Genomic DNA, 56,560 nt, shown 5'->3' with positions numbered 1-56,560 from the left:
TCCCTCGCGACCCATCAGACCCCCAGATCCTGCACTCAACGGTGCAGAAGTACACGCTAGAGTGCAGCAGGTGTCAACCGTCGAGGATCCGCGCATCACCCGCTCGCGCGCGCTCATCCTGACCGCGGCACACGGCCACTTCGTCGAACACGGGTACGTCGGCGCCAACGTGGACGTGATCGCCGCCGAGGCGGGGGTGTCCAAACGGACCGTCTACAACATCTACGCCTCGAAGGAGGCCCTGTTCCGCGCCGTGGTCGACCAGGCGATCGCGATCGCGGAGCGCTTCTCCGCGCAGCTCGCAGCGGACGTCGCGACCGACGACCTCGAAGGGATCGCGGAACGGCTGGTCGCGTCGGTGCTCAGCGAGCGGGTGATCCCGCTGCGCCGCCTGCTGATCGGTGAGAGCCGCCGGTTCCCCGAGCTCGCCCGCGAGTACTACGACCGCGCGCCCGGTCTGGTGCTCCGCACCCTCGCCGAGCACCTCCCCACCCATCCCGGCCTGCGCATCGACGATCCGGTGGCCGCCGCCGAGCACTTCGCCTTCCTCGTCCTGGGCCCACCACTGGACCGGGCCCTGTTCGACGACGAGGCCCCCACCCTGCGCACGCAGGCGGCCGTCGCCGCCTTCCGCCGCGCCTACACCCGCTGACCGACCGTCCGACTCGCGTGTCCGGACGAGGGACTCGCGGGATCAGGTCAGGAGGGGCAGGCTCATGACCCGGCGCCGCACCACGGCACCGAACCTCGCGTCCAGGCGCAGCCAGCTGCCGGTCGCCGAGACCCGGACCACGCCCGCGCCGTCCGCGCCGGTGTCGGCGCCGCCGAGGAATCCCATGCCCGACAGGGCGAACAGGGCGCGCATGGGGACCGTGACCGTGCCGGGGATGTTCCCGGACACCTTGAGCACGGTCTGGTCCAGCAGGGAGGCGGGCGGGCCGAGCGGGCCGCCGTGTTCGCGGGCGAGGGTCAGCCCGCGGTCGGTCAGGGCCTCGAGCTCACCGGCGGGCACGTCCTCGATGCGCACCCAGCCGTCGTCCGGCGGGAGCTCGCCGAGCCACGGGGCGCCGCCCGCGCCGAGGTCGACCTCCGCGGAGCGTTCGATCTCCAGCGCCGTGAGCAGCGCCGATCCGAGAACGGTGAGCTCGGCGGCGTCCAGCACCGCGTCGACCGACCGGGTGGCCAGGGTCTCGAACGGGGTCTCCGCCCAGGCCGTGACGCGGCCGCGGGCCGCCCGCAGCCGGACGGCCGCCGTGGCGTCCAGCCGCACCAGCCGCGCGGTGAACGCGCCGAGGTCCGCCCGGGCGGACGGGTCGGCGAACCGGAGCGTCACGACACCCGCTCCGCTCCGACGGCGGGCTCCGCGGCCCAGCGCAGCAGGTACTCCCGTTCGGCGGCGGAGACCCGCCGGGGTCGCCCGGCCGCCAGGTCGTAGAGCGCCATGCGGGTCTCGGCCGTGATCGCCACGGGGTCGTCCGCGTCCGGCCCCTCGTGCAGCACGTAGTCGATCGTGAAGGAGGCCGCCCGCACGTCCCGCACGGTCATGGCGACCCGCAGCGTGCCCGCCCGGTAGGGGATCTGCCGCCGGTACTCCACCGCGAGCCCCGCCACCAGCAGTCCCTCGGCGAAGCTCGACAGGCCGGACCCGGTGAACATCAGGTCGATGCGCGCCTCCTCCAGGAGCGTGACCGCGCGCGCGTGGTTCACGTGCCGGTAGGAGTCCTGGTCGGTCCACCGCAGCGGGACCTGCGCGACGAAGCAAGGCACGCCGCACAGCCTGTCAGACCACCGCGGCCAGCGCGGCGGCCACCTCCGCCGGGTAGGACAGCGCGTTGAGGTGACCGCCCGGGACCTCGACGACGCCGAGGCCGAGCCGCTCCCGCGCGACCCGCTTCTGCAGGGCGAGCGGGAACAGCCGGTCGTCCGTCGCGGCGACGACCGTGGTGGGCACGTCCGGCCAGGCGCGCAGCGGGTACGGCGCGGCGAAGGACCGGTCGGACTGCGGCCGTCCGCCCGCGAGCAGGTCGGCGCGCAGGAAGTCCGGGATGTCGTGCAGGAAGTCCCGCTCCATGTCGAAGCCCTCGTAGCCGGCCTCGCGCCGGGCCTGCTCCTGCCCGACCGCCTCCCACCACCGTCCAGCGGTCTCCCCGGGCGCGGGGATCATCGGGTTGAGCAGCACGAGGTGCCGCACGGGGATCTCCGCGGCGATCAGGGCGCCGGTGAAGGCCCCCATGGACTGCGCGACGACGACCGGAGACGGCCTGTCCCCCAACGCCTTCAGCGACAGGGCCACGTAGTCCGGCCAGTCGAGGGACTCGTCGTCCGCCGGCAGGTCCACCGCGACCGGATCGTGCCCCCGCGCGCGCAGCTCGGGCTCGACGCGGTGGAAGAACCAGGGTTCGCCGCCGGCACCGGGGATCAGCAGGAAGGTCGCCATGTCCTCACCGACTCCCCGGAGCCGGGAAACTCATCGCGCGAGGCTGCGCAGCTGCCGCGACACCACCGACAGCGTCGCCAGGTCGAGCTCCGGGGCGGAGGCGATCTCCTGCAGCGCGGTCCGGGCCCGCAGCAGCCGCGACGCGTTCGCCTTCTCCCACTGCGCGATCGTCTCGGCCACCGGGGTCCCCGGGTCCGCGACGCGCAGCGCGTCCAGGGTGATCGCGCGCAGCGAGCCGTAGAGGTCGTCCCGCAGCGCCAGCCGGGCGAGCTGGTGCCAGCGGTCCCCGCGGGGCAGCGCGTTGACCGAGTTCTGCGCGATGTCCACGCCCAGGTGGTCGCTGAGCGCGAAGTACACCCGCGCGACCTCCTCCGGCGGGCGGGGCTCGCCGTCCCGTTCGGAGAGCTCGACGAGGTCGACGACGTCGAGCAGCGCATAGGCCGGGATCTGCGTGGCCGCGCGCACGGCCAGCCACTCCGGCACGCCCTCGGCGACGAGGCGGGCGGCGTGCGCCCGCACCGCCTCGGCCTCGCGGCCGGCCAGCAGCTCGGTGAGCCGGTCCCGCAGCTCCCGCACCTGCGCCCCGAACCGGGCGGTCTCCGCCCCGACGGCCAGCGGCTGGGGCCGGTTGCCCAGGAACCACCGCGACGCCCGGTCCAGCAGCCGCCGCGACTCCAGGATCATCCGGTCGGACACCGCCACCTCGACCGGCGCCTCCCGCATCTCCCGCCAGCGGCCCGGCAGCCCGTACACGTCCGTCACGACGGCGTAGGCGCGCACCGCGTCGGCGGGCCCGGCCGCCGTCTCCTCGGCCAGCCGGAACGCGTAGGTGATCCCGGCGCCGTCGACCATCTCGTTGACGAGCATCGTCGCGAGGATCTCCCGGCGCAGCGGGTGCTCGCGGACCTCGGCCGGGAAGCGCTGCCGCAGCGGGTGCGGGAAGTACTCCGGCAGGCGCGCCGCGAACGCGGCGACGTCCGGCAGGTCGGTGTCCAGCAGCCGGTGGGTGAGGTCGAGCTTGACGTGCGCGATCAGCGTCGACAGCTCCGGCCCGGTCAGCCCCTGCCCGGCCTCCTCGAGCGCGGCGAACCCGGCCGCGGTGGGCAGCACCTCGAGCGCGCGGTCCAGCCCGGTGCGCTCCTCCAGGTCGGCGACCAGCCGCGCGTGCACGTTGGCCATCTCCGGGGCGTGGCTGCGGGCCACCCCGAGCACGGAGTTCTGGTCGACGTTGTCCGCCAGCACGAGGTCCGCGACCTCGTCGGTCATCTCGGCCAGCAGCGCGTTGCGGGCCGCGGGCTCCAGCGCGCCCGCCGCGACCGTGCGGTCCAGCAGGATCTTGATGTTGACCTCGTGGTCGGAGCAGTCCACGCCCGCGGAGTTGTCGATGGCGTCGGTGTTGACGCGCCCCCCGGAGCGGGCGAACTCGATCCGCCCCTTCTGCGTCAGGCCCAGGTTGCCGCCCTCGCCGACGACCCGGACCCGCAGCTCCCGCCCGTCGACGCGGATGGCGTCGTTGGCCTTGTCGCCCGCGTCCGCATGGGTCTCGGTGGAGGCCTTGACGTAGGTCCCGATGCCGCCGTTCCACAGCAGGTCGGCGGGGGCGAGCAGGATCGCGTGGATCAGCTCGGGCGGGCTCAGCGCCGTGACGTGGTCGGGGATCCCGAGCGCCGCCCGCATCTCCGGGCCCACGGGCACCGACTTCGCCGTCCGCGGCCACACCCCGCCGCCGGGCGAGATCAGCGCCCGGGAGTAGTCGTCCCAGGACGAGCGCGGCAACGCGAACATCCGCGCCCGCTCCGCGAAGCCGACCGCCGCGTCCGGTGTCGGGTCCACGAACACGTGGCGGTGGTCGAACGCCGCGACGAGGCGGATGTGCTCCGAGAGCAGCATCCCGTTGCCGAAGACGTCCCCGGACATGTCCCCGACCCCGACCACGGTGAAGTCCCGGGTCTGGGTGTCCACCCCGAGCTCGAGGAAGTGCCGCTTCACCGACTCCCACGCGCCGCGGGCGGTGATGCCCATGGCCTTGTGGTCGTAGCCGACCGACCCGCCGGAGGCGAACGCGTCCCCCAGCCAGAACCCGTAGGAGGCGGCGACGTCGTTCGCGACGTCGGAGAACCGGGCCGTGCCCTTGTCGGCGGCGACGACCAGGTACGAGTCGTCCCCGTCGTGGCGCACGACGTTCTCCGGCGGCACGGTGCGGCCGTCCACCAGGTTGTCGGTGACGTCCAGCAGCCCGGAGACGAACGTCCGGTAGCAGGCCTCGACCTCGGCCGGGTCCGGCGCGGGCGTCCGCACCACGAACCCGCCCTTCGCGCCGACGGGCACGATCACCGCGTTCTTCACCGCCTGCGCCTTGACCAGGCCCAGGATCTCGGTGCGGAAGTCCTGCGGGCGGTCCGACCAGCGCAGCCCGCCGCGGGCGACCGGCCCGAAGCGCAGGTGCACGCCCTCGACCCGCGGCGAGTACACGAAGATCTCGAACCGCGGCCGCGGCGCGGGCATGTCCGGCACCGCGGTCGGGTCGATCTTCAGCGACAGGAAGGGACGGTCGCGGAACCAGTTGGTGCGCAGCGTCGCGATGATCATGGCGAGGTAGCCGCGCAGGATGCGGTCGGCGTCGAGCCCGGTGACCTCGTCGATCAGGGCCGTGACCTCGGCCAACGCCTCGTCGGTGTCCTTCGCCCGCTCTGCGGCCGCGGGGTCGAAGCGGGCGCGGAACAGCCGCACCAGCCCGCGGGCGACGGCGGGCTGGCTGCACAGCGTCTCCGCCATGTAGTTCACCCCGAACGTGCTGCCGACCTGCCGGGCGTAGCGCGCGTACGCCCGCAGGACGGCCGCCTCCCGCCAGTGCAGCCCGGCCCGCAGGACGAGCGCGGAGAAGCGGTCCGCCTCCGCCTCACCGGACCAGGTGGCCCGGAACGCCGCGCAGAAGGCGAGCTCCAGCTGCGACTCGTCCGCGTACCCGGAGTCGCCCACGATCCGCAGGCCGAAGTCGTAGAGCCAACAGCGGCGCCCGTCGGGCCGGGTGAACTCCGACGGGTGCTCGTCGACGACCTCGACGCCGAGGTGCTGCAGGATCGGCAGGACCCGGGTCAGGGTGACCGGCTCGTCGAGGTAGAGGGTGAGCCTGCGCTCGTCGCCCGCGGGGTAGAGCCGCACGTCGAAGCCGTGCTCGGGCAGGGCGAGGATCCGCCGCAGGTCCTCGACGGCACGGTCCGGGGACACCCCCGCCTTGTAGGAGTCCGGGATGCCCGCGAGCAGGCCCGGGACCGTGGTCGCCTTCGGGCCCAGGCGCGCGACGAGCCGGTCGTCCCAGGTCCGCGCGGCCTCGGTCAGCGCGTCGGTCAGCTCCTCGGGATCGGGCCGGGCCGGCTCGGCGTCCGTGTGCACCGTGAAGTGCACCAACGCGTACGTGGCCTCCGTGACGCGCGCGGTGTAGTCCACGACCGACCCGTGCAGCTGCTCGCGCAGCACCGCGGCCATGGCCAGCCTGCTCGTGGTGGTGTAGCGGTCCCGGGGCAGGTAGACCAGGCAGGACACGAACCGCTGGTGCGGGTCGAAGCGCAGGAACGGCCGCACCGCGCGGCGCCCGGACAGGCCGAGCACGCCGACGGCGATGTCGTGCAGGTACTCCTCGCTCGCGCTGAACAGCTCCTCGCGCGGCAGCCCGGAGAGGATCTCCAGCATCTGCTGGCCGGAGAAGGACTCCACGGGGAACCCGGCGCGCTGGATCGCCCCCAGCACCCGCCCGGCGACGACCGGGATGTCCAGCACGCTCTCGTACAGCGCGGGGACGGTGAGCATGCCGAGGAAGCGGTGCTCGCCGGTCGGGGTGCCGTCCGGGGCGAAGGTCCGCAGGCCCACGACGTAGGGGTGCACCGCCCGCAGCACCCGGCTGCGCATGCCCGCCCGGGTGAGGATCAGCTGCTCCGAGCCGCCGTCCGGGGCGAACACGCCCGAGCCCAGCGCGTCGCCGCGCAGCACCCCGAGGCCGGACGCGGGCTCGGCGGTCAACACGCCACCCGCGGCCGTGTAGTGCCGGTAGCCCAGGAACGTGTAGTGGTCGTCTGCCAGCCAGCGCAGGAAGTCCGCGACCTCCCCCGGCGGGAGCTCGTCCGCCAGCGACAGGGCCCGCCGCTCCATCCGGTCGCCGTCCTCGACGACCTCCCGCACGTCGTGCAGCGTCTCCCGCAGCGTGTGCGCCAGGCCCTCTGGATCGGTGATCCCGTCCAGCTCGAGCCGGATCCACGACTCGGCCAGCGCCCCGGGCGGCGGCTGCGCGGGATCGGCCTCGGGGAGCACCTCGAGCAGGTCCCCCACCGCGTCCCGCCGCACGACGACGATGGGGTGCAGCAGCCGCACCACCGTGCCACCCGCCCGGTCGACCGCGGCGAGCATGGACCCGACGAGGAAGGGCATGTCGTCGGTGACCAGCTCGGCCACCCGGCCCTCGACCCGCACGAGCGGCTCCCCGGCCATCCGGCGGGCGGCCAGGGCGCGGTGGGCGCGGGCGACCTCCCGCAGCGGCACCCCCTCGGCCGTCCCGCCGTCGGCGGGCGTGTGCCGGGCGTAGACCTCGGTCAACGCGTCGAGTTCGGGATCGGGATCGGCCTGCTCGCTCATCCTGGGGCCACTTTCGTACTGCGCACGGGGGTGACGGACGGTGCGCAGGCCACCCTATCGAGCCCGGCCGCGGCCCCGGGCGGGCGCACCGCGTGCCCGGTCACGCGGCGCGCCCACCTCCGGGTCAGGCCTTGCGCTGCATGCTCTCCCGCGCGGGGTTGCCCTGCTCGGCGGCCTTCGGGTCGGTCTCCGAGGCCTTGGCCCGGACCCCGGCCTCGATCTTGTCCCCGATGCTCTTGTCGATGTTCTTCCAGTACTCGAAGGCCCGCTCGAGGATCGGCTCGGAGACCCCGTTGAGCAGGTGCCCGACGACGTTGTCCACCAGGCGTTCGCGGGCCGCGTCGTCCAGGACCTCCCGGACGAGGGTGCCCGCCTGGCCCCAGTCGTCGTCCTCGGCGTGGTCGACGTAGGCGCTGCGCATGATCGCGCCGTCCGCCTGCCAGGTCGGGACGTGCTGGGACGTGTCCGCGGCCGGGCCGCCGTAGGAGTTGGGCGCGTACACCGGGTCGGAGACCTTCTGCACCCGCATCGCCCCGTCCTTGGAGTAGGAGTGCACGGGACAGACGGGCGCGTTGACCGGGATCTGCTGGTAGTTGCCGCCGAGCCGGTAGCGGTGGGCGTCGGCGTAGGAGAACAGCCGCGCCAGCAGCATCCGGTCCGGCGACGGGCCGATGCCCGGCACGAAGTTGTTCGGCTGGAAGGCGAGCTGCTCGATCTCGGTGTGGTTGTCGGTGGGGTTGCGGTCGAGCGTCATCCGCCCGACCTCCTGCAGCGGGTAGTCGCCGTGCGGCCACACCTTCGTCAGGTCGAAGGGGTTGAACCGGTAGTCCTCGGCGTCCGCATACGGCATGACCTGCACGTACAGCGTCCAGGACGGGTACTCGCCGTCCCGGATGTGCTCGAAGAGGTCGCGGGTGTGGTAGTCCGTGTCCGCCGCGGCCATCTGGTCGGCCTCGTGCTGGGTGAAGAACTCCATGCCCTGGTCGGTCTTGAAGTGGTACTTGACCCAGAACTCCTCACCCTGGGCGTTGATCCACATGTAGGTGTGGCTGGTGTAGCCGTTCATGTGGCGCCAGGTGCGCGGGATCCCGCGGTCGCCCATCAGCCAGGTGACCTGGTGCGCGGACTCCGGCGAGAGCGTCCAGAAGTCCCACTGCATGTCGTGGTCGCGCAGGTTGTTGTCGGCGCGGCGCTTCTGCGAGCGGATGAAGTGCTGGAACTTCATCGGGTCCTTGACGAAGAACACCGGGGTGTTGTTGCCGACCATGTCGTAGTTGCCCTGGTCGGTGTAGAACTTCACCGCGAAGCCGCGGGGGTCGCGCCAGGTGTCGGGGCTGCCCCGCTCCCCCGCCACGGTGGAGAACCGGACCGCCAGGTCGGTGGTCGCGCCGGGCTGGAACAGCGAGGCCTTGGTGTAGGCGCTCACGTCCCCGGTCACGGTGAAGGACCCGAAGGCGCCGCTGCCCTTGGCGTGCGGCTGCCGCTCCGGGATGCGCTCCCGGTTGAACTGCGCCATCTGCTCGATGAGGTAGCTGTCCTGCAGCAGGATCGGACCGCCCGGTCCGACGGTGAGCGAGTGCTCGTCGCTCTCGACCGGGGCGCCGGAGTCGGTGGTGGTGAAGTGACGGGTCATGACGAGGGCGTACCCAGCCCGCACGCGTCGACACACTCGACGGTTGGGTTACTCGTGTCTCGGGTACCTCCGGTCAAGCATCGACCGAAGTGGAGCCACAAATGATCATCCTCGGACTCGTCCTGCTACTCATCGGGTTCCTCACCGGCTTGTCCCTGCTCTACTACCTGGGCGGGATCCTGCTGGTCGTCGGCATCGTCTTCCTGGTGCTGGGCAGCACCGGCCGGGCGGTGGGAGGCCGAAAAGTCTGGTTCTGACCCCGGTCCGCCACGAGGGCACCTCCGCACCGCGGGGGTGCCCTCGGCGCGTTCGCAGGGCCTCGGTCGGGAGACACGGCCTAGGGTCACGGTCCGACGACCGAGGGGGGAACCGTGAGCCTGCCCGTCCTGGACCTGTCGCGGCTCGACGCGGGCCCCGCGGAGGCCGCCGCCTTCCGCGCCGACCTGCTCGCCGCCACCCACGAGACCGGGTTCCTGTACCTCGTCGGCCACGGCATTCCGGACGACGTCGTGGCCGCGGCCTTCGCCGAGGCCGAGCGGTTCTTCGCCCTCCCGCTGGAGGACAAGCAGAGCGTCGAGATGCTGCGCAGCCCCCAGTTCCGCGGCTACACCCGGACCGGGGGCGAGCTCACCCGCGGCCGGGTGGACTGGCGCGAGCAGATCGACCTCGGGGCCGAGCGTGAGCCCGTCGCGGGCGGCCCGCCCTATCTGCGCCTGGAGGGCCCCAACCTCTGGCCCGCCGCCCTGCCCGGCCTGCGCCGGGTCTTCACCGACTGGGAGCGGCGGTGCACCGCCGTGGCCGAGCGGTTGATGCGGGCCTGGGCGATCGCCCTGGGTGGGCCTGCCGACCTGTTCGACGCCGCGTTCGGCGACCGGCCGTCCACCCTGATCAAGCTCGTGCGCTACCCGGGCCGGGCGGAGCGCGGCCAGGGCGTGGGCGCCCACTCCGACCCCGGGGTGCTCACCCTGCTCATGATCGAGCCGGGCAGGGGCGGCCTCCAGGTGGACACCCCCGCGGGCTGGGTGGACGCCCCCGCCCTCCCCGGCGCGTTCGTGGTGAACATCGGCGAGCTGCTGGAGTTCGCCACCGACGGCTACCTCAAGGCGACGGTGCACCGCGTGGTCTCCCCGCCCGAGGGCGAGACGCGGCTGTCGATCCCGTTCTTCTTCAACCCCGCGCTGGACTCGACGATCCCCCACGTCACCCTGCCGCCCGCGCTCGCCGCGCACGCCCCGGGCGTCACCCGGGACCCGGACAACCCCATCTCGGGCACCTTCGGCGAGAACATGCTCAAGGCCCGGCTGCGCGCCCACCCGGACGTCGCCGCCGCCCACCACCCCGACCTCTAGGCATCGTCCGCACCGGGTCGCCGCCGGGCATGCATGCCGAGCTGCGCGTCGTCGGCGACGGACCCGCCGCCGCCTACCGCGACCATCGGGGCGGTGGTTCCGTCCTGCTCGTCTCGAACGACGACGTGCCGCCCCACCTGCGCCCACCTACCCTGAGCGCGGCGCCACTCCCCTGACGCGTGCGGATCAGCGTTCCCGCAGGGTCTCCCGGGGCAGCTCGCCGAAGCGCTCCTTGTACTGCTGCGCGAAGCGGCTCTGGTGGAAGAAGCCCCACCGCAGCGCGACGTCGGTGACCCGGGTCGAGGCCGCGTCGCACCGCAGCAGCTCGGCGCGGACGTGGTCGAGCCGGATCCGCCGCAGGTGCCCCATCGGCGACTCGGACAGCTCCTGCTGGAAGGTGGCGTGCAGGGTCCGGACGCTCATGCAGCCCACCCGCGCCAGCTCCTGCGGCGTGATCGGCTCGTCCGCGTGCTGCTCCATGTAGTCCAGCACCGGCCCGAGCCGACCGCGGCGCACCGGGTCCGCGGGCGCGGTCAGCTCGTCGAGGTACTGGTGGTTGCCGACGTGCAGCAGCTGCGTCATCACGAACGCCTCGAGCTGCTCGCGGGCGATCGGCATCTCCGCGAGCCCGCCGGGGCGGTCCAGCTCGCGGACGAAGAACTCGACCGAGGACAGCAGGGTCCGCCCGGCCGCCGTGGTGAGGTCGATGCCGAAGTCGAAGTCCACGACGTCGTGCACCGGCCGGTTGAGCTGCTCGCTCAGGTGGGTCTCCAGGGTCAGTCGCGGGATCTTGAGGATCAGCTGCTCGGCGTCCGGCGACCAGCGGACGGTGTTGCGCTGGTCCGGACGGAGCACGATCCCACTGGCCCGCGCGCGGGTGGTGCGGCGCTCGCCGTCCGTGCGGTCGGCGGCCGTGCTCCCCCGGACGGTGAGGTTGACGTGGTAGTTGTCCTCGGTCGGGGGCATGACGAGGGTCGCCGCGGACTGGTAGGTCAGGTAGCCGAGGGTGAACATGCGGTCGCTGGTCGCGTTGAGCGTCATCGCGAGGCGGTCCTGCGGCGCGGTCAGCTCGTGGTCGAGGTACACGCGGGTGACCGCATCCCGCGCCTCCTCCAGGCTGCGTGTGTCGAGCACGGGGTAGCGGGAGAGGGGCTCCACGTCGACACCTCCTCGTGTCTCCGCCCTGCACACTAAAGCGGGGCACGCCGGGTGGGGAAGCGATCGTGCACTCAGCGGATCAGCGGCTGCCGTGCGCGGATAGCGAGGGCACACTCGGAGCCCCTAGCGTCCGGTGCCACACCCACGACAGGAGAGGTCGATGACGACTCCTCTGGAAGAACTCAAGCTGTTCATCGGCGGGAAGTCCGTGGACGCCCGCTCCGGACGCACCTTCGAGTCGCAGAACCCCTACACCGGCAGGCCCTGGGCGCGGCTGGCCGACGGTGGGCCCGAGGACGTCGACGAGGCCGTCGCGTCGGCCCGCGCCGCCTTCGAGGGCGAGTGGGGCTCGATGACCGGCTTCGCGCGCGCCGCGATCATGCGGCGGTGCGGGGACGCGATCGCCGCGAACGCCGAGCGACTGGCCCGCCTGGAGGTCAACGACTCCGGCAAGCTGCTGCGGGAGATGTTGGGCCAGCTCAACGCCCTGCCGCAGTGGTACTACTACTTCTCCGGACTGGCCGACAAGGTCGAGGGCCGCACCGTCCCGCCGGTGAACCCGAACTACTTCGGCTACACCACCCGTGAGCCGGTCGGCGTGGTCGGGGCGATCACGCCCTGGAACTCGCCGCTGCTGCTGCTGACGTTCAAGTTGGCGCCCGCGTTGGCGGCGGGCTGCACGATGGTGGTCAAGCCGAGCGAGCACGCGCCCGCCTCGACCGTGGCCTTCGCCGAGGTCCTGCACGAGGCCGGGCTGCCCGCGGGTGTGCTGAACGTCGTGACCGGCTGGGACCGCTCGACCGGTGAGGCGCTGTCCGGCCACCCGGGCGTCGACAAGGTCGCGTTCACCGGCTCGTCGGCCACCGGCGCGAAGGTCGCGCAGGCGGCGGTCGCGAACTACAACCGGGTCACCCTCGAGCTGGGCGGGAAGTCCCCGCAGATCGTGTTCCCGGACGCCGACCTCGACGCCGCCGCGAACGGCCTGGTCGCGGGCGTGTTCGCCGCCACCGGCCAGACGTGCATGGCGGGCTCGCGGCTGATCGTGCACGCCGACGTCCACGACGCCCTGATCGAGAAGGTCGTCGCGCGGGCGAACTCCATCGTGCTCGGCGACCCCACCGAGGCGGACACCGAGATGGGTCCGGTGGCGAACCGGCCGCAGTACGAGAAGGTGCTGGGCTACCTGCAGGGCGCGGCCGCGGAGGGCGCGACGTTCGCCTGCGGCGGCGAACCCGACGCCGAGCGCGGCGGACTGTTCGTCAAGCCCACCGTCGTCACGAACGTGACCCCGGAGAACACGATCGTCCGGGAGGAGGTGTTCGGCCCGGTCCTGGCCGCCTACACCTTCACCGAGGAGGACGAGGCCCTCAAGCTGGCCAACGACACCCCCTACGGCCTGGCCGGGGCGGTGTGGACCAAGGACGTGCACCGCGCCCACCGGGTGGCGAACAAGCTGCGCGCGGGCACGATCTGGATCAACGCCTACCGCGTGATCGCCCCCAACATGCCCTTCGGCGGCTTCGGCGCCAGCGGCATCGGCCGCGAGAACGGCGTCGACGCGGTCAACGAGTACACCGAGAACAAGTCCGTCTTCGTGGAGCTGACCGGCGGCACCCGAGACCCCTTCCAGCTCGGCTAGCCCCACCCCCCTGCCCGGCGAACGGCGCGCTCGCTCACACCTGGTGAGCGAACGCGCCGCTCGCTCCCCTGCCCTGCCCCGCCCTGCCCTGGAGGACCCATGACCGTCACGGCCAACGAGCGCCTCGGCCTCGCCCCCACCGACCCCCGCCCGGCGAGCGAGACCCGGCCCGCCGCGGACCGCACCACCACCAACCCGCTGTTCGGCGACCAGAAGATGAAGCTGGGCCTGTTCGGCACCAACACCAGCTACGGGCTGATCATGAGCCACGCGCCGTCGGGTTTCGAGATCACCTGGGAGCACACCAAGGAGATCGCCCAGCGCGCCGACCGCCTCGGGTTCGACGTCCTGGTCCCCGTCGCCCGCTGGAAGGGCTTCGGCGGCTCCACGAACTTCAACGGCAACTGCTTCGAGACCTACACCTGGGCCGCCGGGGTCGCCGAGGCGACCGAGCGGATCGCGGTCGCCGCGACCAGCCACCTCCCGACCATGCACCCGATCGTCGCCGCGAAGCAGGCGACCACGGTCGACCGCATCTCCGGCGGCCGGTTCGCGCTCAACATGGTGATGGGCTGGGTGCCGCCGGAGATGGAGATGTTCGGCTCCGAGCAGCGCGAACACGACGAGCGCTACGCCTACGGCCAGGAGTGGCTGGACTTCGTGAACCGGCTCTGGACCGAGGAGGGCACCTTCGCGATCCACTCGACGTACTTCGACGCCGAGCTGCTCGAGGCCTACCCCAAGCCCCACCAGGGCCCCCGCCCCGCGTTGATCAACGCGGGCAACTCGCCGTCGGGCATCGAGTTCTCCGCGCGCAACGTCGACTTCAACTTCGCCTCGCTGGACACCCTCGACAACATCAAGGCCTACACCACGGCGTTGAAGGAGAAGGCGCGCACCGAGTACCAGCGCACGATCCACGCGATGACCTACGGCCTGGTCGTCTGCCGGGACACCGAGGCCGAGGCGAAGCGGGCCTTCCAGCAGGTCGTCGACGAGGGCGACTGGGGCGCCGCGGGCAACGTCATCAAGATCGCCGGATCCGGTGCGAGCCAGTCCTTCGACCACGCGGTCAAGGCGATGCAGGAACGCTTCATCGCGGGCTGGGGCGGCTACCCGATCGTCGGCACCCCCGAGCAGGTCACCGAGGAGCTGGGCAGGCTGAACGAGGCCGGCATGGAGGGCATGATCTTCGGGCTCATCGACTACAACGAGGAGCTCAAGTACTTCGGCGAGAAGGTCATGCCGCTGCTGAAGGAGGCCGGACTGCGGCACTAGTGCCCCGGACCGCGCCCCGCCGATCACTGAGCCTACCCTTACCGGGTGAAAACGGACGACGGTCTGCGCAGGCGGGTGCTGCGCCGCCAGCGCAGACGGGTGCTCGGGGCGTCGCTGCTGCTGATGGGGCACCAGACGTGCGAGGCGCTGGTCCCGCTCGCGATCGGGTTCTCGGTGGACCGCGCCGTGGCCACCGGCGACGTGCGGATGCTCGTGCTCTGCCTGGCGGGGTTCGTCCTGCTGTTCGGGGTGCTGAATACCTGCTACCGCTGGTTCGCCCGGCTGGGGCAGGGCGCGGTCATCGACGAGGGCCACCTGCTGCGCACGGAGCTCGCGGGCAGGCTGCTGCGCCCGGGGGCCACCACCGCGCGGCGGCACGGCGAGCTGTTGACCATCGCGTCGTCGGACGCCGACCAGACGGCGCGGTCGGTCATCTGGGTGTCGGGGCTGTGCGGCTCGGCGGCCGCGCTGCTGGTCAGCTCGGCGATCCTGATCGGGATCGACCCGCTGCTGGGGCTGGGCCTGATCGTGACGGCCGTGGTCGTCACGCTGGGGCTGAACGCCCTGTCCCCGCTGCTCTCCCGACGGGTGGCGGGCCAGCAGGAGTCCCTCGCCGAGGCGTCCGCGCTGGCCACCGACCTGGTGACCGGCCTGCGCGTGCTGCACGGGCTCGGCGCCCAGCGCACCGCGACCGCGCGCTACCGCGAGGTCAGCAGGCGGGCCGAGAGCGCGGGCGTCCGCACGGGCACCGCCAAGTCGCTGCAGCTCGGCGCCACCGTCCTCGCCGCCACCCTGGTGCTCGCGGTGTCGGTCGCGTCCGCGGGCCTGCTCGCCGTCGACGGAACGATCACCATCGGCGCCTTCGTCTCCGCGGTCGGCGCGGCGCAGTTCATCGCCGAGCCGCTGACCGCGGCGGGCTTCTACCTGCAGATCGGTGCGGCCGCCAAGGCGAGCGCCGCGCGCGTCGGCGGGGTGCTGGACGAGGCGCCGGTCGCCGAGCCGGTCGAGCCGGTGCGGCTGGACCTGCCCGCCGGGCGGCTGACCGGGGTCGTGGCCGAGCCCGAGGTCGCCGACCGTCTCACCGCCGCGCTGCGCGAGCGCAGCGTGACCTTCGACGGCGCCGCCCCGGAGGCCGTGCACGTCGAGCCCCACCACGCCCACCTGTTCGCCGGGACCGTCGCGGAGAACATGGCGCTCAGCGGGGTGCCCGGTGACCTGCGGCCCGCCATCGTCGCGGCAGGCGCCGCGGACTTCGTCGACGCCCAGCCCGCGGGCCTCGACGAGCCGGTCCGGGACCGCGGCCTGAGCCTGTCCGGCGGCCAGCGCCAGCGGCTCGCGCTGGCCCGCGCGCTGCACGCCGATCCCCCCGTGCTCGTCCTGCGCGACCCGACGACGGCGATCGACTCGGTCACCGAGGAGGCCGTCGCGCAGGGCCTGCGGACGCTGCGCCGGGACCGGACGACCGTCGTGATCACCGACAGCCCCGTGCTCCTCGCCCACGCCGACCACGTCGTGCACCTCGCCGCCGAGGGCGTCCTCGCCGAGGGCACGCACCACGACCTGCTCGCCCACGAGGGCTACCGGAAGAAGGTCCTGGGATGAGCACGCGCCTCCCCCTCGCCACCGCGGGGCAGGTCCGCCGCGCGATCGGCGGGTACCTGCGGAGCCGGCGGGCGCTCGCCGTCTCGACGGTCCTGTTGGCCGCGCTCGCCTCGCTGTCCGGCCTGGTCGCGCCCTGGGCGATCGGCCTGATCGTCGACGCCGTGCTGCGCGGCACCACGACCGCCGAGATCGTCGAGCTGGTGGTGCTGGTGGCGGGCGCCGGCGTGCTGAGCGCCGTGCTGACCGCGATCAGCGCCGCCCTCGTCGCCCGGATCGGTCAGCGGGTCCTCGCCCGGATGCGCGAGGACACCGTCGGCACCGCGCTGCGGCTGCCCGCGAACGAGCTGGAGGAGTCCGGCCGCGGCGACCTGCTCAGCCGCGTGGGAGACGACGTCGCGGTCATCAGCGAGGTGATCACCGCCCTGCTGGCGCCGTGGGTCGGGGCCGCACTGACGGTCGGGCTGACGATGGTCGGTCTGTTCGCCCTCGACCCGTGGCTCGCCGTGGCGGGCCTGACCGCCATCCCGGTCTACGGCTTCGCGATCCGCTGGTACCTGCCCCGGGCGGCCAAGCGCTACGCCGCCGAGCGGGCCGCGTTCGGCGACCGCGCCGAGGCGCTGGTGTCCAGCCTGGAGGGCCTGCCGACGGTGCACGCCTACGGCGCCGAGGACCAGCACGTCGCGCGCATCACCGAGTCGTCGGAGCAGGCGCGGGCGATCTCGAAGTCGGTGTTGTGGTTCGCCACGGCGTGGGGCAAGTGGATGAACATCGCCGAGCTCGTGGGGCTCACGGCGATCATCGGCGTCGGCTTCGCGCTCGTCTCCACCGAGGCCGCCACGGTCGGCGCGGTCACCGCCGCCGCGCTGTACTTCCACCGGCTGTTCAACCCGCTCGGCCTGATCATCATGAGCTTCGACGAGATCCAGTCGGCCTTCGCCAGCCTGCAGCGGATCGTCGGGGTGATCGTGACCGAGGTGCCCGCCGTCGACCCCGCGCCGCGGCCGAACGGCTCCGTGACGGCCTCGGGGATCACCCATCGCTACGGCGCGGACCCCGTGGTGCGGGACGTGTCCGTGGCGCTCGCGCCCGGCGAGACCGTCGCGCTGGTCGGGGCGAGCGGGGCGGGCAAGTCCACGCTCGCGGTGATCCTCGCGGGGCTCACCGACCCCTCCGCGGGGACGGTGCACGTCGGCGGCGAGCCGGTGTCGCGGTTCCGGGCCGACGGGTCGGTCGTGCTCGTGTCCCAGGAGGCCCACGTCTTCGCGGGCCCGCTGGCCGAGGACCTGCGGCTGGCGCGGGCGGACGCCACGGACGCCGAGATCGAGAAGGCTCTCGCGACGGTCGGCGCGGACTGGGTCTCCGCGCTGCCGTCCGGGCTGCGGACGGTGGTCGGCGAGCTGGGGCACGCGCTCTCGGCCGAGCAGGCCGCCCAGGTCGCGCTCGCCCGCGCCCTGCTCGCCGACCCCGTGGTGCTGCTGCTGGACGAGGCCACCGCCGAGGCGGGCTCGCGGGACGCGTCGCGGTTGGAGGACGGCGCCGCCGCCGTGCTCGCGGGGCGCACCGGCCTGGTGGTGGCGCACCGGCTGCGGCAGGCGTCGACCGCCGACCGGATCCTCGTGATGGACGCCGGGGAGATCGTGGAGTCCGGGACGCACGCGGAGCTGCTCGCCGCGGACGGGCACTACGCCCGGCTGTGGCGCGCCTGGCGCGGGGAGTGATCACCGCGACTGGAGCAGAATCCGCGCTGAGCGCGGGTCGCGCTCCAGTCGCGGTGATCACCGGTGCGCCCGACGCTCACACTCACGCGAGCGGGAGCGGGATGGTCGCGGTGGGTGCGTGTGCCCGGGTGGTCGCCTGCTCCTCGAACTCCACCACGGCGTCCAGGTCCTGGCCCATCGCGATGTTCGTGACCCGCTCCAAGACCACCTCGACGACCACCGGGACCCGGTGCAGCGCCACCAACTCCTTCGCGCGGGCGAACGCGCCGGGGAGGTCGGCGGGGTCCGTCACGCGGATCGCCTTGCAGCCCAGGCCCTCGGCGACCTTGACGTGGTCCACGCCGTACTTGTCCAGCTCCGGCGAGTTGATGTTGTCGAACCCGAGCTGCACGCAGTAGTCCATGTCGAACCCGCGCTGCGCCTGCCGGATCAGCCCCAGGTAGGAGTTGTTCACGACGACGTGGATGTAGGGCAGCGTGAACTGGGCCCCGACCGCCAGCTCCTCGATCATGAACTGGAAGTCGTAGTCCCCGGACAGCGCGACCACCCCGGCCTCGGGATCGGCGACCCGGACCCCCAGCGCGGCCGGGACGGTCCAGCCCAGCGGCCCCGCCTGCCCGCAGTTGATCCAGTGCCGCGGCCGCTGGACGTGCAGGAACTGGGCCCCGGCGATCTGGCTGAGCCCGATCGTGCTGACGTAGCGGGTGTCGGGGCCGAACGCCTTGTTCATCTCCTCGTACACCCGGTGCGGCTTGATCGGGACGTCGTCGAAGTGGGTCCGCCGCTGCAGCGTCCCCTTGCGCTCGACGCACTCCCGGACCCAGGCGCTGCGGTCCGGCAGGGTGCGCTCGCGCGCGGCCTCGACCGCGGTCCGCAGGAACGCGCCCGCGTCGGAGGTGATCCCGTAGTCCGGCGCGAACACCCGCCCGATCTGGGTCGGCTCGATGTCGACGTGGACGAACCGCCGCCCGCGCCGGTAGACCTCCAGCCCGCCCGTGTGCCGGTTCGCCCACCGGTTCCCGATGCCGAGCACCAGGTCGGACGCCAGCAGGGTCGCGTTGCCGTACCGGTGCGAGGTCTGGATGCCGGCCAGACCCGCCATCAGCGGATGGTCGTCCGGGATCGCGCCCCAGCCCATCAGCGTCGGGATGACCGGGAGGTCCAGCAGCTCCGCCAGCTCGACGAGCTCGGCGCACGCGTCGGCATTGACGATCCCGCCGCCCGCCACGATGACCGGGCGCTCGGCGTCGGCGAGCAGGTCGAGAACCCGCTCGACCTGCGCGCGGGTGGCGGCGGGGCGGTGCACCGGGAGCGGCGCGTACGTCTCGGGATCGAACGCGATCTCGCCCTGCTGGACGTCGATCGGCAGGTCCAGCAGCACCGGCCCCGGGCGCCCGGAGCGCATGAGGTGGAAGGCCTGCGCGACCGCGCCGGGGACCTGGGCCGGCTCGCGGACGGTCAGCGCCAGCTTGGTGACGGGTGCGGCGATCGCCGCGATGTCGACCGCCTGGAAGTCCTCCTTGTGCAGCCGCGCGACCGGCGCCTGCCCGGTGATCGCGAGGATCGGGATGGAGTCGGCCATCGCGGAGTAGAGCCCGGTGATCATGTCCGTGCCCGCGGGTCCGGACGTCCCCACGCACACGCCGATGTTGCCCGCCTTCGCGCGCGTGTAGCCCTCGGCCATGTGCGAGGCGCCCTCGACGTGTCGGGCCAGGACGTGGGTGAGCGTGCCGTCGCGGCGGACGGCGTCGTAGAACGGGTTGATCGCGGCGCCCGGCAGCCCGAACAGGTGCGAGACACCCTCGGCCCTGAGGATCGCGACGGCGGCGTCGACGGCGCGCATGCGGGTCATCGTGCCCGTCCGGAGAGTGCCTCGACCTGCGTCAGCAGGGCGCTGTGGTCGAGCGAGCCGTGGCCTTGCGCGCGCAGCGCGCCCACCAGCTGGGCCACGTGCGCACCCAGCGGGATGGCGACGCCCGCCTCCCGCGCCGCCGCCGTCACGATGCCCAGGTCCTTGTGGTGCAGGTCGATCCGGAAGCCGGGTGCGAAGGTGCGGGCGCGCATCGTGGCGCCCTTGCGCGCGAGGACCGTGCTGCCGGCCAGGCCGCCGCCGAGGACCTCCAGCGCGGACTCGGTGTCGACGCCGTAGGCCTCGAGGAACACCAGCGCCTCGGCGACCAGCTGGATGTTCCCCGCGACGATCAGCTGGTTGGCGGCCTTGACGGTCTGGCCCGCCCCCGACGGTCCGACGTGGACGACGGTCCGGCCCACGGTCTCCAGGAGGGGTCGGGCGGCCGCGACGTCGTCGTCCGCGCCGCCGACCATGATCGACAGCGTGGCCTCGACGGCGGCGGGCTCACCGCCGCTGACCGGCGCGTCGACCGGGCGGATGCCGCGCTCGCGCTCGGCCTCGGCGATCCGGCGCGCGACGTCCGGCCGGATCGTCGAGCAGTCGATGTGCAGGGTGCCGGGCTTGGCGTGGGCGAGGATGCCGTCCTCGGAGAACACGAGCGCCTCGACGTCGGGGCTGTCGGGGACCATGGTGATCACGACGTCCGCCTCCCGGACGGCGTCCGCGGTGTCGGCGGCGGCGCGCCCGCCCCGCTCGACGAGCACGTCGACGGCCAGCCGGGAGAGGTTGTGGCCCACGACGTCGTGGCCCGCGTCGACGAGGTGGCCCGCCATCGGGCCGCCCATGATGCCGAGGCCGATGAATGCGATCGTGCTCATGCGATGACCTTTCGGGTGGGGACGTACTCCAGCGCGGTGCGGCCGGTGTAGCCGGCGGCCTGCAGCGCGGCGAGGACGTGGGGGAAGTCGATGTCGCCGGTGCCGGGTTCGTGCCGTCCCGGCGCGTCGGCGAGCTGGACGTGGGCGATGCGGTCCGCGTGGGCGGCGATCGCGGCGTCGAGGTCCTCGCCGTTGACGGCGAGGTGGTAGACGTCGAACAGCAGGCCGGTGTTCGACGCGCCGACCCGGTCCAGCACCGCGACCGCGTCGGCGCACGTGCGGATCGGGTAGCGGTCGGCGCCGCTCAGGGGCTCCAGCACCACCGCCGCGCCGATGCGCTCGGCCTCCTTCGCCGCGTGGGCGAGGTTCTCCAGCGCGAGGTCGTCCTGGCCGCTCGCGCCGTCGACGCGGTTGCCGTACAGGGCGTTGAAGATCGAGATGCCGAGCCGTTCGCCGAGCCCGACCGCCACCGCGACCGAGGCCCGGAACTCCGACTCCCGCCCCGGCCAGGACACCAGCCCGCGGTCACCCGCGGGCATGTCCCCCGCGGCGAAGTTGAGCCCCACCAGGTCCACCCCGGCATCCTCGACGGCGCGGGCGAAGCGGTCCACCTCGGCGTCCGACGGCGCGGCCGAGGAGAAGGGCCACCAGAACTCGACGGCGGCGAACCCGGCGGCCGCGGCGGCCGCGGGCCGCTCCAGCACAGGAACATCGGCCAACACGAGCGAACAGTTGAGCGCGTGCACGGTCTCTCCCAAGATCAGGGCATTACGGAGCCACAACTGTCGTTCTCGACCCGCGAAACGACAGCTGTGGCTCCATGATGCGGACGGGGTCAGCGGGCCGAGAGCCAGCGGGTTTCGAGCGTTCGATAGCCACCAGCGGTGGGGGTGCCCCACAGGCGTACTCGGGACAGGCCGCCGTCGGGGTGGATGTCCAGGCGGACGGCGGTGACGGGGGTCGGGTCGTCCAGCACGACGCGGTGGACGGTGTTCGGGCCGAGCTCGGACTCCATCAGGGTGCGACCGCCGCTGCGGAGCACCGCCCGCGCCGGCGCGTTGTGCAGGAAGTACCTCGTGTCCAGCTCGACGACGGCGAGGGACGACTCGACCGCCAGGCCGATCTCGACCCAGTCGTTCCCGGTGTCGCGGCGGCGGGCGGTCTCCCACCCCTCCCCCATCGACCGGGCGGGACCGGGGAGCAGCAGGTTGTGGGGCTCGCTGTAGAACCGGTTCGACACGTCCCGGATGTGCCCGCCGTTCTCGACGGCGGCGAGGTCGACGGTGCCCAGCGCCGCCACCAGGGCCGGGTCGGGCAGCGCCTCGCCGAACACCCGCAGGCGGGCGACACCGCCGTCCGGGACGATGCGCAGCCGGACCTCGTCGACGCGGCGGTCGCAGCGGACGTCGAACGCGTTCTCGCTGTCCCCCTTGAGGTCCGAGAGCGCGACCAGCTCGAACCAGTCCCCGTCCGCGCGGCCGTCGACCGCGGCCCGCGGCGGGTAGTTGCCGGTGAACCAGGTCGTGTCGACCACGATCCGCCGGACGATGCCGGGCGCGCCGAGCCGGACCACGGCCTCGTCCTCGCCGGGGGTGCGCCTGCGGCGGGTCTCCCAGCCGTCGTAGACCTTGCCGCGGTGGCCGAAGGTCGTCGGGTCGAAGACCGGCGGACCGGGGACGATCAGGTTCTCCTTGGCGGCGAACGACTCGTCGCTCGCCCGGACCACGGAACCGCCGACGGTGCGCAGCGCGAGATCGGGGTACATCAGCGCTCACCTCTCTCGATCAGTCGACCACGGGGGTCGGGACCCACCCGCTCGCCGCGCAGCCAGGTGCCGCGGACCACGCCGTGCAGCGTGCGACCGGCGTAGGGGGTGGTGGGGTGGCGGTGGGCGAGCGCACCCACCGTGAAGGTCTCGTCCGGCGCGACGATCGCGAGGTCCGCGTGCGCGCCGGGGGCGATGCGGCCCTTGTGTCGCAGCCCGACCAGGTCCGCGGGGGCCGTCGCCATCCGGTCGACGACGGCGGCGAGCGACCAGCCCCGCCGCCGGGCCTCGGTCCACACGACCGCGAGCCCGATCTGCAGCGACGCGATGCCGCCCCACGCCGACCCGAAGTCCCCGGTGCCCTTGAGCTCCGGTGTCGCGGGCGAGTGGTCGCTGACGACCATGTCGATCACGCCGTCCGCGAGGCCCTGCCAGAGCAGGTCGCGGTTGGCCTCCTCGCGCACGGGCGGGCAGCACTTGAAGCGGGTGTCGCCGTCCGGGATCTCCTCGGCCGCGAGGGCGAGGTAGTGCGGGCACGTCTCGACCGTGACCCGCACGCCCTCGGCGCGGGCCCGGGCCAGCAGCGGCAGCGCCGCGGCGGACGACAGGTGCACGACGTGCACGCGCCCGCCCGTCTCGCGCGCGGCGTCGAGCAGCCGGGCGATGGCCGAGTCCTCGGCCGCGGCGGGCCGGGACGCGAGGAAGTCGCCGTAGCGCGGGCCTCGGGTGGATCCGATGAGGGCGGCGTCCTCCGCGTGCGCCAGCAGCACCGCGTCCCCCAGCACCCGCAGCGCGGTGCGCGGGTCGGGCAGCGGCGGGAACTCCGGCACGCCGCTGTCCAGCAGGAAGCACTTGGCGCCGAACGCGCCCGCGGCGACCAGCTCCGGCAGCGCGTACTCGTTGCCGGGCACCGCCCCGCCCCAGAACCCGACGTCCACGGCGCACTGCCCGTCCGCGGCCTTGCGTTTGATGGCGAGGGACTCGGCGTCCAGCGTCGGCGGGAGCGAGTTCAGGGGCATGTCGACGATCGTCGTGACCCCGCCCGCGGCGGCGGCCCGGGTGGCGGAGGCGAAGCCCTCCCACTCGGTGCGGCCGGGCTCGTTGACGTGCACGTGGGTGTCGACCAGGCCGGGGATCAGCACCTCGTCCGCCGCAGGCCGGACCTCGACGGCGTCGAGCGGGGCGTCGATCGGCAGCACGGCGGCGATCCGCTCTCCGTCGACCAGGACGGCGGCGGGCCGCTCCCCACCGTCGACGATCGCACGGCCGCGGAAGACCGTCCTCACGAGCGGTACTCCCGCCAGTCGGCGATGTCCGAGATGTCCGTGCGCGAAGCGGTGTGCCCGGGGCGCAGGATCATCGCGAGCGAGCCGGACCCGTCGGCCAGCTCGATGACGCCGAGCTCGAGCCCGTCGGGCTCGCCGGGCAGGAGGACCTCCCGGAGCTGGGCGTAGGACAGCTCGTAGAGCTCACCCGCGACGGCGGCGGTCCCGCCGTCCTCGAGGGCCGGGTAGCGGCCCTCGACCGCGTGGAAGCGGTACCGGGGCGCGGTGGTGGTGCGGGCCACCAGCGGGGCGTCGCCCACGAGGTGGTGGTCGGGCCCGCCGGACATGGCGGTGCCGTTCAGGAACATCCGAGGCATTGCGGCACCTCCGGTGCTCGTGAGTGGTCAGTGGTGCCCTGGCACCACTTACCACTCACGGACGATGTGCTCGGGGCGGACGGGGACACGGCGCAGCGGCTTGCCGGTGGCGGCCCGGATGGCGGCGGCCACCGCCGGGCCCGACGAGATCGTCGGCGGCTCGCCGACGCCGCGGACCCCGTAGGGGGCGTGCGGATCGGCGTACTCCAGGACCTTCACCTGCATCGGCGGCATGTCCAGGATGGTGGGGATGAGGTAGTCGGTGAACGACGGGTTCTTCACGATCCCGTCCTGCACGACGATCTCCTCCATCAGCGCCAGGCCCATGCCCTGCGCGCTGCCGCCCTGGATCTGCCCGACGACGGCGTCCGGGTTCAGCGCCCGGCCCACGTCCTGCGCGGTGTCCAGCGCCACGACCTTGACCAGCCCCAGCTCGACGTCCACGTCCACCACCGCGCGGTGCGCGGAGAAGGCGTACTGCACGTGCGCGTTCCCCTGCCCCGTCTCCGGGTCGATCGGGTACGTGGGGCGGTGGCGCCACTCGACCGTCTCCTCGACGGGGTCGGTGAGGACCTCCGCCAGGGAGGCGACGACCTCCCCGCCCGCCGCGACGATCTTCTCCCCGTCCAGCCGGAGCTCCGCGCGCCCCAGCGCCTCCGACGCCCGACGCAGGACCGACGCCCGCACCGCCTCGCACGCCGCCTTCACGGCGCCGCCGGTGACGTAGGTCTGGCGGGAGGCGGACGTCGAGCCGCCGGAGCCGACGGTGGTGTCCTTCGGGTGCACCACGACCTGCTCCACACCCAGCTCGGTGCGGCAGATCTGCTGCTCGATGGTGATCAGCCCCTGGCCGACCTCCGCGGCCGCCGTGTGGACCGTCGCCACCGGCTCGCCGCCGACGACCTCCAGCCGCACGCGGGCGGTGGAGTAGTCGTCGAACCCCTCGGAGAACCCGACGTTCTTGTAGGTCACCGCGTACCCGATCCCGCGCCGCACACCCTCGCCGTGCGTGGTGTTCGACGCCCCGCCGGGGAGCTCGCGGATGTCCCGCTCGCCTGCGGGGTCCGCGGGCAGGGGCAGGTCGCGCACCGTGCGGATCAGCTCCGCCACGGGCGCCGCGGAGTCGACGACCTGGCCGGTGATGGTGAGGTCGCCCTCCACCATGCCGTTGAGCGCCCGGATCTCGACGCGGTCCATGCCGATCCGGTCGGCCAGCTCGTCCATCAGCGCCTCGTGCGCGAAGGCGGCCTGCACGCAGCCGAACCCGCGCATCGCTCCGCAGGTGGGGTTGTTCGTGTAGACCCCGCGGGCGTCCACGTGGACGTTCGGGATCCGGTACGGGCCCAGCCCGAGCGTGCCGCCGTTCCCGACGACGGCGGGCGTGGACGAGGCGTAGGCGCCGCCGTCGAACAGGATGTCCGCCTTGGCGTAGACCAGCTCGCCGGTCTCGCGGGCGCCGAACTCGTAGCGCAGCCACGCGGGGTGGCGGTGCACGTGCCCGAAGAACGACTCGTCCCGGGCGTAGCTCATCTTCACCGGCTTGCCGGTGTGCAGCGCGAGCAGGCAGGCGTGGACGTGCATCGACAGGTCCTCGCGGCCCCCGAACGCGCCCCCGACGCCGGCGAGGGTCAGCCGCACCTGCTCGGGCGGCAGCCCCAGCACCCGGCAGACCTGGCCCTGGTCGACGTGCAGCCACTGGGTGGCGACGTAGAGGTCGACACCGCCCTCGCCGTCCGGCACCGCCAGCCCGGACTCGGGCCCGAGGAAGGCCTGGTCCTGCATGCCGACCTCGAAGTCGAGGGAGACGACGACCGGCGCGGTCGGCGACGGGTCGCCGCGGCGGATCCTCAGGTCCCGCACCAGGTTGTCGTGGTCCGCGTGCACCCAGGGGGTGTCCGGGTCCAGCGCCGTGCGGGGGTCGGTGACCGCGGGCAGCACCTCGTAGTCCACGACGATCCGGGCCGCCGCGCGGCGGGCCGTCTCGGGATGGTCCGCCGCGACCAGCGCGACGGGTTCGCCCTGGTAGCGGACCACGCCGTCCGCCAGGGCCGGGGTGTCGAGGTGCTCCAGGCCCACGGCGTTCTCCCCCGGCACGTCCTTCGCCGTGAGGATCGCCGAGACACCCGGGACGCGCAGCGCGTCGGTGAGGTCGATCGCGCGGATCCGTGCGCTGGGGTGCGGGCTGCGCAGCGTGACACCCCAGACCATGTCGTCGTGCCAGAGGTCGGACGAGTACGCGAACTCGCCGGTGACCTTGAGGGTGCCGTCGGGGCGCGGCGGGGAGTCCCCCAGCCTGCCTGCCATGCGCGTTTCGGTCGAGGTCATGAGGCTTTCTCCAACAACGTGCGGTGGACGCGGACGCACTCCTGTGCCACGGCGTCGGTGTCCACGGTGGTGACCCGGTCGTGCTCGACGACGGGTCGGCCGTTCACGAGCAGCAGCTCCAGCGGCGGCGGGGAGCCGAGCACCAGGGCGGCCACGGGATCGGCGACGTCCGCGTGGCCCAGTCCGTCGAGCGCCCAGAGGGCCAGGTCGGCGAGCTTGCCCACCTCGATCGAGCCGATCTCCTGCTCGCGCCCGAGCACCCGGGCGCCGCCCATGGTGGCCAGCTCCAGGGCGTCCCGGACGGTCAGCGCGGTGGGGCCGCCGACGGCGCGGGCGAACAGCACCGCGTGCCGGACCTCCTCCAGGAGCGAGCCCGCCTCGTTGCTGGCCGCGCCGTCGACGCCGAGGCCGACGCGGGCGCCCGCGTCCCGCAGGTCGCGGGTGCGGGCGATCCCGGCCCCGAGCCGGGCGTTGGACGAGGGGCAGTGCGCCACCCCGGTCCGGGTGGCGCCGATCCGCTTCACCGCGGCGTCGTCGAAGTGGATGCCGTGGGCGAACCAGACGTCCGCGCCGGTCCAGCCCAGCGACTCGACGTACTCCAGCGGCGAGGAGCCGAAGCGCTCCCGGCAGAACTCGTCCTCGTCCGTGGTCTCGGCGAGGTGGGTGTGCAGCCGCACGCCGCGCCGCCGCGCCAGCTGCGCGGACTCGCGCATGAGCTCCCCGGTCACCGAGAACGGCGAGCAGGGGGCCAGCGCGACCTGGAGCATCGAGCCGGGCGACGGGTCGTGCCAGCGGTCGATCGCCGCCTCGGAGGCGGCCATGATCGCGTCCCGGTCCTCGACGACGTGGTCCGGCGGCAGGCCGCCGTCCTTCTGTCCCAGGTCCATCGAGCCGCGGCAGGGGTGGAACCGCAGGCCCACGTCGGCCGCCGCCCGGATCTCCGCGGCGAACACGTCCCCGCCCTCCCGGGGGAAGACGTAGTGGTGGTCGCTGCTGGTGGTGCAGCCGGTGAGCGCGAGCTGGGCCAGCGCGCCGGTCGCCCCGGTGTGGACGGCGTGCTCGTCGATGCCGGCCCAGACCGGGTAGAGCGTGGTCAGCCACTCGAACAGCGTGTGGTCGGCGGCGAGGCCGCGGGTGACCCACTGGTAGAGGTGGTTGTGGGTGTTGACGAACCCGGGGGTGAGCAGGCCGCCGCGCGCGTCGACGACCCGGTGGCCCTCGCGGCTCGGCGCCGGGCCCGCGCCCACCGCGGTGATCCGGTCGTCCTCGACGACGACGTGGCCGCCGGCGATCTCCGCGCCGGTCACGGTCACGACGTGGGCGTTCTCGATGATCATCGGTTCGCCGCCGCGGTCCGCACGGCGTCCAGGATCTTCTCGTAGCCCGTGCAGCGGCACAGGTTGCCCGCCAGGGCCTCCCGGATCTCCGGGTCGGACGGCGCCGGGTTGTGGTCCAGCAGGTCCTTCGTGGACATCAGGAAGCCGGGGGTGCAGAAGCCGCACTGCACCGCGCCCTTCTCCACGAAGGCCTGCTGCACCGGGTCCAGCTCGTCTCCCGCCAGACCCTCCACCGTGGTCACCTCGCGACCCTGCGCCTGGCCCGCGGCCACGAGGCACGCGCAGACGGGCGCCCCGTCGAGGTAGACGGTGCAGGAGCCGCACTCGCCCTGCTCACAGGCGTTCTTGGAGCCGGGCAGGCCCAGCCGCTCGCGCAGGGCGTAGAGCAGGCTCTCCCCCTCCCACACGTCGTCCGCCTCGCGGGCGACGCCGTTGACGGTCAGCTCGATCCTCATGCGGCGCTCCGGTTCTCGTCGCGGTAGGCGTCCCAGGCCCAGGTCGCGGTGCGACGGGCCATCACGGACAGGGCGTGGCTGCGGTAGGCGGCGGAGCCGCGGACGTCGTCGATCGGGGCGGCGGCGTCCCGGACCCGGCGGCCGAACTCCGTGGCCAGGGTCGCGGGCAGGGCGCCGCGGGAGCCCCACAGCCCCGCGGCCTCCAGCTCCCCGGCGAGGAACGCGGCGGCCTCGGGGGCGGGGCGCGGGGTGGGCGCGGCCGACCCGATGCCGGTCCCGACGGTGCGGGTGTCCGGGTGCAGCGCGAACCCGAAGGCGGACACCGCGATCACCATGGCGTTGCGGGTGCCGATCTTGGAGAACTGCTGCGGGCCCGACGGCGGGGTGACCAGCACGGCGGAGATGAGCTCGTCCGGCTCCAGCACCGAGCGCTTGACGCCGGTGAAGAACTCCGCCACCGGCACCTCGCGGGTGCCGCGCACCGAGCCGATCTCCACGGACGCGAACGCCGCGAGCAGCGCGGGGTGCGAGTCCCCCGCGGGCGAGGCCGCGCCGAGGTTCCCGCCGACCGTGCCGCGGTTGCGGATCTGCGGCGACCCGACCGTGCGGGCGGCCATCGCCAGGCCGGGCAGCAGGTGCCCCAGCTCGGAGATCACCCGGACGTACGGGACGCCCGCGCCCAGCCGCACCCGGCCGTCGTCGAGCGCCCAGTCGGCCAGCTCGGGGACCCGGTTGAGGTCGAGCAGGGCGGGCGGGCGTCGGTGGTCGAAGTTCAGCTCCACCATGACGTCCGTGCCGCCCGCGATCGCGACCGCGTCGGGATGCGCGGCCTTGCACTCGAGAGCCTCCGCCCAGGAGGTCGGCGCCAGGAAGTCCATGGCGAGAAGTACACCGTCGCTTCGTCACGATCAGGAGTCCCCGGTGCGACGAAGCCATGGCGGTCCCGCACGCCCGAGTTGTACGTTCCTCCAATGCTGCTGCGGGACCTGGTCGGGCGCGCCGACCTCCGGCTCCGGCTGCTCCACGGCGACGAGGCGGCCCTCGACCGCCCGGTGCGCTGGGTCTACACGACCGACCTACCCGATCCCGGGCGCTACCTGACCGGCGGCGAGCTGGTGATCAGCGGGCTGGTGTGGCGCCGGGGCACCGACGACGCCGAACGGTTCGTCAGCGCGCTCGCCAAGGCCCCGGTGGCGGCGCTGGCCGCGGGCGCCGCCGTCTTCCACGGCACCCCGGCGGACGTGGTCGAGGCCTGCGTCCGACACGGCGTCCCGCTGCTGGAGGTCCCCGAGGAGGTCTCCTTCGCGGCGGTGACCGAGTACGTCGTCGGCTCGGTGACCGCGGCGCGCGGCGACCGCCTCGCCGAGACCCTCGGCAGACAGCGCAGGCTGCTCGCGGCGGCCGCGAGCGGCGCCGGGCTGGACGAGCTGACCGCGCGGGTGGGGGCGGAGCTCGGCCGGACCTGCCGGGTGCTGTCGGCGACCGGGCGCGCGCTGGCGGGCCCGCCCCTGCCCGAGGACGAGCTGGCCGCCGCCGTCCGCACCTTCCTGACCGCCGAACGCCTGCCCGCCGAGGACCCGCAGCGATCCGTCTTCCCCGTCGGCCCGTCCTCCGAGCTGCGGGCGACCTCCTGGTTCGTCGTGGTCGACGGCGGCCCGGACCGCGAGCACACCGAGGCCGTCGGCGAGCTGGTCGCGGTGGCGGCGCTGGACCGGGCGCGGCGCGGCGAGGGCCTGCGGGTGGGCCGCGACATCGCCGACGACGCGATCGCCCTGGTCGCCGAGGGCGCCGACACGCGCCCGGAGCTGCCGGTGCGGCTGCGGCAGGCGGGGCTGGACCCGGCGGTGGAGCACGCGGTCGTCGTCGCCGCGTTCGAGGGGGCCGGGCGGGCGGAGACGGCGCGGTCGGTGCTGGTCGACGCCGCGGCGCACCTCGGACCACCGGTCGTCGGCACCCACGAGGGGCTCGCGGTCGCGTTCGTCCCGGGCGACCCGGCGGTCCTCGACACCGCGCTGCGCAGGCTCGCCCCCGGGTTCACCGCGGAACGGTTGACCGTCGGGATCAGCAGGCCCGCGGCGGTCGCCGCGCTGACCGGGGCGTTGCAGGAGGCCCGGCACGCCCGGTCGCTGGCCCAGCAGCGGCCCGGGGCGCTGCAGGTGGTGCGGGCCACCGAGGTGACCTCGCACGTCGCCCTGCTCGCCGCCGTGCCGGACGAGGTGCGCCGCAGCTTCGCGGGCCGGGTGCTCGCCCCGGTCCTGGCCTACGACGCCCGCAACGACGCGGGCCTCCTCGAGACGCTCGAGGCCTTCCTCGACTGCAACGGCAGCTGGAGCCGGGCCGCCGAACGCCTCCACCTGCACGTCAACACCGTGCGCTACCGCATCGGCCGGGTCGAGGAACTGACCGCCCGCGACCTGGGCGACTTCCGAGACCGCGTCGACGTCTTCCTCGCCCTGCGCTCCCGCTGACCCGGGGTCAGGCGCGGGCGTTCAGGCGCGCGGCCTGGCGGATCAGGTGGGTGCGTTCCGCCTCCGTCGGGGCGCGGTGTGCGGCGTCGGCGTACAGCCGGGCGGCGAGCGCGCGGTCACCGGCGCGCTCGTGCAGGTAGGCCGCCGCGGCGGTGTGGCGGGGCAGGTCCGGGTCGAGCTCCGCCAGCGCCGCCAGCCCCGCCGGGGCCCCGTCCGCCTCCCCCACCGCGACGGCGCGGTTGAGCCGGACGACGGGGCTGTCGGTGAGCCGGACGAGCTCGTCGTACCACTCCACGATCTGCACCCAGTCGGTCTCCGCGGCGGTCTGCGCGTCCGCGTGCAGGGCGGCGATCGCCGCCTGCGCCTGGAACTCCCCCAACCGGTCGCGGGCGAGCGCGGCCTGCAGGATCCCGACGCCCTCGGTGATCGCCATCGTGTCCCAGCGCCCCCGGTCCTGCTCGGCGAGCGGGACCAGGCTGCCGTCCGGCGCGGTGCGGGAGGGCCGCCGGGCGTGGTGCAGCAGCATCAGCGCCAGCAGGCCCGCGACCTCCGGGTGGTCGATGCCCGCCGCGAGCCCGCGGGTCAGCCGGATCGCCTCCGCGGCCAGGTCGACGTCTCCGGAGTAGCCCTCGTTGAACACCAGATAGAGCGTGCGCAGCACCGTCCCGACGTCTCCGTTGCGGTCGAACCGCACGCCGGACACCGTCTTCTTGGCCCGGCTGATCCGCTGCGCCATGGTCGCCTCGGGGACGAGGTAGGCTTGCGCGATCTGCCTCGTGGTCAGCCCGCCGACGGCCCGCAGGGTCAGCGCCACCGCCGACGCGGGCGTGAGCGACGGGTGGGCACAGCGGAAGTAGAGCTGCAGGGTGTCGTCCACCCCGGACACCGGGCCCGGCTCCGGCTCGGCGTCCACCCGGTCCTCCCGGCGGCGGCGGGCCGCCTCCGACCGGCTCGCGTCGAGGAACTTGCGCCAGGCCACCGTCACCAGCCAGGCCTTGAGGTCCGCGGGGTGCTCGGCCGCGCGGACCGCCTCGACGAGCGCCTCCTGCACGGCGTCCTCGGCCGCCGCGAAGTCGGCTCCGCGGCGGACGAGGACACCGAGGACCCCCGGCACGAGCTCCCGGAGGCGGTCCTCCATCAGTGGCAGTCCAGGTCGGACGACGGCGCGCTCAGGAAGGGCCGGACCTCGAGCCACTCGTGGATCGGCTTCCCGTCCTTGCCGGGCGCCGCGGACAGCTCCCCCGCCAGCGCGTAGGCGCGCTCCGCGCTGTCCACGTCGATGATCATCCAGCCCGCGATCAGGTCCTTGGTCTCGGCGAACGGGCCGTCGGTGACCGGCGGGCGGCCCTCGCCGTCGTACCGGACCCAGCGGCCCTCCGGGGCCAGCGCCTGCCCGTCGACGAACTCCCCGGACTCCTCCAGCGTGGCCGCGAAGTCCCGCATGTACTGGACGTGGGCCGAGATCTCCTCGGGGGTCCACTGGTCCATCGGGACGTCGTTGGCCGGAGCAGGCGCGCCGCGGTAGTGCTTGAGCAGCAGGTACTTCGCCATGGGAGGTCTCCTTCGTCGTCGCGGCCCATTCTGGCCGCGTTCGACCCTGGGACGGAGCCGCCCCCGGCTTCTCGACATCCCTCCCGAACTAGCTCCTGCCGACGGTCGCCCGGATCAGCCCGTAGGGCCGGTCCGCGGCGTGGAAGACCTCGTTCGGGTTCTCCAGGCCGAAGGGCGACAGGTCGACGACGAAGTGGTGCTTGTTCGGCGCCGACAGCGCGATCTCGGTGATCTCCGGGTGCGCCTCCAGGACGGCCCGGCCCATCTCCCACAGGGTCTGCTGCAGCGCGAGGGAGTGCACGGACGCGAAGCGCTCCACCAGGATCGCCCGCACGTCGGTCCAGGTCTTGTTCCAGTCGACGTCCGTGCCGGCGTAGGTCCAGGTGCCGACCAGGGACGTCGACATGATCCGGTCGTGGGTCTCCTGCAGGGTCGTGTACTCGTCGCGCAGGAACCCGGCGAACTCGGAGCCGGTGGACTTGAGCAGCACGAGGTCCTTGAGCCCGGAGGTCACCTTCTCGACCTCGCCCACCTCCACGACGGTCGTCCGGACCTCGGACTGCTTCCGCACCCAGGAGTGGTCGTTCACCCGCTCCCACGAGTACTCCTCCACCTCGACGCGGGCGCCGTCGACGGGCTCGACGTCCGCCACGAAGTGCCGCGCCAGGGTCAGCGCGTAGTCCTCGATCTCCCGCAGCCCGTGCTTCTTGGCGTAGGCGTACACGGTGTTCTTCTGGGTGTCGGTCGGCAGGACGCGGGACTGGTCCCCGGCGAGGTGGGCCGCGGTGAAGTCCCCGCGCAGCGCGGTCGAGACGGTCACGTCCCGGATCTCGTGGCGGGCGGTGTCGCGGTGGATGCGCACCACCCGGTTCTCGGCCTTGCCGTAGTCGTTGGCGCCCAGCGTGATCGTCATCTGTCAGCTCCCGCGGTAGGTGGAGTAGGCGAAGGGGGACAGCAGCAGCGGCACGTGGTGGTGGCGTGCCGGGTCGGTCACCGTGAACGCCACGGTGACCTCGGGGTAGAACTCCGACCACGCCGCCGTGGCGAAGGTCAGGGTGTGGACGCCCGCCCCGGGCTCGACGAGCCGGCCCCGGCCGTCGGCGTCGGTGACGATCCGGTCGCGCTCGCGCCCGCCGGTCCGCAGCACGACGACCATGCCCGCGGCCGGGGTGCCGGAGGTCGCGTCGAGCACGTGGGTCGACAGCGTCATCGCAGCACCCGGTCCAGGCGCAGCCGGTTGATCGCGGCCAGCTCGCCGAGCGCGACGGCCCGCTCGGTGTCCGCCGGGTTGGCGAGCCGGGCCCGCAGCGTGACCAGCAGGTCCTCGGCGCTGCGTCCCTCTGCGCAGACCAGGTAGACCCGGCCGAACCGCTCCTCGTAGGCCCGGTTGCCCTCGGCGAGCGCGGTCAGCGTCTCCGGGGGCGCGGACGCCACGCCCGCCTGCTCGTGGGCGGCCTGTCCCCGCGCGGTCGGGTCCCCGATGCGCGGATGTGCGGCCAGCGCGGCGTCGAGATCGGTGGGATCCAGCGCGGCCGATGCGGCCGCCTGCAGCGCCTCCACCGTCCCGTACGGCCTGCCCGCCACCACCTCCCGCGCCCAGCGGGGAGCCGCGCAGACCCGCAGGAGCAGGGCCTGCGCCTCGTCGTCGGGCAGGGTGTCGAAGGCGGTCATCGGGCGCTGGTCCCGAACGACGCGGCCCGCGCGGCCGCGATGGGGTTGGCCTCCGCCACGAGGGTCTCGAACCGCCGGTTGGCGACCTTCGCGATCTCGATCAGCGCGGCCGCGTGCTCCTGCGCGGGCGAGTTGCCCAGCCGCCGCAGACCCTCGGCGAGGATCGCCGCGCGGTCGGGGTGCTCGCGCACGCACACGATGAGCGGGATGCCGAACCGCTCCCGGTAGGCGGCGGCCAGGGACGCGAACTCGTCGCGGTCGGCGTCGGCCAGCCGGGTCAGGCCCGCACACTCCTGGTCGGCGAGCGAGTCGTCGTCGAGCAGGTCCCCGCCGAGGTCCGGGTAGGCCGCCATGAGCGCCTCCTGCTCCTCCCGCGGCGCGGAGAACAACGCCTCCTGGAACGCGGTCCGCAGGGCGCCGGTGTCTGCGAAGGGCTTGCGGTCGTACGCCCGCCCGACCACGTCCGTCGGGCCCTGGAAGAGCCTGCCGAAGGCGGCGACGAACTCGTCCCGGCCCATCCGGTTGATCGCGTTCAGCCGCAGCGTCGGCTCACCGGGGGCGCCCGCGATGGCGGGCCCGCGGCCGACGTGGTGGAACACGACGTTGAGCAGGATCGCCGTGATGCTGCCGAGCGTGATGCCCGAGCCGAAGATGATCTGCGCCCAGCCGGGCAGGGCCTTGGCCACGTCGGGCTGGGCGGTGACGAACATCGCGAGCCCCAGCGAGGTCCCGACGATCACGACGTTGCGGTGGTCGTGGAAGTCCACCCGGGAGAGCGTCTGCACGCCGACGACCGCGACGGTGGCGAACATCGCCAGCGCGGCGCCGCCGAGCACCGGGTGCGGGATGCTCGCCACCACCGCGCCCGCCTTGGGGATCAACCCGATGACGATCATGAACACGCCCGCCGCGGCCACGACGTAGCGGCTCTTCACCCGGGTCAGCCGCACGAGCCCGACGTTCTCGGCGAAGCAGGTGTAGGGGAACGAGTTGAGGACGCCGCCGATCGTCGTGGCGAGCCCGTCCGCGCGCAGCGCCCGGGCGACGTCCTCCTTGCCGACCCGCTTGTCCACGATCTCGCCGGTCGCGAACACGTCCCCGGTGGTCTCGACGGCGGTGATCAGCATGACCACGATCATCGAGACGATGGCGGCGCCCGCGAACCGCGGCCAGCCGAAGTAGAACGGGGTCGTCACGCCGAACCAGGACGAGTCCCCCACCGAGGAGAAGGAGACGTCGCCCAGCAGCCAGGCCACGGCCGTGCCCAGCACCAGGCCGATCAGCACGGCGACGGTGGCGGCGAACCCGCGGAACACCCGCTGGATCACCACGATGACGGCGAGCGTGCCCAGGGCGTAGGCCAGGTACCGGCCGTGGGTGGGGTCGGGGTTCGAGCCGCCGCCGACGGCGTCGAGCGCGGCGACCGGCAGCAGCGCGAGGCCGATGATCGTGATCACCGTGCCGGTGACGACCGGAGGGAAGAAGCGGATCAGCTTCGAGAACCACGGGGCGATGAGGAAGGTGAACAGGCCGGCGACGATCACCGAGCCGTAGATCACCAGCAGGCCGTCGGTCCCGCCGCCCGCGGCCAGCGCGATCGCGATCATGGGGCTGACGGCGGTGAACGTGACGCCCTGGAGCAGCGGCAGCCGCACCCCCACCTTCCAGAACCCCACGGACTGGATGATCGAGGCGATGCCGCAGGTGAAGAGGTCCGCGTTGATCAGGTGGATGAGCTCGCGCTCGGACAGCCCGATCGCCCCGGCGAGCAGGATCGGCACGATCACCGCGCCCGCGTAGAAGGCGAGCACGTGTTGCACGCCGTAGATCGCGAGCTTCCCCACCGGGAGGACCTCGTCCACCGGGTGCGGGCGGCGGGCGGGGGTCGAGCGTTTCCGGGTCGGACGGTCGGGGACGCGCACGGATCACCTCGTCGTGTTCGGCGGTGCTGGTCGGGCGTGAGCCGCCTCATACGGTGGCCCCGGCGCCGGGGAGGCGGGCAGGGGCGGACCGCACGAACGACGGCCGCACAGCCCCCGCGTCTTCGTGCGATCGCACAAGCCTGCCCGAAGGACTAGTCCGGACGGGCGGGCGGGCCCCGACTCGTGAGAGGGTCCGTCGGGTGTACCCCGAGCGTCCGGTGATCGCCTCGTCGTGGCGGCGCACCGAGCGGTACGGCCTCTCCCCGTCCAGCCGCGTCGACCCCGAGGACGTCGAGCCGGTCGACGCCGCGAGCAGGCTCCGCCGGGCCGCCGACCCCGTCCTCTCCCACCTGGCGGCGAGCCTGGACGGCGCCCCGTACACGGTGATCCTCGCCGACCACGACGCGCGGCTCGTCGACCTGCGGTTCGGCCTGCCCTCGGCGCGGGACGAGATCGAGGGGCTCGGGGTGGTGATCGGGAGCCAGTTCCTCGAGTCCTCCACCGGCACGAACTCGATCGCGACGGTGTTCGAGACCCGCACCGGGGTGGCGGTGCACGGCGAGGAGCACTACCTGGAGGCCTTCCGCGGCCTCGCCTGCTACGGCCTGCCGATCCTCGACCCGTCGACCCGGCGCGCCGCGGGCGTCCTCGACATCACCTGTCCCCAGGACCACGCGAGCTCGCTGCTGCGGCCGTTCCTGCTGCGCGGTGTGCGGGAGATCGAGGCGCGGCTGCTCGGGGACGTCCGGCAGGCCCGCCGCGGTCTGCTCGAGGCGTTCGACCTCGCCTCCACCCGCCCGGACGCCGCGGTGATCGCGCTGGGGGTCGACGTCGTGCTCACCAACGACGCGGCCGCCGAGCTCCTCCAGCCCGCCGACCACGCCGCGCTCCGGACCCTCGCCGACGAGATCCAGCGGGCGCGCGGGCGCGACTGGCGCTGCACGTTCACGCTGACGTCCGGCCGGGAGGTGGACCTGGAGGCGACCGTCGTCGACGGGGGGACGCTCGTCCGGGCCGAGCTCGCCCACCGGCGCGCCCCGGTGCCCCGACAGGTCCGCAGCGCCACCCAGTGGGAGGCCTGGCCGCACGCCGAGCTGGCCCGCTACCGCGTCGACGGCACGTCGGTGCTCGTCCGCGGCGAGTCGGGCACGGGCAGGCGGACCGTCGCCCGCGAGCTCGCCGGAGCCGCCTCCACCGAGCTCGACGGCACCACCGCGACGGTCGCGGACGTCGACGCCGTCCCCCCGGACGTGGCCACGATCGTGGTCACGGACGTCGAGCTGCTCGCGCCCGCCGCCGCCGTCGCCCTGGAACGGCTCGCCCGCGGTCACCGGCTCGTGCTCACCGCGGCCACCGGCACCCTCGATCCCCGCACGACCGCGCTGACCGCCCGCTGCCCCGTGCACCTGGAGCTGCCGACGTTGCGTTCGCGGCGGGACCGGATACCGGCGCTCGCCGCGGCCATGCTGGCCGAGGCGGGCCCCGACCTGCGGTTCACCCCCGGCGCGCTGGCCGTCCTCGCCGCGCAGGACTGGCCGGGGAACCTCGGCGAGCTGGCCGCCGTCGTCGCCCACGTGGCGCGGCGGCGGCAGGCGGGCGACATCACCGACGCGGACCTCCCCCGCGGCCACCGGGAGCCCCGGGCGCCCGTCGGCGGTGCGCTGCGCCAGGCCGAGCGCGACGCGGTGGTCGACGCCCTGCGGACCTGCTGCGGCAACAAGGTGCAGGCCGCCGACATGCTCGGGATCAGCCGGAACACGCTCTACCGCTACATCCGCCAGTACCGGATCGGGGTGTCCCACAACGGCACAGTTGAGGTCGCCGGTCCGCGGCCAGGCTGAGGGTCCGCCACTGTCGAGGAGGACATGTGAAGACCAAGGCCGCCGTCGTGTACGAGACCGGCAAGCCGATCGAGATCGAGGAGCTGGACCTGGACGGCCCCCGCGAGGGCGAGGTCCTGATCCGCTACACCTACGCGGGCCTGTGCCACTCCGACGTCCACATCTCCCACGGCGACCTCGAGGCACGCCTGCCGATGGTCCTCGGGCACGAGGGCGCGGGGATCATCGAAGAGGTCGGGCCCGGTGTCACCCGGGTCAAGGCCGGCGACCACGTCGTCTGCTCGTTCATCCCCAACTGCGGGGTCTGTCGCTGGTGTGCCACCGGCCAGCAGGCCATCTGCGACATGGGCGCCACCATCCTCGAGGGCTACCTGCCCGGCGAGCGGTTCCCGTTCACCGGCCCGCAGGGCAACTACGGCGCCATGTGCATGCTGGGCACCTTCTCCCAGTACGCCACCATCCACCAGAACTCGGTGGTCAAGGTGGACGACGACCTGCCCCTGGACAAGGCCGTGCTCGTCGGCTGCGGCGTGCCCACCGGCTGGGGCTCGGCGGTCAACGCCGCCGACGTGCGGCCCGGTGAGACCGTGATCGTCTCCGGCGTCGGCGGCATCGGCATCAACGCCGTACAGGGCGCCCGCTACGCCGGCGCCAAGAACCTCATCGCCGTCGACCCGCTGCAGAACAAGCGGGAGAAGGCCATGGAGCTCGGCGCCACCCACGCCGTCGGCTCCATCGAGGAGGCCGCCGACCTCGCCCGGTCGATGACCAACGGCAACGGCGCCGACAAGGCCGTCGTGACCGCGGGCATCGTCACCGAGGAGATCGTCACCGGCGCGTTCGACGCGATCGGCAAGGGCGGCACCGTGGTGCTGACCGGGCTGAACAAGCTCTCGACGCAGAACGTCAACCTGCCCGGCTCGATCATGACCCTGTTCAAGAAGACGGTGAAGGGCTCGCTGTTCGGCGACTGCAACCCCACCACCGACATCCCGAAGATCCTGGGGCTGTACCAGTCCGGCGACCTCAAGCTCGACGAGCTGATCACCAAGACCTACTCCCTGGAGCAGGTCAACGAGGGCTACGACGACCTGCTCAACGGCAAGAACGTCCGCGGCGTGCTCATCCACGAGCACTGATCCGACCCACTCCGCCTGCTGCCGTCCCCCCGCGGCCACGCAGCGTCCCCGGCCATCGGGCCGCGGCCGCGGCTCGGCCCGGGGGGCCGGTCGGTCACCGCCCCAGCTTCTCGTACAAGGTCACGACGGCGGCGCCGCCGAGACCGATGTTGTGCTGCAGGGCGACCGTCGCGCCGTCGACCTGGCGGGGCCCGGCCTCGCCGCGCAGCTGCCAGGTCAGCTCCGCGCACTGGGCGAGCCCGGTGGCGCCCAACGGGTGGCCCTTCGACAGCAGCCCGCCCGAGGGGTTCGTGACGACGCGGCCGCCGTAGGTGTTGTCGCCCTCGAGCACGAACTTCTCGGCGGTGCCCTCCGGGGTCAGCCCGAGCGCCTCGTAGGACAGCAGCTCGTTCGTGGTGAAGCAGTCGTGCAGCTCCACGACCCGCACGTCCTCCGGGCCCACGCCCGAGGCCTCGTAGACCTGCCGGGCCGCGGCCCTCGCCATGTCGTAGCCGACCAGCCGGATCGGGTCCCCCGCGAAGCTCGACGCCGTGTCCGTCGTCATGGCCTGGGCGGCGACGGCCACGTCGGTGCGCAGCCCGTGGCGGCGCGCGAACTCCTCGCCGACCACCACCGCGGCGGCGGCCCCGCAGGTCGGCGGGCAGCACTGCAACCGCGTCAGCGGCCCGTGGATCCGCGGCGAGGCCAGCACCTCCTCCACCGTGACCTGGTCGGTGAACACGGCGTGGGGATTGTGCGCGGCGTGCCTGCGCGCCTTGACCGCGATGTGGGCGAACACCGCCGGGTCCGCGTCGTGGCGCTCGCACCAGGCCGCGCCCGCGGCGCCGAAGTACCGCGGCGCCATCGGCGCGGTGTCGTCCTTCGGCAGCACCTCGTCGAACCGGTCGAACGCGCTCGGTCGGTCCTCCCACTGCGCCTTCAGCGCGCCGCGCTGCATCTGCTCGAACCCGAAGGCGAGCACGCAGTCCGCCGCGCCCGACGCCACGGCCTGCCGGGCCAGGAACAGCGCCGACGAGCCGGTCGAGCAGTTGTTGTTGACGTTGACGACCGGGATGCCGGTCATGCCGACCCGGTACAGCGCGTTCTGGCCGCTCGTGGAGTCGCCGTAGACGTAGCCCGCGTAGGCCTGCTGAACCTGCGCCAGCTCGATCCCCGCGTCGTCGAGCGCGGCCCGCACGGCCCCTTCGGCCAGCACGTCGTAGGTCGCGCTGCGGCTCGGGGTGGCGAACGGGACCATGCCCACCCCCGCCACCAGCACACGTCCGGTCACGAGACCTCCTCCTTCGCCACGGCCTCCCGCAGCAGGTGCTTCTGGATCTTCCCGCTGGGGTTGCGCGGGATGGGTCCGATGTGGAGCCGGTGGGGCAGCTTGTAGCCCGCGATCCGCTCGCCCGCCCAGGCGCGCAACGACTCCAGCGTGGGCTCGGCGCCCTCCCGCGGTACGACCACCGCGAGGATGCTCTCCCCGTAGTCCGGGTGCGGCACCCCGACCACCGCCACGTCCGCCACGTCCGGGTGGCCCGCGAGCGCGCCCTCGACCTCCACGCTGTAGACGTTCCGGGCGCCGGTGATGATCAGGTCCTTGAGCCGGTCGACCAGCGTGATGTAGCCGTCCGCGTCGAGCCGGCCGAGGTCGCCGGTGTGCAGCCAGCCGTCCCGGACCGTCTCGGCGGTCGCCTCGGGGCGGTTCCAGTAGCCCTTCATGATCGTCTCGCCGCGGAGCACCAGCTCGCCGACCTCGCCGGGTGCCACGTCCGCACCCTCGGCCGTGACCACCCGCGCCTCGGTGTTGGGCAGGGCGTACCGGCCGCTGGCATCGGGGCGGGCCCGCACGTCCTCCGGACCGGCGTAGATGCCGCCGGGCCCGGCCTCGGTCTGCCCGCAGAGCTGGTAGAGGTCGACCGAGGGCAGGGCCGCGGTCAGGGCACGGACGTCGTCGGGGGCCATCGGGGCGGCACCGAACAGCCCGATCCGCCATGCGGACAGGTCGCGGTCCGCCAGGTCCGGCACGCGCAGCAGGAAGCGGTACATCGTGGGGACGCCGAAGAACAGCGTGATCCGCTCGCGCTCCATGACGTCGAGCAGCGCGGCCGGGTCGAACGCGGGCGCCACGACCTGCGTCATCGCCATCGCGACCCCCGGGAACAGGACCAGGCACAGGGCCGCCGCGTGGTAGAGCGGCGCCACGTGCACGGTGCGGTCACCGTCCCGGAAGCCGGTGGCGGTGGCCATGTTGACCATGCACCACAGCGCGCGGTGGTGGTCGAAGAGCGCGCCCTTCGGGGCTCCGGTCGTTCCGGAGGTGTAGAGCAGCAGCGCGTCGTCGCTCTCGGCGGGCCGGTGCTCGACGGGCGGGTGGTCGGCCGGCGCGGTCGCGAGCCGGTCGAGGGTCAGGACCAGCTCCGCTCCGCCCGCCGCCGCGACGACGTCCGCGAACGGGGCGGCGTGCAGCACGGCCCGGGCGCCGGAGTCCGCGATCAGGTGCGCGACCTCGGGGGCGGCGTTCGCCGGGTTGCCCGGGACCAGGATCGCGCCGACGCGCAGCACCGCGTAGGCGGCGATCACGAACGCGTCGCTGTTGCCGGACATCAGGACGACGCGGTCGCCGGGGCGCACGCCGTGCGCCGCGAGGGTCGCGGCGGCGGCCTCGACCTCCGCCGCCAGCTCGCGGTAGGTGCGCCTGCGGTCGCCGAAGACGAGGGCGGTGCGGTCGGGGCACCGGGCCGCCGTGGTGCGCAGGGTGTCCGGGATCGAGGGCATCGTCGCTCTCCTTGGCACCGAAGTGAATCACGGTTAGCGTGTGGTCGCCAGTGAAGCAGGCGCAGAGCCAGGCCCAGCGGTAGTCGGCCAGCGAGGCGGGGTCGCGGACGAACTGGTCGGCTTCGGCGATCAGCCCGCGAGCCTTGGCCCAGGCGCCGAAGGCTCGGTAGTTGCTCTCCCAGGTGACCTGCACGAAGCCGCGGCCGGTGTACGGCGCGTACCTGGCGCCGCTGGCTCCGTACTCGGTCATGGTCCGGAAGTAGTCGGACTCCTGCGCACAGGTGGCGAGGAAGCTCGCGGCACCCTGCACGGTGAGGCCTGCCGGAGCGGCCCGCAGCGCTGCATCGGCGCCCGCGGCGAGCTCGTCGTACGACCGCACGGGCGGCCTCTTCGAGCTGATCGCGCCCAGGGCGGAGAGCACCCCGCGCAGGGCCGCTCCGGTCAGCGCCATGGTCGGCTCCTTCAGGGTTTGGTGCCGCCGGGCGAGGCCCGGCACGATCTACTTGCGACGAGAACTAGCTGGTCAGACCGCAACTCGGGCGCCCGAGTCTCGTTGGCCGAGCATCACCAGATCGGGCGCGGCGTGGCAGGCGGGCGAGTGCGGCTCCCGGCTGAACACTCAGTGAGGTGGCCGTGACTCTGATGGACAGACCGACCGAGGAGCTGCCCGCGCAGCCCTGGGAACCCGGGCGTCACCGGCGTCCGGCCCGTCAGCGCCGCGATCTGCGTCCGCTGCTCTCGGCGGCCTTCGGCGGGGTCGCGGGTCTGGGTCTGTTCCTGCTCGTGCACCGCGGGCTGGCCGACGACGCCTACATCACGCTGTCCTTCGCGCGAAACCTCGCGCTGCACGGCGAGTGGGCGGTCACCCCAGGCCTGCCGTCGAACACGGCGACGAGCCCGCTCTACGTCCTTGTCCTCGCCGCGGTGGCGGTGTTCGTCCGGTCGCCGCTGGTCGCCCTCGGGATCGTGCTCGCAGCCTCGACCGCGGTGATCTCGCTGGCGCTGACCGCGGTCGCCCGCCGCAGCGGCTGGGCATGGTGGGCGGGCCCGCTCGCCGTCGCCCTCCTGGTGTCCTCGCCGCTCATGGCGGCGACCGTGGGGCTCGAGTCCTTCCTGCTGCTGGCCCTACTCGCCGCGCTGCTGTGGGCGCTACAGGGGCAGCGGACCGTGATCGCGGGCCTGCTGTGCGGCCTCGTCGTCCTGTGCCGCCCGGATGCCGGGGTGTTCGCGGTCGCCGCGGCTGCCGCGGTGTTCGTTGCCGCGTGGCCGGACGCCCGTCGCGCGATCGGTCGGGTCGTGGCGATGGCCGGCCTCGCGGTCGCGGTGCTGATCCCCTGGGCGACCGCGTCGGTGGTGATGTTCGGCAGCCCGATCCCGGACACCCTCGCCTGGAAGACCGCCCAGACCCAGGGCCTGGCCGGGACCCACTACCACACGGCCATCCTGCTGTTCCTCGATCGCTGGACCTCGGCCACGACGCTCACGCTGACGCTCGTGGTGATCGGCATCATCGCGCTGCTCGGCTGGATTCAGCTGGCCCCGGCCCATCCGGCGACCATTCTCATCGGTGGCGGCGCGGTCACCCACGCCGTGGTCATGTCGATGCTCGACGTGCCACCCTTCGCCTGGTATTACGCGCCGGTCGTCGCCGGGTCGGTCATCCTCGCCGCACTCGGGGCGGCGGCGCTGCTCCCTCGTCGTCGCGGGATGCCCCGCTTCGGGATCGCCTTCGGGGTGCCGCTCGTGCTCATCGCGGCCGGGGCGAGCTCGTTCGTCTACGCACACCAGTGGCAGCAGGCCATCCCGTTCCACGCGAACTACGCGACCGCGGCGGAGTACGCCGCCATCGCCGCGGTCATCCCCGACGGCGCCACCGTCGAGACCGCGCACGGCGAGATCGGGGCCATCGCCTTCTTCTGCGCGGACCGCTGTCGCGCAGTCGACCCGCTCTCGGATCCCGGGCGGCTCGCCCCCGTCATCGAGCAGCAACTGGAGAAGCCCGGTCCGGGCGGCGCCGTGCTGCGGGTGCTCTACCGGAAGTGGTCGCCCAGCGAGCCCGCGCCCGCGCAGCTGCGCACCGTCTCGACCGGACCTGACGGGCCCGGCTTCCCGATCTGGTCGGGCTTCGGCGGGCCGGGGCACCTGAACTTCGAGCGGACCTAGTGGGTCACGCCAGCCCGATGGGAGTCACGGTGATCCGCTGCCGCGCGAAGAACCCGGTTCCGGCTGTGGTCCGGTGCAGGCCACGCACGTTGTACTGGGCACACGGGTCAGGCCGGTGACCAGGGTGTTCCTGCTCGCGTCGACACCTTGACCGTTCGCGGTCACCGTGAGGCCCACGGCGTTGATGTCGGCCGCAGCGAGGACGACGGTGCCGGATCCGACTGTGTTGCCCGTCCGGACCTCGGGGGCGTAGTAGGCCGAGGCGCCGGCGGTGTTCGGCGCAACGGACGACGACGCGTCGACACGAACGGACCCGGACGGCGGCGCGACGAACACCACGCCGGGTGATCCGGTCAAGGCCACGAAGGTCGTCGAGGTGGTGCTTACCCCGGAGGCGTTCTCGGCCTGGACAGCGGCGGCCGATGCGCCGGTGACCTCGGCGCGGACCAGCGCTCATCGGGGGGTGCCGCGGGTGCCGATGTAGCGGAACTCCGCGATGAGCACCTCGCCGGAAGGGACGAGGTAGGACATCGCTCGACCACCGGCGGGCACAACCGAGGTGGTGTCGAAGGTGATGGTGCGGTTCGCGCCCGAGGCGAGGAAGTGGGCCGTGACGACCTGATGGTCGGTCGGGTTGGACAGGCCGAAGGTCGCGTTGCCGGTGACGGTGAGGTTGATGAAGTTGCCGGGGGCGCTGGCGTCGGAGGTCAGCGCCGAGCTCACCGACCCGGCGCGGATCGCGGAGAGCACCGAGGGCATGTCCGCGCCGGTGAGGATGTCCCAGATGACGTCGTAGTCGGTGGCGCTGTTCTTCTGGGCGAAGCGGCCCGCGGCTCCCCCGGCGGGCAGGCCGGGGCCTGCGGGGCCGGTCGCGCCCTGAGGCCCGGTGGCGCCGGTGGGGCCTTGCGCACCGGTCGGCCCCTGAGCGCCGGTGTCGCCCTTGGGTCCCTTCAAGGAGGAGCCGGTCGCGTTCCACGGCACGGGGTCAGCTCAGCAGGTAGACAGCGCCGTCGGTCAGGTCCAGGTAGCGGTCCCCGACCTGAGACCCGGCGATCGTGCCCGGTGCCCCGTTCCCGGAGAACCACGTCGACCCGCGGACACCCTGCGGGCCGGTGTCGCCCTTCGGGCCCTGGGCGCCGGTGGCTCCGGTAGGCCCGGTTGCGCCCGTCGGGCCCTGGGCGCCTGCAGCACCGGTGGCGCCTTGGGGTCCGGAGACGTCGCCCATGTCCGTGAAGCCGGGCGTGGCCGAGTCGTATCCGGGGCCGGAGGTCGGCGCCTCGTTGCCCTCGTAGACGTAGAGGTGCTTGTTCTCCAGGACGACGTAGGCCTTACCCTTGGTCGTCACGTTCATCGCGACGAGCGCGGCCTTCGTCGCGACCGAGCCCTCGGGGTCAAAGGTGCGGCCCGCGGGTCCAGTGGCGCCGGTGGCGCCGGTCGTGCCCTGGATGCCCTGGGGGCCCTGCGCGCCGGTGTCGCCCTTCGGTCCCTGTGCTCCGGTCGCGCCCTGCGGGCCGGTGCGCCCTGGTCGCCCATCGGGCCCTTGACGCACCCGATCTGTCCCCAAGCCATGATCGTCCTTTCGTCAGCCGAGCTGGTAGAAGGCGCCCGAGTCGAGGTCGACGTACATGTCGCCGCGCTTCGCGCCCGGGATCACCGGCGGCGGTGCGCCGTGGCCCTGGAACCACTCGCTCGTGATCTCGTCACGCGGGACCGCCCGCACGACCCCGTCGCCCTGTCGCTCCAGCAGCCCGGCGACGCCGGAGGGAGCCTCGACGTCCTCGAGGTCGTCAAGCACGACCGCGCCGGGGCCCGGCTCACCGGGCGGGCCGGGCGGCCCGACCACCGGGACGACGACGGCGCGGGTCGCCGAAGGCGGGGCCACCTCGATGCGCGGCAGGATCGGCGGTGCGATCCGCACCCGCGTGCCCTCGCCGAGCACCAGCTCGGTCATCGCGAGTCCACCGGGCCGCTCGCCCACAGCAGCGTCGGGCCGTCGGCGCCCTCGCGGTAGTGCAGCCGGACCTGGGTCGGCCTGGCGGCGAGCACGGCAGCAACCTGCGCGGCCGGGACGTTCCACGTCATCGCCTCGCCGTCGAGGGTCGCCGCCCAGACGACCGGGTTCGCGCCGCGCAGCCGCACCTGCAGCTCGAGCTGCGCGCCGGGCGGCCAGCCGCCCTCGGCGACGATCGCGGTCACGAAGTCGGAGTCGGGCGCGAGCCGGACCTCGAGCGGCAGCGGGTCGAAGCCGAGGCTGATCGTCGACACGTCGGCTCTCCTCTCAGCCCGCGAGGCGGGCGAACACCACGATCTGGTCGACGTAGCTGCGTACGCCCGAGTAGAAGGCGCCGCCGCAGGTCACCAGACGAAGCTCCGGGCCGTCGGTGTCTCCGTAGACCGCGGCGGTGGCCGTGGCGCCCGGGTCGTCGAGGTCGGCCTTCGGGTAGGCCTCGACCCGGTAGACGGTGAACCACAGCGGCGGGGCGCCGTCCCGGTCGACGGTGATCTGCGCGCCGGGGGTGAGTGTGCGGATGCCGTGGAAGACCCCAGGCACGCCCCGACGGCCGTCCCGCTCGCCGTCCACGTGGCCGTACAGCACGGCCGGGCCGGGCTCCCCCGGCTCCGGGGACCACGACGCCCAGGAGGCCTGCTCGGGCGTGTGCACGCTGGGCACCTCGGGCGTCCCGTCCGGGAGCATGCCCGTCGCGATCAGCGTCGAGGTCACCCCCAGCGCGGGGATCGTGACCTTCGTCGGCGCCGCGGGCGGTGGTGCGGTCTGTGCGGGCGGGGTGCTCGGCAGCGGGGTGTCCCCCGCGGTGGCGCACCCGGCGAGCAGCAGCACCCCGAGGGCGACGAGCAGACGGACGGGCCTCACGCCTCGGGACCGCCGCCGGTCTCGGCCGCGCCGGACGGCACCCGGTCCAGCGCCGTCGCGCGCACGCGGGCGCTGCTCGCCGCGTCGCCGACCGACGCGGACGTCGCGGCCGCGGCGGAGAGCGCGGCGCTCGTCGCACTGGTCGACGGCCCGGACTGCCCGGAGGGGATCGCCGCGTTCCTGGCGCGCCGACCGCCCCGGTTCGCCGCGCGGGGCACACTCACCCCGTGACCGTCGAGGCGAGACGCCGACCGCGGGACCGGCGCGCCCACATCCTCGCCGCCGCGGCCCACCGTTTCTGGAGCGACGGCTACCACCGGGTGTCCATGGCCGCGATCGCCGCGGACGTCGGGATCGGGGCGAGTGCGCTCTACCGACACTTCCGGGGCAAGGAGGAACTGCTCCTGACCGTGCTGGACGCGCAGCTCACGGCGATCGAGGCGCTCGACGGCGACTTCACCGCCGCACTGACCGCGTTCACCCTCGAGCACCGCGAGTTCGGCGTGTTGTGGGAGCGCGAGGCGGGCCACCTCCCCGAGGCCGACCGGCGGGCGCTGCGCCACCGCCTGCGCGGGCTGGCCGAGCGTGTGGCGGCGCCCCTGGAGGCGCAGGCCGAGCTGCGGTCCTGGGCGATCCTGTCCGTGTTGGACAGCCCGTCGCACCATCACACCGACCTCGACCACGGCCGGTTCGCGGACATCCTGCGGGCGGCGGTCCGGGCCGTCGCGGCGGCTCCGCTCCCCGACGCCGTGCCGGTGCCGAGCGCGCCCCGACCGGCGGGCCTGCACCCGGTGTCGCGGCGCGAGGCGCTGCTCGCGGTCGCCGCGCGCCTGTTCGCCGAGCGCGGCTACCCGTCGGTGGGGCTGGACGACATCGGCGCGGCCGCGGGGATCGCCGGGCCGAGCGTCTACCACCACTTCCCCAGCAAGATCGAGGTCCTCGCCGCGGCACTCAACCGCGGCAACGAGGCGCTGTGGCTCGGGCTGCACCGGGCGCTGGCCCGGGCCACCGACGCGGCGGACGCCCTGGACCGGCTCGTCGCGCACTACACCGACTTCGCCGCCGAGAACGCGGCGATCGTCGGCATCCTGGTCACCGAGGTCATCCACCTGCCGGAGGAGCGCAGGCAGGACTTCCGCCGCGCCCAGCGGGACTACCTGGCGGAGTGGGTCGAGCTGCTGCGTCGGGACGACGCGGGGCTGCCCGAGGCGGAGGCCCGGGTGCGGGTGCACGCCGCGATCTCCCTGGTCAACAGCCTGTCCCGGATCCACCACCTGCGTGTCGTCCCCGGGCACCCGGCGCGGACCGCGGCGCTGGCGCGGGCGGTGCTCCACAGCTGAGCCCGACCACTCAGCCGACCACGACCTCGTCCCCCGCCCGGATCGTCCCGGTCCGGACCACGGTGGCGTAGCATCCGGCGCACGGCAGCACCCCGAAGCCGGGCACCTCCACCCGGTTGCGGTCGGCCGGACCCCGCAGGGCGTGGGGTGCGCGGCCGAGGTCGCCGTGCTGCAGCGTCGGCACCGAGCAGCGCGGGGTCGGCAGCGTGACCTCGAGCTCCACCTCCCCGATCCGCAGCCGCCGCCCGAGCCACGCGTTCTCGACGAACGGGGCCACGGACCCTGCGACCACCACGTTCGGGCGGTAGCGCAGCGCCTCCACGCCGAGTGACCCCAGCGTCGCGGCGGTGATCAGGTGCAGCGGGGAGTGGTCCACGAACCGCCCGCCCGGCGCACCCATCGCGATCTCCAGCTCCGGGGTCTCGAGCTCGGCGTCGAGCCCCTGGGCCAGCACCTCCTCCGGGTCCGGCCGCTCGACGAGCGCGCCGTCGGGCCTGCGGTAGGCCATCGCGACCGGGCGGCCGAGCAGCGCGGTCAGCGGCTCGTCGACCTCGTGCGCGCCGCGCACCTCGCCGCCCGGCAGGTGCACCCGCACCCCGGCGTCGGTCGACTCGGCGCGGCACTGCAGCAGGTCCCGCCACCAGCGCGGCTGTTTCGCCGTGGCCACCTTGCCCGTCGTCGGGTCGACCAGCGCGAGCGCGCGGTCGCCGACCACGCCGTGCGCGTCGATCTCGAGGCTGGGCAGGTCCTCGCCCAGCATGGACTTCACCGGATAGCGGTGGAGGGTGGACACCGTCGTCGTCACACCCCCATCGTGGCAGTGGGCTACGGTCTCTGCGCAGGTGCCGGTGCGACGACGGTGGGTGGAGTGGACGAGAGGCTGGACGGCCTGATCCGCCGGTTCATGGTTCCCGGGTCACGGGCCTCGCCCACGTTCGTCGAGGACAGCGAGTGGGAGCCGGTGATCGACGGCGAGGAGTACTTCGCCCAGGTCCTCGTCCTGCTGGAGAAGACCGGCCCCGGTGACTCCGTCTTCCTCACCGGGCTGCAGATCGACGCGGGCGTGGACCTGACCGGCCGCCCGCCCGGCGACCCGGAGTACCGCCCGCTCGCGGACCTGCTGGCCGCCAAGGCCGCCGACGGCGTGGACGTGCGGATCCTGCTCACCGCGGCGGTGTTCAGCGGGTCCGTCCCCGGCGTGGCGATCGGGCCGTTCCGGGCCAACGCGTTCGCGGCCCGGACCTTCCGCCGCCACGAGTCCCTGCGCGGTCGGGTGCTGATGGACTGGTCCGGCGCCGGGATCGGCTGCCACCACCAGAAGATGGTCGTGGTGGCGGTGGCCGGGGAGGTCACGTCGTTCGTCGGCGGGCTCGACCTGCAGCCCAACCGGTTCGACGCCGACCCGCACGACCGGCTCTCCCTCGGCGACACCCGCTGGGGCTGGCACGACGGGGCCGCGCGGCTGCGCGGTCCGGCCGCCGCGCGGGTCTGGGAGGTCTTCCGGGCGCGGTGGGCCGAGGCGGCGACACTCCCCCGTCGCTACACCTGGTTCCCGCCCGTGACGTTCGACGAGATGAACCCCCCGCCCTTCGACACCGAGCTGCCCCCCGCACCGCCGACCGAGCCCTACCCCTCCCCCGGCACGGCCGTCCAGGTGCTCCGCTCCTTCGAGGCGTGGCGGATCGAGACCCTGTTCCTGCTCTACCGCAGGCACTGGACCACCCTGCCGCGCCACGGCGTGCACGAGGTCTACCACGGGCTCGCCCACGCCCTGCGCGCCGCGAAGCGCTACATCTACCTCGAGGACCAGTACTTCTACGAGACACCCGGCGGCCGCCGCCGCTACGAGCTCTACGGCCTGCTGCGAGACGCCGCGGCCCGCGGGGTCAAGGTCATCCTCGTCTGTTCCGGCCGCAAGGACCCGGCCGACGCCGGCGTGAACCGGTTCCGGCGCCGGGTCACCCGGGACATCCAGCGGGGCGTCATCGACCGGCTGAAGCCCGCGGACCGGGCGAACGTGATGATGCACCGCATCGAGGACCTCACCGTCCACACGAAGCTGATGCTGGTGGACGACGTGTTCGCCGCCGTCGGGTCCGCGAACTTCTACAGCCGCTCGATGCGCGGCACCGACACCGAGCTGACCACGGTGTACGTCACCACCGGCCCCCAGGTCCGGGACCTGCGGGTGCAGCTGTGGGCCGAGCACCTGCGCACCCGGCTGACCGACGAGCTGCGCCCCCACCTCGAGGACCTCGACCTCGCGCTCGGGATCTGGAACCCGTGGTGGCTGCCGCCGGACGCGCCCGCGGGCACCTGGCGCACGGCGGGGTACCCCGCGGGCTTCGCCCCCGACGAACGGGTCCTGGTCCCGGTCGGCCCGTGGCCGGAGCCCAGCCCCCGGCCCCTGCAACGCGCCGCCGACGGCGTGCGCAAGGGTGCCCAGCTCGCCTCCTCCGGGATCCGCGCAGCCACGGACTCGACCCACCGGGGCTGACGGGCCGCGTCGACGGGCACCGGTGCCCGCTGCGAGACCGTCGCCGTTGTCACCGACACGGGCACGGCGGAACGTGACTGTGCGACTGACGGAGGCTGATTACGCCTGGGCGGTGGACTTGTTGGTCTTCTGGCGGAGCCTCTCATAGGGGGTTTGGCCGCCGAGCCCGCCGTGCGGGCGGTGGTAGTTGTCGTAGTCCTCCCACTCGCGCAGCTTGTCATCGAAGGACTTGCTGTCGTCGATGACGACGCCCTCGAGGAGGCGGTAGAACTCCTCGGCGTCGATGCGGTGCGAGCGCTCCACCTTCCCGTTCAACCTGGGTGTGCGGGGCTTGATGTAGACGTGCTGCAGGCCCTGGTCGAGGGCGTGCCAGTGGAACGCGGACTGGAACTCCGCGCCGTTGTCGGTCTGGATCACCTCGACCTTGAACGGCAGCCGGGCCAGGACGTGGTCGAGGAACGCGACCGCGGTCTTCTGGTCGGAGCGCGGGTAGACCTTGAGCACCCGCAGCCGGGTGCAGTCGTCGATCGCGGTGAACTGGTAGAAGCGGCGACGCCGGCGCGCGGTCAGCCCGGTGGTCTCCACGATGTGCTCCGAGCCCGACGCCGGCGCAGCCACGGCCGCCGCCGGGTCCTTGCCGACCTTCGGGCTGGTCGCGGGGAGGGCTTCGATGAACTTGACGTCGATCTGGACGCGGTGCCCGGGTTGGGCTTTCTCGTAGCGTTTCCAGCGCCGGTCGTGGCGTTGGTAGCGCTGCGAGGCGGGGAGCCGGTTGAGGCCGAGGCGTTTGAGGATGCGCCACACGCCGGACACGCTGATCGTGACGTCGTGGTAGCGGGCCAGGTACATGACGATCTTCGCCGGGCCGAAGTGGTAGTGGCGACGCAGGTGCACGATCTTCTCCACGACCTCGGCCTCGGTGGCGTTGGGGCTGTGGTGGGGCCGGTGCGAGCGGTCGCGCAGTCCTTCCGGGCCTTCGGCGTCGAAGCGGCGTAGCCAGGTGTAGTAGCACTGGCGGCTGATGCCGTAGTAGCGGCAGGTCATCGCGACGTTGCCGGTCACTTCCTCGGCATGGCGCAGGACCGCCAGGCGACGACGCACCTGGCGGTCCTGGAGGGGATCACTCACAGACGAGTCTCCTAATGATCAAGAGACCCAGGTGTCAACCATCCCCGTCAGTTTCACACGGCGAGACATGACGTGTGATGTCTCAGGACATGGGTGACAGTTCTGCATCAGGACATCGGTGACAGTTGGTGTGTCAGGACTTCGGTGACACTGCCGGGTTCTTGGGTCGTCGTCCGCGTGGGCGGCCGTTCCCGACGTAGCTGATGCCGGGGGCGGGTCTGGTGCGTTCGGCGAGGATCTCGCCGTCGAGGTCGGTGATGATGATTGTGTCGCCGGGCTGGTCACCGTCGCTGACGGCGAGGACTTGCTCGAACGCACGCTCGCCGCCGATCTTGTAGAACACCTTGTCGAGGTGGATGACTCCGGCGGAACTCACCGTTCTCAGCCGTGTGCCGGCGGGTAGAGCTGCGGGCGGAGTAGGCCGGGGCGTCGCCGAGGGCAGCGGCGGCCGATAGACGGGACGGTCGGGTTTCGGGCGGGGTGGATCGGCTTTCGGGGTGGCCTCCCACGCGGCCGCCGGTGTGGTTCGCCCGGGCAGTCCCTGGTGAGGGCGTTCGGTGTTGTAGATGTGGTCGAATGCGTCGATCTGGGTCTGGAGCTGGGTGAGCGTGTCGGCCAGGGGTTGCTTGTCGAGGTAGCGGAACAGGGTCTGGTGGAAGCGTTCGTTCTTGCCCTGGGTGGTCGGCTTGTACGGCTTGCCGGTGATCGCCTCGGTACCCAGCGCGGTGACATGTGAGACGAGTTGCCCGACCAGGCCGCGTCGCGTCGGGTTGAGCGCGAGCCCGTTGTCCGACAGCAGCCGTTGCGGGACGCCGTGTGCGGCCACGGCCTTGTCGAAGACCGCGATCGCGTCGCGGGCGGTCTCGCCGGGCGCGGCGTGAGAGGCGACCGCGTAGCGGGAGTGGTCGTCGATGAGCTGGAAGATCACACACCTTCGTCCGCCCGTGAGGACGTACTCGGTGGCGTCGAGCTGCCAGCAAGCGTTCGGTGCCGGGTAGACGAACCGCCGCCACGCCGAGCGGGGCTTCTTAGACGTCGTTTCAGAAGTGGTGGGCCCGATCCTGTCCGTGTCGGCGACGGCTGAGAGCATCGGCTGATGGCCGTGCCTCGTGTGTCTGGGAAGACGAAGATCCTCGAGTTGGAGATCGTCCTGGCCGGGGTGACGCCGCTGGTCCGGCGTCGGGTGCAGGTGCCCGGCGAGATCGATCTGGCGGTGTTGCACGAGGTGGTGCAGTCGGTGATGGGGTGGACGAACTCGCATCTGCACGAGTTCGAGGTCGCCGGGCGCCGCTACGGGATCCCGGACCCCGACTGGCCCTCCCAGGATGTCGCCGACGAGACCAAGGCCAGGCTGTTTCGGCTGGTCAAGGCCGGTGACCGGTTCGGCTACATCTACGACTTCGGCGACAACTGGACCCACGAGATCGCCGTGGAGAACGTCCTCGCCGCGCAGCCGGGGGTGCGCTACCCGCGCTGCATCGCAGGCCAAGGGGCGTGTCCACCGGAGGACGTCGGCGGGAGCTGGGGGTACGAGGACTTCCAGACCGTGATCGCCGACCCTGCCCATCCCGACCACGCCGAGCGCCTGGAGTGGGCGGGAGGGCCGTTCGACGCGCACCGCTTCGACCCCGACGAGGCCGACCGGGCCCTGGAGTGGCTGGCCTGGCGACCACTGGCCCCGACCTCGTAGACAACAGCGCAGCGAGCACCGGGGCCGACCGTCATACCGGCTTCGGCCGCGCCCTGGTGAGGTGGCGGTGGCAGATCAGGGCACAGGCCAGCGACAACAGGGCGGTGATCGTGGACTCGGCGCGGTCGTAGCGCAGCGCGAGACGGCGGAAGTCCAGCAGCCAGGACATGGTGCGCTCGACGACCCAGCGGACCCGCCCGAGCCGGGTGGAGTCCTCGATCCCGCGCCGCGCGATCCGCACCCCGATCCCACGGCGGGTCAGGTAGCGGCGACAGCGCGGATAGTCGTAGCCCTTGTCGGCGTGGAGCTTGTCCGGGCGCCGACGCGGCCGCCCCGGCCGTCTGGCGTGCTCGCGAACGCCGGGGTTGGTGTCCAACAGCGGGGCGAGCATGCGGCTGTCGTGGGTGTTCGCCCCGGTCACCAGGGCGTGCAGCGGCAGCCCGCTACGGTCGCAGAGCACGTGGTATTTGCTGCCCGCCTTGCCGCGGTGTCAACGGCCAGCTCGTTCTCCCCGTTGGCGGCCAGTAGTTCTCCCCACTGGTGGCCAGTTGGTTCTCCCCGACGGCGGCCAGATATTTCCCCGCCTGGGGTCGTGCCCGGGTCAGGTCAACGGGCTCACCCCCTTGCCAGAGGTGGCCTGGGCGAGGCGGTAGCTGTCGCCCTGGGTGACGACGATGTGGGCGTGGTGGAGCAGCCGGTCGACCGTGGCGGTGGCGAGGGTCTTCGGCATGATCTCGTCGAACCCTGAGGGGTGCAGGTTGCTGGAGACGGCCAGCGAGCGCCGCTCGTAGGCGGCGTCGACGAGCCGATAGAAGCCCTCCGCGGCATCCGGTGAGACGGGCAGCAGCCCGATGTCGTCGACGATTATCAGGTCGGTGCGGATCAGCCGGGCCAGCGCGCGGGTGATCGAGTCGTCGGCGCGGTGGCGGCGGACGAACGCGCCGAGGTCTTCGATGGTGAACCAGGCGACGGTCATCCCGGCCTCGACCGCGGCCTGCCCGAGCGCTTCGCAGAAGTGGCTCTTCCCCGTCCCGGACGGGCCGCAGACGCAGAGGTTCTCCCGGCGGCCGACCCATTCCAGGCTGGTGAGCGCGTCCTGGGTCGGGCGCGGGATCGTCGAGGCCGAGGCGTCCCAGTCCTGCAGGGTCTTCCCGGCGGGGAACCCGGCGCGGGCGCGGCGGGTCCGCAGGTTCGTCGCGTCCCGGCCGGCGGCCTCCTCGGCGAGCAGCACTCGGACCAGCTCGGCGTGGTCCCAGCGCTGGGCTCGCGCGGTCGGGATGAGCTCGAGCAGGTGGCGGCGGATGTGCGGGAGCTTGAGCCGGCGGGTGAGCTCGACCGCCTCGGCCAGCGGATCACCGGCCGAGCCGGCAACGCCCGCCGAGCTCGGTGTCGTGGTAGCGCTCATGCGGGCTCTCCAGTCGGTTGCGGCCCAGCGGACCCAGTGCCGGACTCAGTGCCGGGGTCAGGATCTGGTTCGGGGCCAGGAGTTAGGCCGAAGCCGGACCAGGCGGCGGTGCCCGGCTGGAGGCTGTGGGTCTCACTCGCCTGCGTGGCGGGCTTGGCGACGGTCTCCCCGGCTTGGTGGGCGAGGATGCGCAACAGGTCGTTCTCGGCGAACCGTCCCGCGATCGCCGCGGTGCCCAGGGCCTGGTCGACCTGCCCGGGCGGGTGCAGCTTGGCCAGCGCGACGGCCTCGGTCATCTTCCGCCGGACCCCGCGGGCCCCGGCCGCGGCCGCCTCGACCAGCCAGGCCGCAGCGCCCGGCCCGAGCGCGAGGAACGCCGCCTCCGCAGCGCTGGTGGCCCGCGGTGTCCGCTCGCCGTGCGCGTTCGCCGCGGCGGTGCGCGGCGGGTAGTGCGCGTCGTCGATGACCGGGCTGCCCGGGGTCGACCGTCCGTGCCGTGCGACCTGGACCGGCCCGTCCTGCCCGACGGCAGTGACGATGAGGTCGTCGCCGTGGAAGCGGACCCAGACCCGCGTGTCGACCAGCTCGTGGGGCACCGAGTAGCGCACGCCCTCGACCGAGACGGTGGCGTCCCAGTTCACCCGACGGGTGGTGCCGAACGCGACCGTGAACGGAGTGGAAGGCAAGGGGTGCAGGCGCAGGCGTTCCTCGGCGAGCATCTCCACCGGCGGCCGCCTCGTCTCGCGGTGCGGGCGGGTGTTGACCTTCTCGCACCATCCTCGGCAGGCGGCTTCGAGCTGGCCGAACACGCGGTACTCGTCGGCGAGGTTGACCTCGGTGGGGACGAGGTCGGCCTTGGAGATCCGCACCGTCGCCTCGCTGCCGCCCTTGGTCTGCGGGTCGGCCGGCACGCAGGTGCGGATGGTCATCCCGTAGTGGCGGGCGACATGAACGATCTCCGGATTGCGCACCGGCACTCCGGCGACGTGGTCGACCGTGCGGTTCCCCCATGATCGGGGAGGCATCAGCTATAAGGGGTAGCGATGCCAGAGGTACGGAAGCGATACGACCGGGAGTTCCGTGACGGGGCGGTCCGGATCGTCGAGGAGACGGGCAAGCCGATCGCCCAGGTCGCCCGCGACCTGGGGGTCAACGAGGGCACATTGGGCAACTGGGTGGCCCGCGCCCGCGAGGCCCGCGAGGACACCGAGGGCCTGTCCCGCGGCGACATCGAGGAGCTCAAGCGGCTGCGCGCGGAGAACGCCGAGCTGCGGATGGAGCGTGATGTCCTCAAGCGATCCGTGGTCCTGTGGGTCAAGGAGGCGACGAAGTGAGCGTGGCACGTTTCATCGCCGACCAGAGGACCTCCTACCGGGTGCCGCACACGGTCTGTTGCGCTCTGCTCGGGGTGTCGATCTCCTGGCTGTACAAGTGGCTCGGCCGGGCCAACGGCTCGAACGGTGGCACGACCGCGACCGAGCGGCGCCGGACCCAACTGGACGCCGCTGTCGCGGCGGCGTTCGACGATGCCCAGCGGTTGCACGGCTCGCCCCGGTTGCACGCCGATCTGCGCGAGGCCGGGTGGCGGGTGTCGGAGAAGACCGTGGCGGACTCGATGCGCCGCCAGGGCCTGGTCGCCCGCCGCATCCGTCGCCGTAACGGGCTGACCCGCCAGGACAAGGCGGCGCCGAAGTTCCCCGACCTGCTGCGCCGGGACTTCACCGCGGCCGAGCCGAACCGCAGATGGGTCGGGGACATGACCGAGATCCCCACCGCGGCCGGGAAGTTGTATCTGGCCACCGTGATCGACCTGTACTCGCGGCGGCTGCTCGGCGCGGCCACCGGACTGCACCCGAACGCCGAGCTGGCCTGTGAGGCGATCCGGATGGCGGTGGCGGCCCGGGGCGGCGCGGAGCAGATCCGAGGGGTGATCTTTCACACCGACCGCGGGTCGACCTACACCGCGGCCGCGTTCACGACGCTGTGCCGGCGGCTGGAGATCCGCCAGTCCATGGGCCGGGTCGGGTCGTGCTTCGACAACGCCGCAGCGGAGGCGTTCTTCTCCAGTCTGGAGTGGGAAGTACTGTCCCGCAACATCTTCGACACCACCAGCAGGGCGCGTGCAGTGGTCATCGACTGGTGCTACGGCTTCTACAACCACCGGCGACGACACAGCGCCGCAGCCGGGCTCTCACCGATCAACTACGAGAACACCGCCATCACCCGAGACGCGGCATAGGGAACCCTCCACGATTTCGGGGGAACCACAACCGAGACGGTGCGCTCGTTGTCGGTCAGCGCGTAGGTCGGCACCCCACCCAAACGACGCAGGGTGGTGTCCAGGCAGGCCACGATCGTGGGCAGGGTGCGGTCCCAGACCGCGAGCACGACCCGGAACCTCGACCAGGCCAGCCACGCG

The 56,560-nt window shown here is 73.2% G+C and carries 51 protein-coding genes and 4 pseudogenes (2 of these 55 only partly in view); 16 read left to right on the top strand and 39 right to left on the bottom strand.

Annotated elements, in window-relative coordinates; translation table 11 throughout:
* Window positions 1–15, bottom strand: the start of a protein-coding gene (locus L3X23_RS02645; protein WP_237190516.1) for a DUF998 domain-containing protein. Its footprint begins 636 nt before the window's first position; the window shows 15 of its 651 coding nt (coding positions 1–15); it begins with the start codon at window positions 13–15; its stop codon lies off the left edge, out of view.
* A gap of 55 nt (window positions 16–70) precedes the next feature.
* Between L3X23_RS02645 and L3X23_RS02640 the strand changes: the two genes are divergently transcribed.
* On the top strand, window positions 71–652 hold the full coding sequence (locus L3X23_RS02640) for a TetR/AcrR family transcriptional regulator (protein WP_237190515.1): 582 nt from the start codon (window positions 71–73) through the stop codon (window positions 650–652).
* 42 nt (window positions 653–694) lie between these two features.
* Here the strand turns inward: L3X23_RS02640 and L3X23_RS02635 are convergent, their stop codons facing one another.
* The 5 genes from L3X23_RS02635 to L3X23_RS02615 all read right to left on the bottom strand — a co-directional run bounded on the left by L3X23_RS02635 (window position 695) and on the right by L3X23_RS02615 (window position 8,696).
* Window positions 695–1,333, bottom strand: coding sequence for a hypothetical protein (locus L3X23_RS02635; protein WP_237190514.1), 639 nt, complete (start codon window positions 1,331–1,333; stop codon window positions 695–697).
* Window positions 1,330–1,767 (bottom strand): thioesterase family protein, encoded by a 438-nt coding sequence (locus tag L3X23_RS02630; protein ID WP_237190513.1) that lies wholly within the window; start codon window positions 1,765–1,767, stop codon window positions 1,330–1,332. The genes L3X23_RS02635 and L3X23_RS02630 overlap by 4 nt, the downstream gene beginning before the upstream one ends.
* Before the next feature lie 13 nt (window positions 1,768–1,780).
* On the bottom strand, window positions 1,781–2,437 hold the full coding sequence (locus L3X23_RS02625) for an alpha/beta hydrolase (protein ID WP_237190512.1): 657 nt from the start codon (window positions 2,435–2,437) through the stop codon (window positions 1,781–1,783).
* Window positions 2,438–2,467: 30 nt separating this feature from the next.
* Complete coding sequence (locus L3X23_RS02620) at window positions 2,468–7,063, bottom strand: NAD-glutamate dehydrogenase (protein WP_237190511.1); 4,596 nt, start codon at window positions 7,061–7,063, stop codon at window positions 2,468–2,470.
* 124 nt (window positions 7,064–7,187) lie between these two features.
* Window positions 7,188–8,696: a catalase gene (locus tag L3X23_RS02615; RefSeq protein WP_237190510.1), complete on the bottom strand. Its 1,509-nt coding sequence runs from the start codon at window positions 8,694–8,696 to the stop codon at window positions 7,188–7,190.
* A gap of 101 nt (window positions 8,697–8,797) precedes the next feature.
* Here L3X23_RS02615 and L3X23_RS02610 point away from each other — a divergent pair, with 101 nt between their 5' ends.
* Together L3X23_RS02610 and L3X23_RS02605 are read left to right on the top strand one after the other, a co-directional pair.
* On the top strand, window positions 8,798–8,953 hold the full coding sequence (locus L3X23_RS02610; protein ID WP_093087668.1) for a hypothetical protein: 156 nt from the start codon (window positions 8,798–8,800) through the stop codon (window positions 8,951–8,953).
* Between the two features lie 114 nt (window positions 8,954–9,067).
* Complete coding sequence (locus L3X23_RS02605; protein WP_237190509.1) at window positions 9,068–10,045, top strand: isopenicillin N synthase family oxygenase; 978 nt, start codon at window positions 9,068–9,070, stop codon at window positions 10,043–10,045.
* A 186-nt stretch (window positions 10,046–10,231) separates the two neighbouring features.
* Here L3X23_RS02605 and L3X23_RS02600 read toward each other — a convergent pair whose 3' ends face one another.
* The gene (locus L3X23_RS02600; RefSeq protein ID WP_237190508.1) at window positions 10,232–11,203 is read right to left on the bottom strand and encodes an AraC family transcriptional regulator; all 972 of its coding nucleotides are present in this window, start codon (window positions 11,201–11,203) and stop codon (window positions 10,232–10,234) included.
* 160 nt (window positions 11,204–11,363) lie between these two features.
* Between L3X23_RS02600 and L3X23_RS02595 the strand changes: the two genes are divergently transcribed.
* From L3X23_RS02595 to L3X23_RS02580, 4 genes are all read left to right on the top strand, one after another.
* Complete coding sequence (locus L3X23_RS02595) at window positions 11,364–12,842, top strand: aldehyde dehydrogenase (RefSeq protein ID WP_237190507.1); 1,479 nt, start codon at window positions 11,364–11,366, stop codon at window positions 12,840–12,842.
* Between the two features lie 99 nt (window positions 12,843–12,941).
* Window positions 12,942–14,120, top strand: a complete 1,179-nt coding sequence (locus L3X23_RS02590) for an LLM class flavin-dependent oxidoreductase (RefSeq protein ID WP_237190506.1) — start codon at window positions 12,942–12,944, stop codon at window positions 14,118–14,120.
* Window positions 14,121–14,165: 45 nt separating this feature from the next.
* Complete coding sequence (locus L3X23_RS02585; protein ID WP_237190505.1) at window positions 14,166–15,722, top strand: ABC transporter ATP-binding protein; 1,557 nt, start codon at window positions 14,166–14,168, stop codon at window positions 15,720–15,722.
* Window positions 15,719–17,440, top strand: coding sequence for an ABC transporter ATP-binding protein (locus L3X23_RS02580; protein WP_237190504.1), 1,722 nt, complete (start codon window positions 15,719–15,721; stop codon window positions 17,438–17,440). The genes L3X23_RS02585 and L3X23_RS02580 overlap by 4 nt, the downstream gene beginning before the upstream one ends.
* Window positions 17,441–17,522: 82 nt before the next feature.
* Here L3X23_RS02580 and gcl read toward each other — a convergent pair whose 3' ends face one another.
* The 10 genes from gcl to L3X23_RS02530 form a co-directional block, all read right to left on the bottom strand.
* Window positions 17,523–19,292 (bottom strand): glyoxylate carboligase, encoded by a 1,770-nt coding sequence (gene gcl, locus L3X23_RS02575; RefSeq protein ID WP_237190503.1) that lies wholly within the window; start codon window positions 19,290–19,292, stop codon window positions 17,523–17,525.
* Entirely contained in the window at window positions 19,289–20,170 is an 882-nt protein-coding gene (locus L3X23_RS02570; RefSeq protein ID WP_237190502.1) for a 2-hydroxy-3-oxopropionate reductase, read from the bottom strand. The genes gcl and L3X23_RS02570 overlap by 4 nt, the downstream gene beginning before the upstream one ends.
* The gene (locus L3X23_RS02565; RefSeq protein WP_237190501.1) at window positions 20,167–20,916 is read right to left on the bottom strand and encodes a hydroxypyruvate isomerase family protein; all 750 of its coding nucleotides are present in this window, start codon (window positions 20,914–20,916) and stop codon (window positions 20,167–20,169) included. The genes L3X23_RS02570 and L3X23_RS02565 overlap by 4 nt, the downstream gene beginning before the upstream one ends.
* An 89-nt stretch (window positions 20,917–21,005) precedes the next feature.
* Window positions 21,006–21,935: an allantoicase gene (gene alc, locus L3X23_RS02560; RefSeq protein WP_237190500.1), complete on the bottom strand. Its 930-nt coding sequence runs from the start codon at window positions 21,933–21,935 to the stop codon at window positions 21,006–21,008.
* The gene (allB, locus tag L3X23_RS02555) at window positions 21,935–23,221 is read right to left on the bottom strand and encodes an allantoinase AllB (RefSeq protein WP_237190499.1); all 1,287 of its coding nucleotides are present in this window, start codon (window positions 23,219–23,221) and stop codon (window positions 21,935–21,937) included. The genes alc and allB overlap by 1 nt, the downstream gene beginning before the upstream one ends.
* Window positions 23,218–23,577: a gamma-glutamylcyclotransferase gene (locus L3X23_RS02550; RefSeq protein WP_237190498.1), complete on the bottom strand. Its 360-nt coding sequence runs from the start codon at window positions 23,575–23,577 to the stop codon at window positions 23,218–23,220. Before L3X23_RS02550 ends, allB begins: the two co-directional genes overlap by 4 nt.
* Before the next feature lie 48 nt (window positions 23,578–23,625).
* Window positions 23,626–25,902 carry a xanthine dehydrogenase subunit D gene (gene pucD / locus L3X23_RS02545; RefSeq protein ID WP_237190497.1) on the bottom strand — a complete coding sequence of 759 codons (2,277 nt, stop codon included), beginning with the start codon at window positions 25,900–25,902 and terminating at the stop codon, window positions 23,626–23,628.
* Window positions 25,899–27,239 carry an 8-oxoguanine deaminase gene (locus L3X23_RS02540; protein WP_237190496.1) on the bottom strand — a complete coding sequence of 447 codons (1,341 nt, stop codon included), beginning with the start codon at window positions 27,237–27,239 and terminating at the stop codon, window positions 25,899–25,901. The genes pucD and L3X23_RS02540 overlap by 4 nt, the downstream gene beginning before the upstream one ends.
* Complete coding sequence (locus L3X23_RS02535; protein WP_237190495.1) at window positions 27,236–27,694, bottom strand: (2Fe-2S)-binding protein; 459 nt, start codon at window positions 27,692–27,694, stop codon at window positions 27,236–27,238. The genes L3X23_RS02540 and L3X23_RS02535 overlap by 4 nt, the downstream gene beginning before the upstream one ends.
* On the bottom strand, window positions 27,691–28,572 hold the full coding sequence (locus L3X23_RS02530) for a xanthine dehydrogenase family protein subunit M (protein ID WP_237190494.1): 882 nt from the start codon (window positions 28,570–28,572) through the stop codon (window positions 27,691–27,693). Before L3X23_RS02530 ends, L3X23_RS02535 begins: the two co-directional genes overlap by 4 nt.
* Window positions 28,573–28,665: 93 nt before the next feature.
* Here L3X23_RS02530 and L3X23_RS02525 point away from each other — a divergent pair, with 93 nt between their 5' ends.
* Window positions 28,666–30,162 (top strand): PucR family transcriptional regulator, encoded by a 1,497-nt coding sequence (locus L3X23_RS02525; protein WP_237190493.1) that lies wholly within the window; start codon window positions 28,666–28,668, stop codon window positions 30,160–30,162.
* Window positions 30,163–30,169: 7 nt separating this feature from the next.
* Here the strand turns inward: L3X23_RS02525 and L3X23_RS02520 are convergent, their stop codons facing one another.
* The 6 genes from L3X23_RS02520 to uraD (L3X23_RS35955) all read right to left on the bottom strand — a co-directional run bounded on the left by L3X23_RS02520 (window position 30,170) and on the right by uraD (L3X23_RS35955) (window position 35,306).
* Complete coding sequence (locus tag L3X23_RS02520; protein ID WP_374204812.1) at window positions 30,170–31,300, bottom strand: RNA polymerase sigma factor; 1,131 nt, start codon at window positions 31,298–31,300, stop codon at window positions 30,170–30,172.
* Window positions 31,300–31,713: a YciI family protein gene (locus tag L3X23_RS02515; RefSeq protein ID WP_093087723.1), complete on the bottom strand. Its 414-nt coding sequence runs from the start codon at window positions 31,711–31,713 to the stop codon at window positions 31,300–31,302. Before L3X23_RS02515 ends, L3X23_RS02520 begins: the two co-directional genes overlap by 1 nt.
* 88 nt (window positions 31,714–31,801) lie before the next feature.
* Window positions 31,802–32,626 (bottom strand): factor-independent urate hydroxylase, encoded by an 825-nt coding sequence (gene pucL / locus L3X23_RS02510; RefSeq protein WP_237190492.1) that lies wholly within the window; start codon window positions 32,624–32,626, stop codon window positions 31,802–31,804.
* A 3-nt stretch (window positions 32,627–32,629) separates the two neighbouring features.
* Window positions 32,630–32,923, bottom strand: a complete 294-nt coding sequence (locus L3X23_RS02505; protein WP_237190491.1) for a hydroxyisourate hydrolase — start codon at window positions 32,921–32,923, stop codon at window positions 32,630–32,632.
* A complete protein-coding gene (uraD, locus tag L3X23_RS02500; protein WP_237190490.1) occupies window positions 32,920–33,384 on the bottom strand; it encodes a 2-oxo-4-hydroxy-4-carboxy-5-ureidoimidazoline decarboxylase in 465 nt (154 codons plus the stop codon). The genes L3X23_RS02505 and uraD (L3X23_RS02500) overlap by 4 nt, the downstream gene beginning before the upstream one ends.
* Window positions 33,381–35,306 (bottom strand): 2-oxo-4-hydroxy-4-carboxy-5-ureidoimidazoline decarboxylase, encoded by a 1,926-nt coding sequence (gene uraD / locus L3X23_RS35955; protein WP_237190489.1) that lies wholly within the window; start codon window positions 35,304–35,306, stop codon window positions 33,381–33,383. The genes uraD (L3X23_RS02500) and uraD (L3X23_RS35955) overlap by 4 nt, the downstream gene beginning before the upstream one ends.
* Window positions 35,307–35,506: 200 nt before the next feature.
* Here uraD (L3X23_RS35955) and L3X23_RS35950 point away from each other — a divergent pair, with 200 nt between their 5' ends.
* Entirely contained in the window at window positions 35,507–37,147 is a 1,641-nt protein-coding gene (locus tag L3X23_RS35950) for a helix-turn-helix domain-containing protein (RefSeq protein WP_237190488.1), read from the top strand.
* 26 nt (window positions 37,148–37,173) lie between these two features.
* Window positions 37,174–38,286, top strand: coding sequence for an NDMA-dependent alcohol dehydrogenase (locus L3X23_RS02485; RefSeq protein WP_237190487.1), 1,113 nt, complete (start codon window positions 37,174–37,176; stop codon window positions 38,284–38,286).
* A 94-nt stretch (window positions 38,287–38,380) separates the two neighbouring features.
* Here L3X23_RS02485 and L3X23_RS02480 read toward each other — a convergent pair whose 3' ends face one another.
* Complete coding sequence (locus L3X23_RS02480; protein ID WP_237190486.1) at window positions 38,381–39,556, bottom strand: lipid-transfer protein; 1,176 nt, start codon at window positions 39,554–39,556, stop codon at window positions 38,381–38,383.
* Entirely contained in the window at window positions 39,553–41,046 is a 1,494-nt protein-coding gene (locus L3X23_RS02475) for a class I adenylate-forming enzyme family protein (protein WP_237190485.1), read from the bottom strand. The genes L3X23_RS02480 and L3X23_RS02475 overlap by 4 nt, the downstream gene beginning before the upstream one ends.
* A gap of 642 nt (window positions 41,047–41,688) precedes the next feature.
* Here L3X23_RS02475 and L3X23_RS02470 point away from each other — a divergent pair.
* Complete coding sequence (locus L3X23_RS02470) at window positions 41,689–43,209, top strand: hypothetical protein (RefSeq protein ID WP_237190484.1); 1,521 nt, start codon at window positions 41,689–41,691, stop codon at window positions 43,207–43,209.
* Window positions 43,210–43,233: 24 nt separating this feature from the next.
* Here L3X23_RS02470 and L3X23_RS02465 read toward each other — a convergent pair whose 3' ends face one another.
* The 7 genes from L3X23_RS02465 to L3X23_RS02435 form a co-directional block, all read right to left on the bottom strand.
* The gene (locus L3X23_RS02465) at window positions 43,234–43,548 is read right to left on the bottom strand and encodes a hypothetical protein (protein ID WP_237190483.1); all 315 of its coding nucleotides are present in this window, start codon (window positions 43,546–43,548) and stop codon (window positions 43,234–43,236) included.
* A gap of 114 nt (window positions 43,549–43,662) precedes the next feature.
* On the bottom strand, window positions 43,663–44,190 hold the full coding sequence (locus L3X23_RS02460; RefSeq protein ID WP_237190482.1) for a collagen-like protein: 528 nt from the start codon (window positions 44,188–44,190) through the stop codon (window positions 43,663–43,665).
* Between the two features lie 4 nt (window positions 44,191–44,194).
* Complete coding sequence (locus L3X23_RS02455) at window positions 44,195–44,758, bottom strand: hypothetical protein (RefSeq protein ID WP_237198200.1); 564 nt, start codon at window positions 44,756–44,758, stop codon at window positions 44,195–44,197.
* 33 nt (window positions 44,759–44,791) lie between these two features.
* Window positions 44,792–45,160 (bottom strand): hypothetical protein, encoded by a 369-nt coding sequence (locus L3X23_RS02450; protein WP_237190481.1) that lies wholly within the window; start codon window positions 45,158–45,160, stop codon window positions 44,792–44,794.
* Entirely contained in the window at window positions 45,157–45,474 is a 318-nt protein-coding gene (locus L3X23_RS02445; protein ID WP_237190480.1) for a hypothetical protein, read from the bottom strand. The genes L3X23_RS02450 and L3X23_RS02445 overlap by 4 nt, the downstream gene beginning before the upstream one ends.
* A gap of 13 nt (window positions 45,475–45,487) precedes the next feature.
* Window positions 45,488–46,081 (bottom strand): sortase domain-bontaining protein, encoded by a 594-nt coding sequence (locus L3X23_RS02440; protein ID WP_237190479.1) that lies wholly within the window; start codon window positions 46,079–46,081, stop codon window positions 45,488–45,490.
* Window positions 46,078–46,305 (bottom strand): hypothetical protein, encoded by a 228-nt coding sequence (locus tag L3X23_RS02435; protein WP_237190478.1) that lies wholly within the window; start codon window positions 46,303–46,305, stop codon window positions 46,078–46,080. Before L3X23_RS02435 ends, L3X23_RS02440 begins: the two co-directional genes overlap by 4 nt.
* Before the next feature lie 3 nt (window positions 46,306–46,308).
* Between L3X23_RS02435 and L3X23_RS02430 the strand changes: the two genes are divergently transcribed.
* Window positions 46,309–47,421, top strand: coding sequence for a TetR/AcrR family transcriptional regulator (locus L3X23_RS02430; protein ID WP_237190477.1), 1,113 nt, complete (start codon window positions 46,309–46,311; stop codon window positions 47,419–47,421).
* Between the two features lie 10 nt (window positions 47,422–47,431).
* On the opposite strand, the gene L3X23_RS02425 is transcribed toward L3X23_RS02430, so the two are convergent.
* Entirely contained in the window at window positions 47,432–48,226 is a 795-nt protein-coding gene (locus tag L3X23_RS02425) for an MOSC domain-containing protein (protein ID WP_237190476.1), read from the bottom strand.
* A 63-nt stretch (window positions 48,227–48,289) separates the two neighbouring features.
* Here L3X23_RS02425 and L3X23_RS02420 point away from each other — a divergent pair, with 63 nt between their 5' ends.
* Window positions 48,290–49,918, top strand: coding sequence for a phospholipase D-like domain-containing protein (locus L3X23_RS02420; RefSeq protein ID WP_237190475.1), 1,629 nt, complete (start codon window positions 48,290–48,292; stop codon window positions 49,916–49,918).
* Between the two features lie 99 nt (window positions 49,919–50,017).
* Here the strand turns inward: L3X23_RS02420 and L3X23_RS02415 are convergent, their stop codons facing one another.
* Both L3X23_RS02415 and L3X23_RS36540 read right to left on the bottom strand, forming a co-directional pair.
* Window positions 50,018–51,046: an IS481 family transposase gene (locus L3X23_RS02415; RefSeq protein ID WP_237190474.1), complete on the bottom strand. Its 1,029-nt coding sequence runs from the start codon at window positions 51,044–51,046 to the stop codon at window positions 50,018–50,020.
* A 466-nt stretch (window positions 51,047–51,512) separates the two neighbouring features.
* Window positions 51,513–52,079: pseudogene (locus tag L3X23_RS36540) on the bottom strand (integrase core domain-containing protein); the annotation flags it as partial.
* A gap of 63 nt (window positions 52,080–52,142) precedes the next feature.
* Here L3X23_RS36540 and L3X23_RS02405 point away from each other — a divergent pair.
* Window positions 52,143–52,736 (top strand): plasmid pRiA4b ORF-3 family protein, encoded by a 594-nt coding sequence (locus L3X23_RS02405; protein WP_237190201.1) that lies wholly within the window; start codon window positions 52,143–52,145, stop codon window positions 52,734–52,736.
* A gap of 31 nt (window positions 52,737–52,767) precedes the next feature.
* Here L3X23_RS02405 and L3X23_RS02400 read toward each other — a convergent pair.
* The 3 genes and pseudogenes from L3X23_RS02400 to L3X23_RS02390 all read right to left on the bottom strand — a co-directional run.
* A pseudogene (locus tag L3X23_RS02400) lies at window positions 52,768–53,223 on the bottom strand (IS5 family transposase); the annotation flags it as partial.
* Between the two features lie 114 nt (window positions 53,224–53,337).
* Window positions 53,338–54,141: an IS21-like element helper ATPase IstB gene (gene istB / locus L3X23_RS02395; protein ID WP_237190164.1), complete on the bottom strand. Its 804-nt coding sequence runs from the start codon at window positions 54,139–54,141 to the stop codon at window positions 53,338–53,340.
* Window positions 54,138–55,139: pseudogene (locus L3X23_RS02390) on the bottom strand (IS21 family transposase); the annotation flags it as partial. The pseudogene L3X23_RS02390 and the gene istB, both read right to left, overlap by 4 nt.
* Before the next feature lie 45 nt (window positions 55,140–55,184).
* On the opposite strand from L3X23_RS02390, the gene L3X23_RS02385 reads away from it, so the two are divergent.
* Window positions 55,185–55,475, top strand: coding sequence for a transposase (locus L3X23_RS02385; protein ID WP_237190473.1), 291 nt, complete (start codon window positions 55,185–55,187; stop codon window positions 55,473–55,475).
* Window positions 55,472–56,380: an IS3 family transposase gene (locus L3X23_RS02380; RefSeq protein WP_237190472.1), complete on the top strand. Its 909-nt coding sequence runs from the start codon at window positions 55,472–55,474 to the stop codon at window positions 56,378–56,380. Before L3X23_RS02385 ends, L3X23_RS02380 begins: the two co-directional genes overlap by 4 nt.
* 29 nt (window positions 56,381–56,409) lie before the next feature.
* On the opposite strand, the pseudogene L3X23_RS02375 reads toward L3X23_RS02380, so the two are convergent.
* Window positions 56,410–56,560, bottom strand: a pseudogene (locus L3X23_RS02375) (IS21 family transposase) (its annotated part continues 434 nt past the right edge of the window); the annotation flags it as partial.

It is taken from the genome of Pseudonocardia sp. WMMC193 (genome assembly GCF_021728735.1).
GTDB classification, from domain to species: domain Bacteria; phylum Actinomycetota; class Actinomycetes; order Mycobacteriales; family Pseudonocardiaceae; genus Pseudonocardia; species Pseudonocardia oroxyli.
This window is presented reverse-complemented; position numbering and strand designations above follow the sequence as displayed.

Coding starts and splice junctions, on each gene's coding strand:
- L3X23_RS02405 (WP_237190201.1), top strand. CDS start 52,143: ATGGCCGTGCCTCGTGTGTCTGGGAAGACGAAGATCCTCGAGTTGGAG.
- uraD (WP_237190490.1), bottom strand. CDS start 33,384: ATGACCGCCTTCGACACCCTGCCCGACGACGAGGCGCAGGCCCTGCTC.
- pucL (WP_237190492.1), bottom strand. CDS start 32,626: ATGACGATCACGCTGGGCGCCAACGACTACGGCAAGGCCGAGAACCGG.
- L3X23_RS02520 (WP_374204812.1), bottom strand. CDS start 31,300: ATGGAGGACCGCCTCCGGGAGCTCGTGCCGGGGGTCCTCGGTGTCCTC.
- istB (WP_237190164.1), bottom strand. CDS start 54,141: ATGAGCGCTACCACGACACCGAGCTCGGCGGGCGTTGCCGGCTCGGCC.
- gcl (WP_237190503.1), bottom strand. CDS start 19,292: ATGACCCGCATGCGCGCCGTCGACGCCGCCGTCGCGATCCTCAGGGCC.
- L3X23_RS02550 (WP_237190498.1), bottom strand. CDS start 23,577: ATGCCTCGGATGTTCCTGAACGGCACCGCCATGTCCGGCGGGCCCGAC.
- L3X23_RS02470 (WP_237190484.1), top strand. CDS start 41,689: ATGGACAGACCGACCGAGGAGCTGCCCGCGCAGCCCTGGGAACCCGGG.
- L3X23_RS02530 (WP_237190494.1), bottom strand. CDS start 28,572: ATGGACTTCCTGGCGCCGACCTCCTGGGCGGAGGCTCTCGAGTGCAAG.
- L3X23_RS02450 (WP_237190481.1), bottom strand. CDS start 45,160: ATGACCGAGCTGGTGCTCGGCGAGGGCACGCGGGTGCGGATCGCACCG.
- L3X23_RS02535 (WP_237190495.1), bottom strand. CDS start 27,694: ATGAGGATCGAGCTGACCGTCAACGGCGTCGCCCGCGAGGCGGACGAC.
- L3X23_RS02590 (WP_237190506.1), top strand. CDS start 12,942: ATGACCGTCACGGCCAACGAGCGCCTCGGCCTCGCCCCCACCGACCCC.
- L3X23_RS02385 (WP_237190473.1), top strand. CDS start 55,185: ATGCCAGAGGTACGGAAGCGATACGACCGGGAGTTCCGTGACGGGGCG.
- L3X23_RS02525 (WP_237190493.1), top strand. CDS start 28,666: ATGCTGCTGCGGGACCTGGTCGGGCGCGCCGACCTCCGGCTCCGGCTG.
- L3X23_RS02540 (WP_237190496.1), bottom strand. CDS start 27,239: ATGATCATCGAGAACGCCCACGTCGTGACCGTGACCGGCGCGGAGATC.
- L3X23_RS02475 (WP_237190485.1), bottom strand. CDS start 41,046: ATGCCCTCGATCCCGGACACCCTGCGCACCACGGCGGCCCGGTGCCCC.
- pucD (WP_237190497.1), bottom strand. CDS start 25,902: ATGACCTCGACCGAAACGCGCATGGCAGGCAGGCTGGGGGACTCCCCG.
- L3X23_RS02615 (WP_237190510.1), bottom strand. CDS start 8,696: ATGACCCGTCACTTCACCACCACCGACTCCGGCGCCCCGGTCGAGAGC.
- alc (WP_237190500.1), bottom strand. CDS start 21,935: ATGTACCCCGATCTCGCGCTGCGCACCGTCGGCGGTTCCGTGGTCCGG.
- L3X23_RS02595 (WP_237190507.1), top strand. CDS start 11,364: ATGACGACTCCTCTGGAAGAACTCAAGCTGTTCATCGGCGGGAAGTCC.
- L3X23_RS02620 (WP_237190511.1), bottom strand. CDS start 7,063: ATGAGCGAGCAGGCCGATCCCGATCCCGAACTCGACGCGTTGACCGAG.
- L3X23_RS02515 (WP_093087723.1), bottom strand. CDS start 31,713: ATGGCGAAGTACCTGCTGCTCAAGCACTACCGCGGCGCGCCTGCTCCG.
- L3X23_RS02580 (WP_237190504.1), top strand. CDS start 15,719: ATGAGCACGCGCCTCCCCCTCGCCACCGCGGGGCAGGTCCGCCGCGCG.
- L3X23_RS02505 (WP_237190491.1), bottom strand. CDS start 32,923: ATGACGCTGTCGACCCACGTGCTCGACGCGACCTCCGGCACCCCGGCC.
- L3X23_RS02570 (WP_237190502.1), bottom strand. CDS start 20,170: ATGAGCACGATCGCATTCATCGGCCTCGGCATCATGGGCGGCCCGATG.
- L3X23_RS02610 (WP_093087668.1), top strand. CDS start 8,798: ATGATCATCCTCGGACTCGTCCTGCTACTCATCGGGTTCCTCACCGGC.
- L3X23_RS02625 (WP_237190512.1), bottom strand. CDS start 2,437: ATGGCGACCTTCCTGCTGATCCCCGGTGCCGGCGGCGAACCCTGGTTC.